We start from the raw sequence: 55,939 nt of genomic DNA, 5'->3' as shown, positions 1-55,939 counted from the left end.
GCACCAGCTCAATCAGACCATCGGGCTGTTCCTGCTGCTGGTGCTGGCGCTGGCGGTGGGTACCTTCAGCCGTTTCTATCTGGTGTCGTGGATTGGCGAGCGTTGTGTGGCCGATATCCGTCGTGCGGTCTTCGATCACCTGATCGGCCTGCACCCAGGTTTTTTCGAGGACAACCGCAGCTCCGAGATCCAGTCTCGGCTGACTGCGGACACCACCTTGCTGCAATCAGTGATCGGTTCATCGCTGTCGATGTTCCTGCGCAACGCGCTGATGGTCATTGGCGGTGTGGTATTGCTGTTCATCACCAACCCCAAGCTCACCAGCATCGTGGTGGTAACGCTGCCGCTGGTGTTGGCACCGATCCTGTTGTTCGGCCGTCGGGTGCGCAGCCTGTCGCGGCAGAGCCAGGACAGAGTCGCCGATGTGGGCAGCTACGTGGCTGAGACGCTGGGGCAGATCAAGACCGTGCAGGCCTACAACCACCAGGCGCACGACCGCGAACTGTTCGCCGATACGGTCGAAGCAGCGTTTACTGTTGCCCGCAAGCGGATTACACAGCGTGCCTGGCTGATTACCCTGGTGATCGTGCTGGTGTTGGGGGCGGTGGGGGTGATGCTGTGGGTCGGCGGCATGGATGTGATCGCCGGGCGTATATCCGCAGGCGAGCTGGCAGCATTCGTGTTCTACAGCCTGATCGTCGGCAGCGCCTTCGGTACCCTCAGTGAGGTGATCGGCGAGCTGCAACGGGCCGCGGGTGCAGCCGAGCGCATTGCCGAACTGTTGGCCGCGCGCAGTGCCATCCTGCCCCCCGACGTGGCGCAGGTGCTGCCGCAGCCGCGGGCCAGCGGTCATATCGAGCTGCAACAGGTCGTGTTCGCTTACCCTTCACGGCCCACGGTGGCAGCTGTCGACGGCCTGAGCCTGACCATCGAACCCGGGCAGACCGTCGCCCTGGTAGGCCCTTCCGGGGCAGGCAAGTCGACCCTGTTCGATCTGTTGCTGCGCTTTTACGACCCACAGCAAGGGCGCATCCTGCTCGATGGTCAGCCGGTTACCGACTTTGATCCCGACCAGCTACGCCGGCAGTTCGCTTTGGTGGCACAAAACCCCTCGCTGTTCCGTGGCACGGTGGAGGCCAACATTCGTTATGGCCGGCCCGAGGCGACCTTGGCTGAAGTCGAAGCAGCAGCCCGCGGCGCCCATGCCGACGAATTCATCCGGCAATTGCCCCAAGGCTACCAGACCCCGCTGGGGGAGGGCGGCATCGGCCTTTCCGGCGGGCAACGCCAGCGCCTGGCGATTGCCCGGGCCTTGCTGGTCGATGCGCCGATCCTGTTGCTGGACGAAGCCACCAGTGCCCTTGATGCACAAAGTGAATACTTGATCCAGCAAGCGCTGCCCAGCCTGATGGCCGGCCGTACCACGCTGGTGATCGCCCATCGCCTGGCCACGGTACAGCATGCCGAGCGCATCGCGGTCATCGACCAAGGCCGGCTGGTGGCGGTGGGCACCCACCGTCAGTTGATTGAGGACAGCCCGTTGTATGCGCGGCTGGCAGCGCTGCAATTCACCACGGGCTAGCGTGTCGTGGCCTTGTAACATTTCTGTAGTAATTGCCTGAGAAGATTTGCCTCAACTGTTGCGTAAGTGCTCGACCTGGCTGCCATTGCGTGATGGCAGCTTTTTTTTGGCCTGCCAGTAATGAGGCTGTACAGCGGCCTCAGCCTACTCCCTCTGGTTCCGAGACCCTCGATGTTGCGTAAATCCCTCAGAGTGCAAATTCTCTCGCTGCTCGGCGGCAGTGTGCTGGCGATGCTGCTGATCGCCCTGGTGTGTTTCCAGTTCCTGTCGTCCAGCGTGCGTGGCTACGCCGAGCTGGTCGACGGGCCGCTGCGGGCCTCGCAATTGATTGACGAAGCCAACCTGCAGTTCAAGATCCAGGTGCAGGAATGGAAGAACGTGCTGTTGCGAGGGCGCCAGCCTGCGGAAATGGACAAGTACTGGCAGCAGTTCCAGGCCCGCGAAGAGCAAGTACAACAACTGCTCGGGCAATTGATCGACAACAGCGATGCCAGGCTCAAGGCGTCGCTGCAGCAATTGCGCGACAGCCACCGCCAGTTGGGCCAGGCCTATGCACAAGGCCGCCAGGCGTTCCTGGCGGCAGGCGGCGACCCGGTAGCGGGCGACCGGGCGGTCAAAGGCGTGGACCGTGCCGCCAGTGAGCAAATGAGCGAACTGGTCGAGCAACTGCGCGCCGATGCTCGCCAGCGTGCAGCCAGCATCAATGCCAGTGCCGAGCGCACGGTATGGTTGGGCCTGCTGGTGATGCTGGCTTCTGCGGTGCTGGTGGGGCTGCTCAGCCTGTGGCTGGTCAACCGTAGCCTGATCGAGCCGATCCGCCAGTTGATCGAGTACGTCGCGCAGCTCAGCCAAGGCAGCTTTGCTGCCCGGGTCGACAGCCGTCGGGAGGATGAGCTGGGGCGCCTGGCGCGGGCGGCCAACACCCTGCGTGACTTCCTTGCCGATACCGTCGGCCGGCTGCAGGACAACGCTCAGGAGCTGGAAGGTGCCAGCGGCCAGTTGCGCAGTATTGCCGGTGACATGGCCCGCGGTACTCATGACCAGTTCCAGCGTACCGACCAGGTAGCCACGGCCATGCACGAAATGTCCGCCACTGCCCAAGAGGTCGCTCGCCACGCTGCCGAGGCGGCCCGCGCGGCCGATGACGCCGACCACAGCGCCCAGGCCGGCGAGCAGGTGATGCAGCAGACCATCGACATCATCGGGCTGGTCAACCGCGAAATCGCCGGCACGGCAACGGTAATTCGCGATCTGGAGCATGACAGCACACGGATAGGCAAAGTGCTGGAAGTGATCCGCGGCATTGCTGAACAGACCAACCTGCTGGCGCTTAACGCGGCCATCGAAGCGGCCCGTGCTGGCGAAGCCGGGCGTGGTTTTGCGGTGGTCGCCGATGAAGTGCGTAGCCTGGCCCAGCGCACGGCAGCGTCGATTGCAGAAATTCACCAGATCATCGAAGCGGTACAGTCAGGGGCTGTGGAGGCGGTCAAGGCCATCGAAAGTGGCCAGCAACGTAGCCAGGAAGGGGCTGAGCAAGTCGAGCAGGCCGGGCAGATGCTGCAACGTATCACGCAGGCGGTGGAAGCGATCCGCGACATGAACCGGCAGATCGCCACAGCGGCCGAGGAGCAGACCAGCGTGGCCGAAGATATCTCGCGCAACCTGATCGAAATTACCCGAATTGCCACGGCCAACCAGGAAGCGGTGCAGCATACCGAGCAGGCGGGGCAGCGCCTGCATGGTTTGTCAGGGCAGTTGGGCGAAGTCACCTCCCGCCTGAGTGCCTGACTCGGTCTGCAGGAGTTGCAGGTGCCATAGAGGCTGAAGCCGCGCACTGACGTATTTTTCGCACACAACAAAAAGCCCGCACATGGCGGGCTTTGTGACAAGGATTTGGTCGGAGAGACAGGATTCGAACCTGCGGCCTTCTCGTCCCGAACGAGACGCGCTACCTGGCTGCGCTACACTCCGATGAACAAAATCCTACTGCATCCCGTTTTTGCTCGCAAGCCCTTGTTGTTTAAAGGGCCATAGCCTGAACGGGGCCTTGATCAGAGCTCTTTGACGGTGCGGATCTGGTCCTTGTTCAGGCGTGTGCGCTTGCCGTCGAGTTGCTCGAATTCATAGAAGCCAGAGTCTTCATCGTAGGACGGTTTGTCGGTTGCCTGGATCTCCCGGCCATCGTTCAGGGTAATGACGGTTGGGGTCGAGCAGCCAGCAAGGGCGCCCAAACCCAAGGCAAGCAGGAAGGCGGGTAGGGTCCGTTTGATCATCGTGTTTCTCCAAGTGCGATGGTGCTAGATGACATTTATGACGCAGGACGTTAGTGCAAGTTCACTCCAAGTGCAGCATAGCGATTAATTCGTTCTCTTGACCCAAGGCAAGGCTGAGGGGGGCAACGCTGGAAAAGGTGCGCTGTGATATAACTGCGTCCATCTCATCCTGTTGTGACGGACACCCATGAAAGCCAAGGCAGATACCCCCTTCGTGGCGCTGAACATCGCCGTGCTCACGGTCAGCGACACCCGTACCTTCGACACCGACACCTCTGGCCAGATGTTCGTCGACCGCCTGAGCGCCGCCGGTCACCGCCTTGCCGAGCGTGTGCTGCTCAAGGATGACCTGTACAAGATCCGGGCCCAGGTCGCCACATGGATCGCCGATGACAACGTGCAAGTGGTGCTGATTACCGGCGGTACCGGGTTTACTGGCCGCGACAGCACCCCCGAGGCGGTGGCCTGCCTGCTGGACAAGCAAGTAGACGGCTTTGGTGAGCTGTTCCGGCAGATTTCCGTGGCCGACATTGGCACCTCCACCGTGCAGTCGCGTGCCTTGGCCGGGCTGGCCAACGGCACGCTGGTGTGCTGCCTGCCGGGCTCCACCAACGCTGTGCGTACCGGTTGGGATGGCATCCTGGCCGAGCAGCTCGATGCCCGTCATCGCCCTTGCAACTTCGTGGCGCACCTGAAGCAGGCAGCGGCCTGTGACAGCCGTGGCTGAGGTCAGCCAGGCCCGGCCGCTGATGCCGGTGGAACAGGCGCTGGAGCAACTGCTGGCGCTGGCCGAAGCTGCACCGATCCGCGAGACCGAAAACCTGCCGCTGGCCGAAGCCGAGGGCCGCGTGCTGGCCACCGACCTGGTGGCCTCGCTCGACCTGCCGCCCTGGCCGAACAGCGCCATGGACGGTTATGCCTTGCGCCTGGCTGACTGGCAGGGCCAGCCGCTGCCGGTCAGCCAGCGTATTTTCGCCGGCCATGCGCCCCAGCCGCTGCAACCGGGTACCTGCGCGCGGATCTTCACCGGCGCGCCTGTGCCGGAGGGGGCCGACTGCGTCGAGATGCAGGAAAACACCGAAGTACTCGAAGATGGCCGGGTGCGCTTTCTCGAAGCGTTGCGCACCGAGCAGAACATACGCCCTCAAGGTCAGGAGACCCGCAAGGGCGAGCAGGTGATGAGCGCCGGCACCCGCCTTGGGCCGATCGAACTGGGCCTGGCGGCGACCTTGGGGCATGGCCGTCTGGACGTGGTGCGCAAGGTAAAAGTGGCGGTGCTGTCCACCGGCGACGAACTGGTCGAGCCAGGCCTGCCGCTCGGGCCTGGGCAGATCTACAACAGCAATCGCAGGCTGCTGGTCAGCTGGTTGCAGCGGCTGGGTTGCGAAGTGGTCGATGCCGGCATCCTGCCGGATGACCTGGCCCGCACTCGCGCCTGCCTGGCTGAACTGGGTGGCGTAGACCTGATTCTGTCCACCGGAGGCGTCTCGGTGGGCGAGGCCGACTACCTCGGTGCCGCCCTGCGCGAGGCCGGCGAACTGGCGTTGTGGAAGCTGGCGATCAAACCGGGCAAGCCGCTGACCTTCGGCCACTTCCAGGGCGTGCCGGTGATTGGCTTGCCGGGTAACCCGGCCTCGACCTTGGTCACCTTCGGTCTGCTGACCAGGCCCTACCTGCTGCGTCGTCAGGGTGTGATTGACGTCACGCCGTTGCGGTTCGACATGCCGGCCGGGTTTGACTGGCCCAAGCCGGGTACGCGCCGCGAATACCTGCGCGCGCGCATCGAACAGGGCCGCGTGCGCATCTACAAGAACCAGAGCTCGGGTGTGCTGCGCAGCGCAGCCTGGGCGGAGGGCCTGGTGGAAGTGCGTGAAGGCAGCACGCCGAAGCAGGGCGACATCGTGCCATTCATCCCCTTCAGCGAGCTACTTGGCTGAGCGGCCCAGCCAGGCACTGGCCAGCGGCGCGGCCTCGTCCGGTGCCGCCTGGGTCAGGCGTATGTGCACATTCTCCAGTTGTTGGGCAGCCACGCTCCAGTCGTGGCGCTGGCGGGCAAACTGGCGCCCGGCATCGCTCAACTGGCTCATGCGCCAGGGCTGATTGAGCAGCTGGGTGATCAGCAATGCCAGTTGATCACCGTCGTCACTGCCCAAGTAGTGTTCGCCGTTGTTCACGGTCAGGCCTGAAACGCCCTTGTCGGTGGTGATCACGGGTAAGCCGGCGGCCATCGCTTCGAGGATTTTCACCTTCGAGCCACCGGCATAGCGCAAGGGGGCAAAGAACAGCGCGGAACGTCGTTGCAGTTCACGCAGGTCGGGGCGGTAGCCGAACCATTCAATGCGTGGGTCGTTCCAGTGAAGCTTCCAGTTGGCCGGCATGGCGTGCCCGGCAATCGCCAGGCGCACCGCCGGGTTGCTCATCCACACCTTCGGCATGATGTCGTCCAGTGCCCACTCGATGGCCTCCAGATTGGCGCCGTATTCGAAATTGCCGACGAACAACAGACGCTGGCTGTGCAGCGCAGGTTGCACCTGCTGGTAGAAATCACAGTCCACGCCGTTGACCACCACATTCACCGGGCGCCCACTGATCTGCGCGATCAGCTCGGCATCGTGGGCGCTGACAGCCACCAGTTCGGTGGGCTGGCGCAGCACACGGTGCTCCCAGCGCCGGTAGCGCCAGCGGTCGAAGGCGTTGAGCGGGCGCAGCCACAGCGGCAGGCGATCGTGGCAGGCACCGCCCATTACCGACTCCAGGGTGTGCTCGCTAAGCATGAAGGGCAGCCTGCGAGCCTGCAGGGCTTTTTCGAACGGCTGGAAGCTGTAGCTGTGCTCGATCTGGATCACGTCCCAGGGTTCGTCCAGCAGTTGCTCGAACCGGTGCCGCAGGCAAGGTGCCAGGCCATTGATGATTGCCCGCATGGGGTAGTCGATGATGGGGGAAGCCAGCAGGTTGAGTGGGCTGTGCAGCGGCCTGCGGGGTAGCACGATCAGGCGTTCGAGGAGTGGCTCGAGGGCCTCACGAGCTGCGTCGCAGAGAGGGATCTTCGACTGCACCAGCAGGGTAATCCGGTGGCCGCGCTGGGCCAGTGCGCGCAGCAGATGGTATTGCCGGGTCTTGTGGCCGCTGGTGGTCGGCCAAGGCAGGTAGGGCAGTGTCCAGAGAATGCGCATGACCCAAAGTCCTCGCAAAAGGCTGCAGATAGCAAAACGCGCCCGTTGACAGCAGTGGGGGAGCCACTGCCGGGCGCGTCCATGGCAATAGGGGTATTTGCTGAGCATAGCCGGGATTGCCAAGTGTGGAAAAAATGACCGGCGATGCGATCAGTTGCAGGCCTGGCGCCGGCCCAATGTTTTTTCCAGGCCATGCAACGATCCGGGCAGGCCAGTGGTCGAGATAGGGGGTGGTCCATTTTACGGAGACGCGCACATGCAAGGGCGCAAGGCAATGCTGGTGCTGCACGGCAAGCAGGCGATGAACGAAGACGTGCGCAGCGCCGTGGGCGACCTGCGCGATAGCGGCTGGGTGCTGGATGTACGGGTTACCTGGGAGGCGGGCGACGCCCAACGGCTGGTCGCCGAGGCACTGGCAGCGGGCTACAGCCATATCGTCGCCGGTGGCGGGGACGGCACGTTGCGTGATGTGGCCGAGGCCATGGGCCTGGCCGCTACCCAGGCCAGCCTGGCCTTGTTGCCCTTGGGTACGGCCAACGATTTTGCCAAAGCCGCTGGCATCCCCTTGGAGCCGGCATCGGCGCTGGCCTTGCTGAATGTCGCGCCACAACCGATAGACCTGGGGCAGGCTGGCGATCAGTTGTTCCTCAACATGGCCACGGGTGGCTTTGGCAGCCAGGTCACCGCCAATACCTCCGAAGACCTCAAGAAAGTGCTGGGCGCTGCCGCCTACCTGTTCACCGGGTTATCCCGCTTCAGTGAGCTACAGGCGGCTTCGGTAGAGCTACAGGGGCCAGGCTTCCATTGGCAAGGAGATTTGCTGGCGCTGGGTATCGGCAATGGCCGACAGGCTGGGGGCGGGCAGGTGCTGTGCCCCGAAGCCATGGTCAACGACGGTTTGCTTGACGTCGCTATTCTGCCTGCACCACAGGAAGTGGTGGGGGCTCTGCGGGACCTGTTGGGCGGTGACGGCCTGTTCGTTCGGGCCAGGTTGCCATGGGTCGAGATCAAGAGTTCGCAAGGGTTGGACATCAACCTCGATGGCGAGCCGTTGCAGGCTGCCAACCTGCGCTTTCAGGCAAGGCCGGCGGCGTTGCACCTGCACCTGCCGGCCGGGTCACCGTTGCTCAGTCATCCAGGCTGATGATTTTTTCGCGTACGGCGAACAGCACCAGGCCGGCTACGTCGTGAATCTGCAGGCGCTTCATGATTTGCGAGCGGTGAGTTTCCACGGTCTTGATGGACAGGCCCAGGCCCGCAGCGATCTCCCGGGTGGACTTGCCGCGCACGATCAGGCGCAGGATCTCAAGTTGCCGTGACGTCAGATTATGCCGTTCGCCAGCGCTCGGCTTGCCTTGTTTGGTGTGCCGCAGCGCCTGGTTGATGACGGTGTGGGCGATGGCCGGGCTGAGGTAGCGCTCACCGTGGCGTACGGCACCCAGCGCCTGTTCCAGCTCGGTGGCGCTGGTGTCCTTGAGCAGGTAGCCGTGGGCGCCGCTTTCCAGGGCCCGCATGATCAGGTCCGGGTCAGTGTGCATGGACAGGATCAGCACTTTGCAGGTACTGCCGCTGGCCCGCAGTTGGGTAAGGGCGTCCAGGCCGCTGGTCGAACGCATGGAGATGTCCAGCAAGATGATGTCGGGCGCCAGTGTGCGTACCTGGTCGAGTAGCTGGTTGCCGTCGTCGGCTTCGCCGACCACGTCATAGCCGGGGATATCGCAGACCAGTGCCCGCACCCCGGCGCGGATCAGCGAGTGGTCATCTACCAGCAGTAGTCTACAGGTCATGGTTGGTAATACTCCTGGCGCGTTGCTGGGTGCGCGGGGACCACGGGAACATCGCTTCGATCTGCGTGCCTCGGCCAGGCTGACTGGTGATGTCGAGGCTGCCCTGCAGCGCGATTACCCGCTCCTGCATGCCGGCCAGGCCGCGCTGACCGGCCTCGGCCGGGTGCCGGGCAGGGGCGAAACCACGACCATCGTCCTGGATCGACAACGACAGCCCTTCAGGGGTGCGTTGCAGGCGGATGACCAGGTTGTGTGCCTGGGCGTGGCGCAGCATGTTGGTCACTGCCTCCTGGGTAATACGGAACACCGCCATGGCCACGGCTTCGTCGATGCCGCCCAGGCGCTGGTTGCACGCCAGGCTCCAGTGCACGCCGCTGGTGGCCAGGGTGCGTACCAGGTGTGCGCGCAGGCTGGCTTCCAGGCCAAGGCTGGCCAACTGCCGTGGGTTGAGCAGCGCGGAAACATCGCGCACGTTACCGAGGGTGTCATCCAGCGTGCTGCGCAGGGCGTCGCAGTGCCCCTGCAACTCGTCGGGCATGCGCCGTTGCAGCCACTGCAGTTGCAGCTTGGCAGCGGTGAGCAGTTGACCGATGTCGTCGTGCAGTTCCCGGCCCAGATGCTGGCGCTCGTCTTCTTGCACCTTGAGCATGCGCTCGGCCAGCTCGGCCGGGCGCAGGTGGATCGACCTGGCGCCCAGGCCCAGTTGTACAACAGCACCCAGCGTGGCGACCAACTGCAGCACCAGCAGGCTGGCCGGGATTGCCTGGTTGGCCAGGTACAGCGCCATGTTGGCAATCAGTGAGGCCACGCACAGCCCGACCGTTGCCCAGCGCAGCACGGCGGCGCGGGAGCAGCAATGCAAAGAAGTCTTCAAGCGTGGAAACATAGGTAGGGAGGCCACTGAAGTATTGCTGATGGAGGCCTTGCACAATGCTGCTCAGAGGCTTTGGCGCAGTACTTTCGTTGTTTTTTTGAACACGTATTCTTGCCCCCGTTGTTCCGGTTGCAAGCGTTTGTGGGGGCGCATATTACCACTTTGCATTGCATCGGTCGCGGCCGGGTAACGCGTTGAAACGCCTACTGGTCGGGCGCTTTCGGGTAGCAAAGTGCCACCCTTTAATCGCGCTGTACCCACTTGTGCTGTAACTAGCGCGGCAATGATTCAACGGCATGCACCGAAAGCCTGGTGAACTTTCAAAGTTCGACCATGGTCGGGTTTCAATAAAGTTGCTTAGTTGTACTTTGCGCCAGGTTAATGCATGCGGTTAGAGCGGTTGGGGAGGGCGCTGGTTGCCGCGTCATTGTGCGGGTGAATGCACGCGTTGCCTTCTTCATCGCAGGACGCACAGGCTGGCGCAAAGGGGGGTTGTACGACCTTGGCCAGTTCACCCAGCAGCACCAGTTGCTCACCGATGTCCAGGTTCAGTCGCCCTGTACGGCTATCGACCAGCTCCAACTGCCAGGCCAGCAAGGTCAGGCACGCCCCTATCGCGGGTAAGGCTTCACGCTGCAGGCAACCACCGTGACAGGCCGGGGCGAGCAACTGTTGCAGGGAGGTGGTGTAGTGGGCAACTTCACGCAGGCCCAGGCGCGTAGCTTGACGGGCGATAGTGTCGAGGGTGTTGTTCAGGCAACTGCAGGCATCCGGGTCATTGTCTATAAGCTCCAGATGCTGCAGGCATTCCTGGGCCTGGGTCAGCAGTACCTGGGCATCCAGCAGAAAGCCCTGCAGGGCGTCATCGAACGATAAGGCAGTGTCCATCATCAAGTCCCCGCGCGTGGGGTAGGCGCAGGGGGCGGGCACGCCGAAACGATAGCTAGCAAAAGCCTGACTCCATTCATGCAATGAGAATGGCGTCACATTAATGGCTAAAGGATATCGCGAACATCAGGTTGCACCCGATTGCTGCTAAGGGTTTCCCTGATCAAGGGCTAGGGTAGGGAACTTTTGTCGTGCCCCTGATTTGCCCCGGCGTGTCGGCAGTAAAGCATGATGGTAAAGTGATATCAATCATCCGCGCGGCATTTTCCCGCAAGGGTCAAGGTGTGCGTGAAGCCGCCGATACAGGGTAGATGATTTCACCTTTTACGACTCAAGCCTGGGGGCTTTCCAATGGCTGGCATTCTCGACACGGTAGACCAACGCACGCAACTGGTGGGTGAGAACCGCCTGGAAATTCTGATGTTTCGCCTGGCCGGTCGCCAGCTGTTCGCGATCAACGTGTTCAAGGTGCAGGAAGTACTGCAACTGCCCAAGCTGACCCTGATGCCCCAGCGCCACGCCTATGTCTGCGGTGTGGTCAACCTGCGCGGGCAGACCCTGCCGGTGATCGACCTGTCCCAGGCGATCGGTATGCGCCCGCTACAGCCGGGGCCGGACAGCACCATCATCGTCACCGAATACAACCGCTCGGTGCAGGCCTTCCTGGTAGGCGGTGTCGACCGCATCGTCAACATGAACTGGGAGTCGATCATGCCGCCGCCTTCCAGTGCCGGTCGCCAGCATTACCTGACTGCCATCACCAAGGTCGATGAGAAGCTGGTGGAGGTGATCGACGTGGAAAAGGTGCTGGCCGAAATCGTGCCCTACAACGCCCGGGTTTCTGGCGACAAGCTCGCCGACCCAGTGCTGGCCCGGGCCCGCGGCCGCGAAGTGCTGCTGGTGGACGACTCCAGTGTGGCCTTGGCGCAATTGCGCGATACCTTGTCCCAGCTGGGCATGAAGCTGCATGTGGCCAGTGATGGCCTGAAGGCGCTGCGCATGCTCAAGGGCTGGGCCGACGCCGGTGAAGACGTGTGCGAAAAGCTGCTGATGGTGTTCACCGATGCAGAAATGCCGGAAATGGACGGCTATCGGCTGACCACCGAGATCCGCAGCGATGCTCGTCTGCGCCAGCTCTATGTGGTGCTGCACACCTCGCTGTCGGGCAGTTTCAACGAATCCATGGTCAAGAAGGTGGGCTGTGACAACTTCCTTTCCAAGTTCCAGCCTGATCGCCTGGTCGATGTGGTCAAGCAGCGCCTGCTGCTGGATACCACCGCTGCGTGAACGTTGTACCGGCCAGGTATAAGCTTGGCTTTTGGCATGAAGCGAGGCAGCAGGGATGTTTCTCAGTGAGTTGTATCGATACCCGGTGAAGTCGGGGCAGGCGCAAAGCCTGAAGGCCTCACCGGTGGGGTTGCTGGGGTTGCAAGGCGACCGGCGCTGGATGGTGGTCGAGGAAGAAAACGGACGCTTCCTGACCCAGCGTGCCTGGCCACAACTTGGCCAGATCGACGCGAGCGATGACGACAGCGGCCAGTTGCTGCTGCAAGCCCCTGGACAGGCGCCGTTGCGGGTGCCTGTACCGCCTGCCGATGACGCCCTGCGCGGTGTGACGATCTGGCGCGATACCCTGCGTGTGCCGGACGCTGGCGATGCCGCGGCGGCCTGGTTGAGTGAGTTGCTGGGCAAAGCCGTACGCCTGGTGCATTGCCCGGAGCAGCGTGCGCGTTACCTGCCCAATGGTTACGGCTTGAACAGTGACCGTGCGGCGTTTCCGGATGGTTTCCCCTTGCTGCTGATTGGGCAGGGCTCGCTGGACGAGCTTAACCGGCGTATTGGCCGGCCCATGTCGATGCGGCGCTTTCGGCCCAACCTGGTGGTGCAGGGTGCGGAGCCGTTTGCCGAGGATGGCTGGAAGCGGATTCGCATCGGCAGCTTGGTGTTTCGCGTGCTCAAGCCCAGTGTGCGGTGCATCTTCACGACCATCGATCCAGCCACCGGGGAGCGTAGCGCTGACCGTGAGCCGATGGCTACGCTGAAGACTTTCCGCGAAAAAGAAGGCGACGTGCTGTTCGGCCAGAACCTGGCTGTGGATGGCAGTGGGTGGCTGGAGGTGGGGATGGAAGTAGAAATCCTGGAATAGGTGTGTTGCCTGTACCGGCCTCTTCGCGGGTGAACCCGCTCCTACAACGACCGCGTAACTTGTAGGAGCGGGTTCACCCGCGAAGAGGCCGGTATAGGCTCAACAGCAATCACATGTCATCGAAATACCGTTCATGCCAATCCACCAATGGCTGCGGTGAATTCAGCTTCTGCCCGTAGATCACCGAATACGACAGCACGTTCTGTACATACTGGCGCGTTTCGTCGAACGGGATCGACTCCACCCACACATCGAAGCTCAGGTGCTTGGCCCCTTTGAGCCACTGTCGCACGCGCCCGGGCCCGGCGTTGTAGGCTGCCGAAGCCAGCACCCGGTTGCCGTTGAACTGGCTGTGTACCTGGCTCAGGTAGGCCGCACCCAGCTGGATGTTCTTGTCCGGGTTCAGCACTTGCGCCGGTGAGGCCAGCGGGATGCTGAACTTGCGTGCGGTTTCCTTGGCGGTGGCCGGCATCAGCTGCATCAGGCCGCTGGCGCCCACGGGTGAGCGTGCGTCCTCCATGAAGGCGCTTTCCTGGCGAGTGATGGCGAATACCCAGCTCGAATGCAGGCCGCGAACCTTGGCTTCACGCACCAGCGTGTCGCGGTGGGCCATGGGGAAGCGGATGTCCAGGTCGTCCCAGTACCGGGCCTGGCTGATGGTGCGGATAGCCGGGAAGTACCAACGCAGCTCATAGCCCAGGCGTGCCTGCGCAACCATCTCGTCACGGGTGAAGTGGCGGCTGACGTGGTACCACTCACGGCGGCCGTCGACGATCTGGCCGCGGGCGTGGAATTCCAGTGCGCGCTGGATGCCGGGCGTGTTGCGAACCTTCTTGACCAGTTGTGGGCTCAGCAGCAGCGGCTTGTTGTTCAGCTGGTACGGTGTCTGTGCCCGGTCGGCGGCGAGGAAGCCATAGAAGTCACGCTCACGCGCTGCGGCCTTGTAAAGAAGCGGGACCTGCGGGTTGTTTGGCTGTGCCAGCTCCAGGCTGCGAGCCTGCCAGTACTTCCAGCGGCTGGTGCTGGCCAGGTCCTGGGGAAGGCGCTTGGTCAACTCGTAGGCGTCCTCCCAGCGGCCCAGGCGCAGCAGCAGGCGAAGGCGCCATTCGCTGACGGTGTTGTCGCGCAGCTGGGGGTCATAGCGGGTCATCAGGTCGAGCGCGCGTGGGTCGTAGCGGCGTGCGAGGGTCAGGCCGATTTCGCGGGCGATGGCCACTTTTTCGTCACCCGAGAAGTGCATGCGCTGGGCGTAATCGTCGAGCAGTGCCATGGCCCGCTCCGGGTTCTGCCGGGCCAGGCGACGAAGGCCGAGGCTGACCACGTCGGACATGGCCTCGTTGACCGGGGTAAAGCGCGACGGCTGGTTGAGCAGCTCGGGCTTCTGCGCGACGTCGATCAGCAGGCGCCCCTGCGGGCCGAGGGTGGTCAGGGTCTTGACCAGGGTGTTGGCCAGGCCGTAGTTGCGCGCCTGGGCGGCCAGCTTGGTGCGTTCCCAGCGCTTGGCCTCGGTCAGCTGGCCTTCGGCTGCCCACATGCCGAACAGTGTGTCGCAGGCGGCAGGTTGCGATTTGCCGACGTTCCACAGTTTGTCGGCGGTGGCGTAACCTTCGGCGCGCAGGCCGTGGCTGAGCTGGTATTGGCCGTTGAGGCAGTCCAGTTCGGTGAAGTTGAGCTTGGGGTCGTAGTACTTGACGAAGGTATCCCACTCGCCGCGTTCGGCCAGCCAGCGCAACCAGCGCAGTTTCATCCAGTTGGCCTGGGGCAGGTCGCCATGCTTGGCCAGAAAACCTTCGATTTCCTGGTTGCTGGCGCTTTTCAGGCGGGCGGTGAGTTCGTCGTAGGCCAGGTAGGGCGTCAACGGGTAGTCGATCAAGGCCTGGGCATAGCGCAGGTACGGGCCTTTGTCGCCTTTGGCCAGCGCTCGCTTGGCCTCGTCATAGTACTGGCGTTGCAGGGTCAGGTCGGTGGCCTGCGCCGCGCTGGTGGCAGCGGTAAGCAGCAGGCAGGATGCGATATGTAACAGGCGGCTGCGCATGATACGTCCGGGCAGTTGAACCATGGGAAGTGTCGGCGGAGCCAGCACTGTTGAAAGCTATTGCCTTAGCTTAGCTGTTTGCCGGTGGTGGGTGAAAGCACTGTGCTTGTATCGGGATATTAAGTTCGACCAGATGTCGCCAGGTGCCTACCGGTTGGCCTGGCGGATGCCGTCGAAGGCCAAGTCAGGTAGAATGCGCGCCCGATTTATGGAGACGAACATGACCCTGCTCAAATTCAGCGATGTGTCCCTCGCATTCGGCGCCATGCCGCTGCTGGACAAAGTGTCCTGGCAGATCGCTCGTGGCGAGCGGGTGTGCATCATCGGCCGCAACGGCACCGGCAAGTCGAGCATGCTGCGCCTGGTCAAGGGCGAGCAGAAGGGCGACGACGGTGAAATCTGGCGTGCTCCTGGCCTGAAGATCGGTGAGTTGCCACAGGAATTGCCGGTGGCCGACGAGCGCACCGTGTTCGACGTGGTAGCCGCTGGTCTGGACGGCGTGGGCGAATTGCTGGCGCAGTTCCACCACCTGAGCATGAACATCCAGGGCGATGAAGACCTGGAAAAACTCATGCACGTCCAGCACGAGCTGGAAGCCCGCGACGGCTGGCGCCTGCAGCAGGTGGTGGAAAGCACACTCAGCCGCCTGCAGCTGCCGGCCGACAAGACCCTGGCCGAGCTGTCCGGTGGCTGGCGCCGCCGCGTACTGCTGGCCCAGGCGCTGGTGTCCGAGCCTGACCTGCTGCTGCTCGACGAACCGACCAACCACCTGGACATCGGTGCCATCGCCTGGCTCGAAGAGGCCTTGCGTGGCTTCAACGGCGCGGTATTGTTCATCACCCACGACCGTTCGTTCCTGCAGAACCTGGCCACCCGTATCCTCGAACTGGACCGCGGCGGCCTGATCGACTGGAACGGTGACTACGCCAGCTTCCTGGTGCACAAGGAGGCCGCACTGGCCGCTGAAGAAACCGCCAACGCGCTGTTCGACAAGCGCCTGGCCCAGGAAGAAGTGTGGATCCGCCAGGGTATCAAGGCCCGCCGTACCCGCAACGAAGGCCGCGTGCGTGCACTGAAGGCCCTGCGTGTGGAGCGTGGCGAGCGCCGTGAACGACAGGGCAAGGCCAACATCCAGATCGAAGCCGCGGACAAATCCGGCAAGCAGGTGATGGTGCTGGAGAATGTCAGCTTCCATCACGCGGACGGCCCCCTGCTGGTCAAGGACTTTTCCATGGTCCTGCAGCGGCAGGATCGCATCGGTCTGCTGGGCGCAAACGGCACTGGCAAGACCACGTTGCTCAAGATGATGCTGGGCGACCTTGAGCCCACTGCGGGCAAAGTGGAGCGCGGCACCAAGCTTGAGGTGGCCTATTTCGACCAGATGCGCCACCAGCTCGACCTGGAAAAGACCGTAATCGACAACCTGGCTGAAGGCCGTGATTTCATCGAGATCGATGGCCAGAACCGCCACGTGCTGAGCTACCTGGGCGACTTCCTGTTCAGCCCCCAGCGCGCGCGTACGCCGGTAAAGGCGTTGTCGGGTGGTGAGCGTGCACGGTTGCTGCTGGCCAAGCTGTTCAGCAAGCCGGCCAACCTGCTGGTGCTCGACGAACCGACCAACGACCTGGACGTGGAAACCCTCGAGCTGCTGGAAGAGGTGCTGTCCAACTACAAGGGCACCGTGCTGATGGTCAGCCACGACCGGGCCTTCCTCGACAACGTCGTGACCAGCACCCTGGTGTTCGAAGGCGAGGGCAAGGTGCGTGAGTATGTGGGCGGTTACGAGGACTGGATTCGCCAGGGCGGCTCGCCGAAGCTGCTGGGTGTGACCGAGAGCAAGGGTGGTAAGTCTGCACTCAACAGCGCGGTGGTGGAAAAGGTCGAGGCCAAGCCTGAGCCTGTTGCGGCGCCAGTGGTCGAAGAAGCTTCGAAGAAGAAGCTCAGCTACAAGCTGCAGCGTGAGCTGGAGATGCTGCCGGGGCAGATCGATGAGCTGGAGCAGCGTATGGCTGAAGCCCAGGAAGAAGTGAATGCGGCGGGCTTCTATCAGCGGCCGATTGCAGAAACTTCGGCGGTGCTGGCGCGGATCGAGAAGCTGCAGGGCGAGCTGGATGTCTTGGTGGAGCGCTGGGCCGAGCTGGAAGGCTGATTGGCGTTAGCCTGTTCCGGCCTCTTCGCGGGTAAAGCCGCACCTACAGGGGGTGCCATACCCTTGTATGTGCGGGCTTGCCCGCGAAGAGGCCGGTTCAGGTCCAGTCAATCCTTCTTCAGCAAGCGTACCGCCAGCACGTCACACGGCGCACCGTGCAGCACATCGTTGGCCGTGGAGCCCAGCAGCAATGCCAGGCCGTGACGGCCATGGCTGCCGACAACGATCAGGTCGCACTTCTGGTCCTTGGCCAACTGGTGGATTTCCTGGCGAGGCTGGCCGTAGGTCAGGTGCGAGTCGCCGCGGTTGATTTCCGGGTATTTGTTGAACAGCCGGTCCATGCGCTCCTTGGCCTGGTCGAACTGCTGCTGTTGCAGCTGCGACAGGTCCATCGGTACGTCACCCCCGAAGGCCATGGCCATCGGCTCGACGATGTGCACCAGGGATACCTTGGCTTTCGAAGGCTCTGCCAGCGCCATGGCGCGCTTGATCACCGGGTCGCATTCTTCGGTCAGGTCGACGGCGACCAACAAATGTTCGTATTGCATGAGCGGTACTCCTGACAATCGCGATAGAAGAAGTATGGTCGCTTTAGGGCGGGTCTACCGTGAAAAATGGCTAACCAGCTCATTTGCAACGCTTTATGGGAACTACTGATATGACGGTATTGCTGGTGGTGTCAATCCTTGCGCTGATTCTCAGTCCGCTTTCCTGGCTGCGCAGCTCGCGCAAGCAGAGCGAGCAGATGAAGTTGCGCCTGGAGGCGCGGCGCATGGGTTTGGCCATGCAACTGGCGCCGCAGCAGTGGCCGCACTGGCTGGAAAAGGAGCCGCCAAGCCCCTGCCCGCAGTATCACAGAGCCCGGCGCCGTGGGCATGAGGACAGCTTCAGCTTCTGGCAGGTCAGCCCCGGAGTGTGGTGGAACCAGTGGCGCGAGCCCTGCGAAGACCCACGTTTCATGGGCGCGTTGTCGCGCTTGCCGGCGAGTGTGTACAAGGTCGAGGCCGATGCGCGGATGATTGCCCTGTACTGGACCGAACGTGGCGATACTGCTGTGTTGCAGGATGTTGCCTACGCCCTCGAAACCTTGGCTTGAGCGCCGCCCATACGCGACCCCTGTAGGCGCGGATTCATCTGCGAACACTGGCAGAGCCGGTGCCAAACTCCGCGGTGCCTGCTTCGCGGGTAAACCCGCTCCTACGGGGGCATCCAGGCTGGTCAATCTGTTCTGTAACGACAAAGCGGCGGCTCGGCATAACCCTGAAGGGGTGGGGTGCCAAGTCGCCGCTTTGCGTTCTGCTGCGCAGAAAAGGCCAGGCAGGCCGGGTTATTCATTCAAGCAAGTGCCAGTGTAGTCGCCTTGGCTCTTCGCGCAAGCGCAAAGCAATAAGCCGATGCTTGTGGTCAATCGCTGACATGAATGACCGGCGATCACTGTCATCATGTTTTGTACCCGGACGATAGAAAATGACTGGAAAGTCGCGTTTTCGCCGTGCTCGTGAGCATTTGACAACGCCCATCTTTTCGGAGAATGTGTGCACACCCAAATCAAACGGGCGTATGAATTGAGCGTTTGTATGTCATGACGCCAAGCCATACTTCCGACTAGCGCGCTGACGGGTGTGCCTGGGGCAAGGCAGCTTAGGCCTGCTTCTGCTGCAGCGATCGGCGTGTACAGTTCAGCTTCCATATCGTGGAGATCAGTTGATGATTTACGAAGGTAAAGCCATCACGGTTAAGGCTCTTGAAAGTGGCATCGTCGAGCTCAAGTTCGACCTCAAGGGTGAGTCCGTCAACAAGTTCAACCGCCTTACCCTGAACGAGCTGCGCCAGGCCGTCGATGCCATCCGGGCCGATGCTTCGGTCAAGGGCGTGATCGTCAGCAGTGGCAAGGACGTGTTCATCGTCGGCGCCGACATCACCGAGTTCGTCGACAACTTCAAGCTGCCTGAGGCCGAACTGGTCGCTGGCAACCTGGAAGCCAATCGCATCTTCAACGCGTTCGAAGACCTCGAAGTGCCGACCGTTGCCGCCATCAACGGCATCGCGCTGGGCGGCGGCCTGGAAATGTGCCTGGCGGCCGACTACCGGGTCATGTCCACCAGCGCCAGGATCGGCCTGCCGGAAGTCAAGCTGGGTATCTACCCGGGCTTTGGCGGTACCGTGCGCCTGCCGCGCCTGATCGGCTCGGACAACGCCATCGAGTGGATCGCCGCCGGCAAGGAAAACCGTGCCGAAGATGCCCTGAAAGTGGGGGCCGTCGACGCCGTGGTCGCCCCTGAGCTGCTGCTGGCCGGTGCCCTCGACCTGATCAAGCGTGCCATCAGTGGCGAGCTGGACTACAAGGCCAAGCGCCAGCCGAAGCTGGAAAAGCTCAAGCTCAATGCCATCGAGCAGATGATGGCCTTCGAGACTGCCAAGGGCTTCGTCGCTGGCCAGGCCGGCCCGAACTACCCGGCCCCGGTCGAAGCGATCAAGAGCATCCAGAAAGCCGCCAACTTCGGTCGCGACAAGGCCCTGGAAGTCGAAGCCGCAGGCTTTGCCAAGCTGGCCAAGACCTCTGTCGCCGAGAGCCTGATCGGCTTGTTCCTCAACGATCAGGAACTCAAGCGCAAGGCCAAGGCGCATGACGAGATCGCCCACGACGTGAAGCAGGCCGCCGTGCTCGGCGCCGGCATCATGGGCGGCGGTATCGCCTACCAGTCGGCGGTCAAAGGTACGCCGATCCTGATGAAGGACATCCGCGAGGAAGCCATTCAGCTGGGTCTGAACGAGGCCTCCAAGTTGCTTGGCAACCGCGTCGAGAAGGGCCGCCTGACCCCGGCCAAGATGGCCGAGGCCCTCAACGCCATTCGCCCGACCCTGTCCTATGGCGATTTCGCCAATGTCGACATCGTCGTCGAGGCTGTGGTCGAGAACCCGAAGGTCAAGCAAGCGGTACTGGCGGAAGTGGAAGGCCAGGTGAAGGACGATGCGATCCTCGCTTCCAACACCTCTACCATCTCCATCAACCTGCTGGCCAAGGCGCTCAAGCGCCCGGAAAACTTCGTCGGCATGCACTTCTTCAACCCGGTGCACATGATGCCGCTGGTTGAAGTGATCCGTGGCGAGAAGTCCAGTGACGTGGCGGTCGCCACCACCGTGGCCTACGCCAAGAAAATGGGCAAGAACCCGATCGTGGTCAACGACTGCCCGGGCTTTTTGGTCAACCGCGTGCTGTTCCCGTACTTTGGCGGTTTTGCCAAGCTGGTCAGCGCCGGTGTCGACTTCGTGCGCATCGACAAGGTCATGGAGAAGTTCGGCTGGCCGATGGGCCCAGCCTACTTGATGGACGTGGTCGGCATCGACACCGGCCACCACGGCCGTGACGTCATGGCCGAAGGCTTCCCGGATCGCATGAAGGACGAGCGCCGCTCGGCAGTCGACGCGTTGTACGAGGCCAACCGCCTGGGCCAGAAGAACGGTAAGGGCTTCTACGCCTACGAAACCGACAAGCGCGGCAAGCCGAAGAAGGTCTTCGATGCCACCGTGCTCGACGTGCTCAAACCGATCGTGTTCGAGCAGCGTGAAGTCACTGACGAAGACATCATCAACTGGATGATGGTCCCGCTGTGCCTGGAGACCGTGCGGTGCCTGGAAGACGGCATCGTCGAAACCGCTGCCGAAGCCGACATGGGCCTGGTCTACGGCATTGGTTTCCCTCCCTTCCGCGGTGGTGCGCTGCGTTACATCGACTCGATCGGTGTGGCCGAATTCGTCGCCCTGGCCGATCAGTATGCCGACCTGGGGCCGCTGTACCACCCGACCGCCAAGCTGCGTGAAATGGCCAAGAACGGCCAGCGCTTCTTCAACTGAGCGGTCAACGAGCTAGAGCGAGAGATTTGATATGAGCCTGAATCCAAGAGACGTGGTGATTGTCGACTTCGGTCGCACGCCAATGGGCCGCTCCAAGGGTGGCATGCACCGCAACACCCGCGCCGAAGACATGTCGGCGCACCTGATCAGCAAGCTGCTGGAACGCAACGGCAAGGTCGACCCGAAAGAAGTCGAGGACGTGATCTGGGGCTGCGTCAACCAGACCCTGGAGCAGGGCTGGAACATCGCCCGCATGGCTTCGCTGATGACCCCGATCCCGCACACCTCTGCGGCGCAGACCGTCAGCCGCCTGTGCGGCTCGTCCATGAGCGCGCTGCACACGGCCGCCCAGGCGATCATGACCGGTAACGGTGATGTGTTCGTGGTCGGTGGCGTGGAGCACATGGGCCACGTCAGCATGATGCATGGCGTAGACCCCAACCCGCACCTGTCCTTGCATGCCGCCAAGGCTTCCGGGATGATGGGCCTGACTGCAGAAATGCTCGGCAAGATGCACGGCATCACCCGTGAGCAGCAGGACCTGTTCGGCTTGCGTTCGCACCAGCTGGCCCACAAGGCCACGGTCGAAGGCAAGTTCAAGGACGAGATCATCCCGATGCAGGGCTACGACGAGAACGGCTTCCTGAAGGTGTTCGATTTCGACGAAACCATTCGCCCGGAAACCACCCTCGAAGGCCTGGCATCGCTCAAGCCTGCGTTCAACCCGAAAGGCGGTACGGTCACGGCCGGTACCTCGTCGCAGATCACCGACGGCGCCTCGTGCATGATCGTCATGTCCGGTCAGCGTGCCATGGACCTCGGTATCCAGCCATTGGCGGTGATCCGTTCGATGGCAGTGGCCGGTGTCGACCCGGCAATCATGGGCTACGGCCCGGTGCCATCGACCCAGAAAGCCCTCAAGCGTGCGGGCTTGACCATGGCCGATATCGACTTCATCGAGCTCAACGAAGCCTTCGCTGCACAGGCCCTGCCCGTGCTGAAAGACTTGAAAGTGCTCGACAAGATGGATGAGAAGGTTAACCTGCACGGCGGCGCCATTGCTTTGGGCCACCCGTTCGGTTGCTCCGGGGCGCGGATTTCCGGCACCCTGCTCAACGTCATGAAGCAAAATGGCGGTACGCTGGGTGTTGCGACCATGTGCGTCGGCCTGGGCCAAGGTATCACCACTGTCTTCGAACGCGTCTGATCGCGTAGCGGGACAGCAGCCGGGGCCTAGTGCCCCGGTTTTGTTTTTTCAGGTTTTATTCAGGAGGTGTGCAACATGCAGATACAACCAGGCGTATACCGGCATTACAAAGGGCCTGAGTACCGTGTCTTCAGTGTTGCGCGGCACTCCGAAACCGAAGAGTGGATGGTGTTCTACCAATGCCTGTATGGTGATTACAGCTTCTGGGTGCGTCCCCTTTCGATGTTCCAGGAGTCCGTCGAATTTGACGGCGAGCAGGTGCCACGCTTTGCTTTGGTCAAGGCCGAAGAGGGGCTGCCCGGGTTGCTGGGCAAGTCGCACGCGTGATCGTCCGAGCTTGACCTCACACTTTTGCCACTATATATAGCGGTGCCGCGTCTGGCACTTGGCGCGTTTTTTATCTTCAGATTCAGGAATACTCCGATCCATGGGCAAATCGCTGGTCATTGTGGAATCCCCGGCCAAGGCCAAGACCATCAACAAGTACCTGGGCAACCAGTACGTGGTGAAGTCGAGTATCGGCCATATCCGAGACCTCCCCACCAGCGGTTCGGCCAGCGCGAGCAAAGAGCCGGCCGCCAAGCGTGGCAAGGCTGCGGGTGAGGCGCCGGCGCTTTCGCCGAAAGAGAAGGCCCGCCGCCAGCTGGTGGCACGCATGGGCGTCGACCCCGACCATGGCTGGAAGGCCAAGTACGAGATCCTGCCTGGCAAGGAAAAGGTGATCGAAGAGCTGCGCCGCCTGGCCAAGGATGCCGACACCATCTATCTCGCAACCGACTTGGACCGCGAAGGGGAAGCCATTGCCTGGCACCTGCGCGAGGCCATCGGGGGTGACGACACCCGCTACAAGCGCGTGGTGTTCAACGAAATTACCAAGAAGGCCATTCAGGAAGCCTTCTCGCAGCCAGGCGAGCTGGACATCGACCGGGTCAATGCCCAGCAGGCGCGGCGTTTCCTCGACCGCGTGGTCGGTTACATGGTTTCGCCACTGCTGTGGGCCAAGATTGCCCGTGGTCTGTCCGCTGGCCGTGTACAGTCGGTGGCGGTGAAGCTGGTGGTTGAGCGAGAGCGTGAGATCCGCGCCTTCATCCCGGAAGAGTACTGGGAGATCCACGCCGACCTCGGCACCGCCAAGAACGCCAAGGTGCGTTTCGAGGTGGCGCGCGAGAAGGGCGAGGCCTTCAAGCCGCTGAACGAAGCTCAGGCCATGGCTGCACTGGAAAAGCTCAAGGCTTCCAGTTACAGCGTGGTCAAGCGCGAAGACCGTCCGACCAGCAGCAAGCCATCGGCACCGTTCATTACGTCCACCTTGCAGCAAGCGGCCAGTAACCGCCTGGGCTTCGGTGTGAAGAAAACCATGATGATGGCCCAGCGCTTGTACGAAGCCGGTTACATCACCTACATGCGTACCGACTCGACCAACCTGTCGGCTGACGCCCTGGATATGGCACGCAGCTACATCGAACGGGAGTTCGGCAAGCAGTACCTGCCGGAGGCGCCACTGGTTTACGGCAGCAAGGAGGGTGCCCAGGAGGCGCACGAAGCGATTCGGCCTTCTGATGTGAATACCCACCCGACCAAGCTCAGCGGCATGGAGCGTGACGCCGAGCGCCTGTACGAGCTGATCTGGCGCCAGTTCCTGGCGTGCCAGATGCCGCCAGCGCAGTACCTGTCCACCAGCGTTACCGTCGCTGCCGGCGATTTCGAGCTGCGCGCCAAGGGCCGCATCCTCAAGTTCGACGGTTACACCCGTGTGCTGCCGCAGCAGAGCAAGCCGGGCGAAGACGACGTGCTGCCAGAGATGGTGCAGGGTGAAGCACTCAAGCTGATCCAGATCGACCCGAGCCAGCACTTTACCAAGCCACCTGCACGCTTTACCGAAGCCAGCCTGGTCAAGGAAATGGAAAAGCGCGGTATTGGCCGCCCCTCGACCTACGCGGCGATCATTTCCACCATCCAGGACCGTGGCTATGTGACGCTGCACAACCGTCGCTTCTACTCCGAGAAGATGGGCGACATCGTCACCGAGCGTTTGTCGGAGAGCTTCTCCAACCTGATGGACTACGGCTTTACCGCCGACATGGAAGAGAACCTCGACGACGTCGCCCAGGGCGAGCGTGACTGGAAGAACGTGCTCGACGAGTTCTACGGCGATTTCAGCAAAAAGCTGCAGACTGCCGAGTCCAGCGAAGACGGCATGCGTGCCAACCAGCCGACCATGACCAACATTCCGTGCAAGGAATGTGGTCGGCCGATGATGATTCGCACCGCTTCTACGGGTGTGTTCCTGGGTTGCTCTGGCTACAGCCTGCCGCCGAAAGAGCGCTGCAAGGCTACCGTCAACCTGGTGCCGGGCGACGAGATTGCCGCTGACGACGAGGGCGAGTCGGAATCGCGCGTGTTGCTGGGCAAGCACCGTTGCCCGATCTGCGCCACGGCGATGGACGCCTACCTGCTGGACGAGAAACACAAGCTGCACATCTGCGGTAACAACCCGGATTGTGTCGGTTACGAGATCGAAGAAGGCAACTACCGCATCAAGGGTTACGAAGGGCCGAGCCTGGAGTGCGACAAGTGCGGTAGCGAGATGCAATTGAAGACCGGCCGTTTCGGCAAGTTCTTCGGCTGCACCAACCCGGCGTGCAAGAACACCCGCAAGCTGCTCAAGAGCGGCGAGGCGGCGCCACCGAAGATGGACAAGGTGGACATGCCGGAGCTCAAGTGCGAGAAGGTCGACGATACCTACGTGCTGCGCGACGGTGCTTCCGGGTTGTTCCTGGCTGCCAGCCAGTTCCCCAAGAACCGCGAAACCCGTGCGCCGCTGGTGCTGGAGATTGTGCCGCACAAGCATGAGATCGACCCGAAGTACCACTTCCTGTGCGATGCGCCGCAGAAAGACCCGGATGGCCGCCCGGCGGTGATCCGCTACAGCCGCAAGACCAAGGAGCAGTATGTGCAGTCCGAGGTCGATGGCAAGCCGACCGGCTGGAAGGCGTTCTACGACGGCAATGCCTGGAAGGTTGAAGATAAGCGCTGATCCATTGGTGCTGTGATTTGGGGCCGCTTTGCGGCCCCAATCATTTATGATGCAGATATCCGCCTTGTAGCCTTATGGGAGGGCACTGAAATGGCCCAGGAACTCTACACCCGTACCAACCAGAAACTGTTCTTCGCCGGCCTCGCCCTCGAGTCCATGGCCAAGGCTGAACAAAGTCAGGCCATGAATGCCCAAGGTTTGGTCCAGGCTGAGCGCGAGTCGGCGCTGTTCCACCTGTATGGCGCTCTGTTGGGCCTGTGCCATGAAATCGGGGGCTTCTACCGCCTGCCGGTCGTCGCAACGGTGGAGCAAGCACTGGCCGACGATGCCCTGAACGGTATCGCCATCCCGGAAGTGGCCGAGTTGCTGGAGCTGGCCCGCCAGCGGGAAACCTGGCTGGCGCAAATGCTCGGTGCTTATGCCGATTTGTTCCGACCACCGGTCGCCAGAAAAGCGCCGAAAACCGACGTTACCCAGCCCCTGATTCAAGCTGTCAATCTTGATGAGCCTGAGCATCCAGCGCTGTCGCGTGCCGAGCTGGAAAGCTGGCGCAATGACCTTAAAAGTTTGGTGAGACGTTTCCGCGACGCGTTGAGTGAGTGCTGATAGACGCAACGGCTGGTACAATAATCGCCTTTCGCGGAGAACTGCCATTTATGTCTACGTCTTTTCTGGAAATTGTCGAGTTGCCTGATGGCCGCATCGAACTTCGTCGCGCCGAGGATGAGGGCTCTCTGGTAACCCTGGATTTCTCGGAAGACGCCAAGGTGTTCCTGCAGGGTCAGCATGTGGAAGTGGCCAAGGCCATGCTCAGTGTGGGCGTGCAGATGGCCGGTCGCCTGATGGATGGCGAGCTCGAGCGTGATGAAGGGCCGCGTGTGCTGCACTGAGTGTGCAGCAGCGTATCAGGCTATTTGAAGTGACAGGCAAAGCCTGAACATCAGCCGAGGCGGATGTTCAGGCTTTGTGCATTTCCGGCACTGGCTGCACGTAGCAGTTGTTGGCGTGCAGCGGCATTGACGTTGCCCAGCCAGCTCACCACGGTGTGGCTGAGGCCCAGGTGCAAAGCCTCACAGGCCAGTTGCAGCGCGCTTTGATTGCTGCGGGGTTGCAGCAGCAGAATACGTTCACGGTTGAGCCCGGCATCGCGCAGCCAGGCCTGGGTCAGGCTTGGCGGTGGGGCGATCAGGGTCAGCCAGCGGGCCTCGTCCTCTTCGCTCAGTTCGCGCAGCACGGGGGCCAGCAGGCTTTGGCAGTGGCCAGGGGCGCCGCGCAGCGACAGTTCGCTGAACAGCTCGGGCTGGCTGCTCTTGCGCGCCGGTTCCCTGGCTTTCAGGCCTGGCAGCACGGGCTGGGCGAGGAATGCTTCGAACAGGGGCAACTGGGCTTGCTCGGGTGCGTGAATGAACTGCTGCATGACGCCTCCTGGATCAGCGGCGAATGACGCCGACGCTCAAGCCCTCGATCACCAGCTCCTGTTCTTTCAGGTCGACTTCGATGGGGGCGAATTCGGGGTTTTCGGCAAGCAGCCAGACTTTGCTGCCTTCGCGCTTGAAGCGCTTGACGGTGACTTCGTCACCGATGCGCGCCACAACGATCTGGCCGTTGCGGGCTTCACGGCAGGTGTGCACCGCCAGCAGGTCGCCGTCGAAGATGCCGACGTCCTTCATGCTCATGCCGTGTACGCGCAGCAAATAGTCGGCTTGGGGGTGGAAGAAGGCAGGGTTGATGTTGCAGGATTGCTCGATGTGCTGTTCGGCAAGAATCGGCGCACCGGCAGCGACCCGGCCGATGATGGGCAGGCCGGCTTCTTCGGCCTTGGCTTCCAGGCCAGGGATGCGGATGCCGCGGGAAGCGCCCGGCGTCATTTCGATCGCGCCCTTGCGGGCAAGGGCCTTGAGGTGCTCCTCGGCGGCATTGGGCGACTTGAAGCCCAGCTCCTGAGCAATCTCGGCGCGGGTAGGCGGGAAGCCGTTGTCTTCCAGGCAGCGCTTGATGAACGCGAGAATTTCGGCTTGGCGTGGCGTCAGTTTCAACATGGTAAGCGCTCTGTCTTTTTGTACAGTGACTGGAATTATATACAGTACTGGGTGCGCTGCAAGCCAAAAGGCGCAATAAACAGAAGAGGTGGCGCTTGCAGTGGGCCGGCTGGGGCTTTTAAATGGCGACCGCCCAGTCACCGAGCCTTGACAGAAGCAGGGCTGAAACGTATGTTTCAAACACCTGTTTGTCTGACGGAGTAGTCGGAGTAGTCATGGCCCAATCGGAAACCGTTGAACGCATTCTCGACGCTGCCGAGCAGCTGTTCGCGGAAAGGGGGTTCGCCGAAACCTCGTTGCGGCTGATTACCAGCAAGGCCGGGGTCAACCTGGCGGCAGTCAACTATCATTTCGGCTCCAAGAAGGCGCTGATCCAGGCCGTTTTCTCGCGTTTCCTTGGCCCATTCTGCGCCAGTCTGGAGCGTGAGCTGGAGCGCCGCCAGGCCAAGCCGGAGCACAAGCCGAGCCTCGAAGAACTGCTGGAAATGCTCGTAGAGCAGGCGCTGGCCGTGCAGCCGCGCAGCAACAACGACCTGTCGATCTTCATGCGCCTGCTGGGCCTGGCGTTCAGCCAGAGCCAGGGTCACCTGCGGCGCTATCTGGAAGACATGTACGGCAAGGTGTTCCGCCGCTACATGCTGCTGGTGAACGAGGCTGCGCCACGCATTCCGCCACTGGAACTGTTCTGGCGTGTGCACTTCATGCTGGGTGCCGCGGCCTTCAGCATGTCCGGTATCAAGGCCCTGCGGGCGATTGCCGAGACCGACTTCGGCATCAACACCTCGATCGAGCAGGTGATGCGCCTGATGGTGCCGTTCCTGGCGGCAGGCATGCGCGCTGACAGCGGTGTAACCGACGAGGCGATGGCCACTGCGCAGCTGCGCCCGCGCACAAAGACCGGTTCGGCTACCGCCAAGGCCTGAAGGCTGGGCGTGGCGGGGCGCTTCCGCTAAGCTAGCGCCCATGACCGATTTCGATCTACTTCGCATCTCCCTTGCTGACCAGTGCCTGTATGGCTTCGCCTGTGGCCAACGGCGCGTGTCTGCCGGTGTCTGCTGCCCCTCGGTGGGCCTCTCTCTGTCTTCAATGAAGGATTACCCATGACTGTCAGCCTGCAAGGCTCCCTGATGGTGGATATCGCCGGTAAATGGCTGACCGCCGAAGACCGTCAACTGCTTCGCCAGCCGGAAGTGGCTGGCCTGATCATCTTCGCCCGCAATATCGACAACCCGCGCCAGGTTCGCGAACTGTGCGCGTCCATCCGCGCCATTCGCCCCGATCTGATCCTGGCAGTGGACCAGGAAGGCGGGCGCGTACAGCGTCTGCGCCAGGGCTTTGTGCGCCTGCCGGCCATGCGTGCGCTGGCCGATAACGACAATGCCGAGTATCTGGCTGAGCAGTGCGGCTGGCTGATGGCGACCGAGGTGCTGGCGGTTGGCCTGGACCTCAGCTTCGCTCCGGTGCTCGACCTGGACCACCAGCGTAGCGCCGTGGTGGGCAGCCGCGCGTTCGAGGGTGACCCGCTGCTTGCAACGCGCCTGGCCGGCGCGTTCATCCGTGGCATGAATGCGGCGGGTATGGCCGCCTGTGGCAAGCATTTCCCGGGGCATGGCTGGGCCGAAGCCGATTCGCACGTGGCCATCCCCACTGATGAACGCAGCCTGGAACAACTGCGCCAGTCCGACCTGGTGCCGTTTACCCGCCTGAGTGGGCAACTGGCGGCAGTGATGCCGGCGCATGTCATCTACCCGCAGGTTGACAACCAGCCCGCTGGCTTCTCGCGGCGTTGGTTGCAGGACATCCTGCGTGGCGAGCTGGGCTTTGATGGGGTGATTTTCAGTGATGACCTGTCGATGGCCGGTGCGCATGTGGTGGGCGACGCGGCCAGCCGTATCGAGGCGGCGCTGAGCGCCGGTTGTGATATGGGCCTGGTGTGCAATGACCGGGCGGCGGCGGAGCTGGCGCTGAGTGCGGCGCAGCGCATGAAGGTCAAGCCATCGCCGCGGATTGCGCGGATGCGTGGGCAAGGGTTTGCGCGAACCGATTATCGCCAGCAGCCGCGCTGGCTGGAGGCGTTGGGGGCGTTGAAGGAAGCTCAGCTGGTCGATTGACTGCGCTGGCCTGTTCGTTCCCACAAGTCGGGTTTACCTGCGAATACGGTAGCGGCGGAACGGTGAACGGCGGGTGGAGATTGGTCGGCAGGGCCGGCCCTTTCGCGGGTAAACCCGCTCCTACGCTCTATCCCCCTTTGGCCTACCGCCCGCGCTTCCCGGGCAATGGCGCGAACAGGGCCTCGATTTCTTCATCGCCAAGCCGCCATTGCCCAGCCTGCCCGCCGTCCAGCAGGCTGGCGGCCAATGCTGCCTTTTCCTGCTGCAACAACTGGATCTTCTCTTCCACCGTACCCCGGGTAATCAGCTTGAACACGAACACCGGTTTGTCCTGGCCGATGCGGTAGGCACGGTCGGTAGCCTGGTTTTCGCTCGCCGGGTTCCACCAGGGGTCGAAGTGGATCACGGTGTCCGCCGCCGTCAGGTTCAAGCCTACGCCCCCAGCCTTGAGGCTGATCAGGAACACTTCGCTTTCACCTTGCTGGAACTGCTGCACTGGCGTGCGACGGTCGCGAGTGTCGCCGGTCAGCAGGCTGTAGCGGATCTTGCGCTTCTCGAGCTCCTGCTCGATCAGCGCCAGCATCGAGGTGAACTGTGAGAACAACAACACCCGACGCCCTTCGCTGAGCAGTTCTTCGAGCATTTCCAGCAGCGCGCCCAGCTTGCCCTTGTCGGCCTGGTTGCCTTTGCTTTCTACCCCCTTGACCAGGCGAAGGTCACAGCACACCTGGCGCAGCTTGAGCAACGCATCGAGGATCACGATCTGGCTGCGTGCGGCGCCATTGCGGGCGATTTCGTCGCGGACTTTCTGGTCCATGGCCACTCGCACGGCTTCATACGTATCGCGCTGGGCATCACTGAGCTCGACCCAGTGCACCATTTCGGTCTTGGCCGGCAGCTCTGTGGCCACCTGCTCCTTGGTGCGTCGCAGCAGGAACGGCCGGATGCGGCTGGCCAGGTGGGCCATGCGCTCGCTGTCACCGTGGCGTTCGATCGGGTTGCGGTAATCGTGGTTGAAGCGCTTCAGGTCGCCCAGCCAGCCGGGCATCAGGAAGTGAAAGATCGACCACAGTTCGCCCAGGTTGTTTTCCATCGGCGTGCCGGTCAGGCACAAACGCTGCCCGGCCTGTAGCTCGCAGACGGCGAGGGCAGCCTTGCTGCTGCTGCTCTTGATGTTTTGCGCCTCGTCCAGTATCAGCACGTGCCAGGCCTGGGGGCGCAGCTGTTCGAGGTCGCGCGGCATCAGGGCGTAAGTGGTCAGGATCAGATCGTACTCATGCAGCTTGGTGAAGTGCTTGCTGCGCCCCGGCCCATGCAGTGCCAGGACGCGCAGGTCGGGGGCGAAGCGCTGGGCTTCGTCCAGCCAGTTGGGTATGAGGCTGGTCGGCATGACTGCCAGGGCCGGTGCGCTCAGGCGCCCGGACTGTTTCTCCAGCAGCAGATGGGCCAAGGCCTGCAGGGTCTTGCCCAGGCCCATGTCGTCGCCGAGGATACCGCCGGTACCCATCTCGCGCAGGGCCTGCAGCCAGTTCAGGCCTTGCTGCTGATAGGGACGCAAGCTGGCCTGCAGCCCAGTGGGCGGTTCTACCTGCAGGTCGCGGGCATCGCGCAAGCGGCGGCCCAGATCGCGTACGTGCTCGCCACCTTCCCAGTGCAGTGGCAGGCCTTCTATTTCGTTCAGGCGCGCGGCGTCGGCACGCTCCATGCGCAGGGACGGGCCTGCAGTGTCTTCGTGCAAGTAGAGCTCGCCCAGGGTGCCCATGACTGCCTTGATGCGGCCGTAGGGCAGGGCGACGCGCAAAGCCGGGGCATCGAGACGGCCGCGGTTGAGGTCGATCAGCAGATGTTCATCATCGCTGCGCCGGGCCAGTTCGCTGGGGCGTAGCAGCTCCGGGCTGCTGCGCAGCAGGTGCAACACGATCGGCAGCAGGCTGTGGCGCTGGCCATCGACCACGATGCCTAATTCCAGGTCGAACCATTCATGGCCGGGCGCTTCGTCGATGGTTGCATACCAGTCGTCCACCTCCTGCAGGTTGAAGGCGAAGTCGCGGTGAATGTCGATGTCCCAACCGGCTTCGCGCAGGCGCGGCAGGCCCTCACGGGCAAAGCGCAGCCAGGCTTCGTCGTCAGGCAACTGGTACATTTCGCCGGCGCTGTCGGGTAGGGCCTTGCTCTGCCGTGTAGCGGGTTTGAAGCCGAAATCGCGCAGCATCTGGCGCAGCGTCTGCTCGGCTTGAGGCTGGCGGCGAATGCGCTGGCTGGTGCTGCCTGCCAGGCGGGTCAGCGGCTTTTCGTCGGTGCCGCTGGCCTGCAAGCCGTCATAATCGAACGCCAATGCGGCGCGGTGTTGCATCTGCCGTTGCATGCGACCGGTTTTCGGCATGTAGGCGGTGTATTCAAGGCTGCCGAGAGCAAGAAGGGGCTTTGGCTGGATGTTATCGAGCAACTGCTCCTGCACTTGCGTCGGGGTCGGCACCTTATGGCTGAGGGCATTGAGCTTGTGGCTCAGGGGTACGACCAGGTGTTCCGGCACGTCGGGTGCAATAGTCAGCTGTACGGCGACGTGGGGATCCAGGCTGTGCTCGACCTTGCCCACTTCACGGGTCGGCAGGTCCAGGTAGTAAAGCGGCAGCAGCGGGATGACGCAGCGCAGCATCGCTTCGCCGCTGTACCACCGCCCCCGGTAATTTCCGTTGTCCAGGCGTACCCAGCGAAACTCGGCGTGGCGCACCGGGCCTTCATGAAGCAGGGGGAGGTCGGTGTCGAAGAACATCCGCCCGGTTTCGAGGGCGCGCTGGAACAGCTCGCCACCTTCATGGCCCTTCAGTCGGTAGCCGCGATCCTGGCCGCCGCCCTGATTCAAGGCCGAGAGCAGGCGCAGAATGCGGATGTCTTCGTCTGTTACGAAGCGCGGTGGCTCGTAGAGGAAATCGTAAAGGGACTGGACGCGGCTGAAGCGGATGCCGTCCTCCGTCCGCGTGCCCTTGCGCACAAGCAGGGCGCAGCCGGCATCGTCGGTAAGCTGCAGCTGATAGCACACCATGCGCCCACGCTTGTCTTCGGTGGCGTCGGCTTTGGGCGGGGCCTGCTCCAGGCCGCTCAACCAGTGCTGCAATTCGGCAGACAAGGCGCCTGGGTTGGCTTGCGTTGCCTCCCTACGGGAAAAGCGGTCGCTCACGCAGAAAAGGACAGCGGCGCAATGCTTGCAATTGTGCCGAACCGGGCAATCGCAGTCACCGCGCACATGGCAGCGGCCGCCCGCTACGTGCAACTCGATGCGTTGCCGGTAGTGGTTGTTGCCGCTCCCTTGGCAACTGGCCGTTATGGTTGGCCCATGAATGCCTTCCAGTTCGGCCCTGCCTTCCTCGGCATAGCGCTCACCGCGCTGCAGGGCAGCTTTGCTGAACGATTGAATCCAGTTCGGATAGGCGTTCACCATTTCGGCGGCATCGTCCTTCATGGGCTTACTGCTCCATCATCTCCGGGTCCATCACCGGCATTTTCGGCGTGCCTGGTGGGGTCACCTTCAGCAGCACCGCCAGGTGCCCGCCGTCGAGAAAGGTCAGCTGGCCGCCCTTGACGTTGCTGTTGCTCTGCCTGAACTGCTCGCTTTGCAGCACGCTGCCGTTGCCATCCAGCTGGTTGACCCAGAAGTTGGCCTCGACGGTGATGAAGCGGCCTTCAGCGATGCTCAGGTTGCCTTCGATCGGGAAGTGCCCGAACTGTTCGGTGCCTTCGCCCAGAGCGATGCGGCTGGGTTCGCTGCCCACCTGCTGTTGCCAGGCCTTGTGCATCAGCACCGTGTAGTCGGCGGTGGCTTCCAGGCGGGTGGCTTCATCTTCCAGTGCTGGGGGGCGCTCGGCATCTTTCGCCAGGCGTGGGGCGCCAGCGCTCCAGTCTTCGGGGGCGAACGGGCTGGTGAAGGCGGGCACGCTGTTCTGCCGCACCAGAATCATTTCTACCTGATACAGGCCTTCGGCGAAGGCAGCTGGGGCGAACAGCGCCAGCAGCAGGGTCAGGCAACGGATGGCACGCATGAGTCTTCCTTAGGCAGGCTGTGGGGTCAGGCGCTCGAACAGCGCCTCCAGGGTATTGAAACGTTCGTCGGGGCGTTCCATCGGTACCAGGAAGCGGAACTGGGTGGCCCCTTCGAACTTGTAACGTTTGGGCTGACCCTGGATCAGCTTGATCAGGGTCAGTGGGTCGACCGGTGTTTCGGCTTCGAACTCAAGCTTGCCACCGTTGGGCCCTGCATCGACTTTCTTGATGCCGAGCTTTTCCGCGTGCAGCTTGAGTGACGTCAGGCGCATCAGGTTCTTGGTCGGCTCTGGCAACAAGCCGAAGCGGTCGATCATCTCGACCTGCAAGTCCTTGAGGCCTTCTTCGTCGGCAGCCGAGGCAATGCGTTTGTACAGGATCAGGCGCGCATGCACGTCAGGCAGGTAGTCCTCGGGGATCAGTGCCGGCAGGCGCAGGTTGATCTCCGGGCCGCCACCCAGGGGTTGCTCAAGGTTCGGCTGGGTGCCTTTACGGATTGCCTTGACCGCACGTTCGAGCATTTCCATGTACAGGGTGAAGCCTACCGCCTGGATCTGCCCGCTCTGGCCTTCGCCCAGCAGCTCGCCGGCACCGCGGATTTCCAGGTCGTTGGTGGCCAGCACAAAGCCTGCGCCAAGGTCTTGCGTGTTGGCGATCGCCTCCAGACGTTTTTCGGCGTCGGCGCTCACCTTCTGACGGGCAGGTGTGAGCAGGTAGGCGTAGGCCTGGTGGTGACTACGGCCAACCCGGCCACGCAGCTGGTGCAGCTGGGCCAGGCCGAACTTGTCGGCGCGCTCGATGACGATGGTGTTGGCGCTGGGCACGTCGATACCGGTTTCGATAATGGTCGAGGCCACCAGAACGTTGAAACGCTTGTGGTAGAAATCGCTCATCACCTGTTCCAGCTCGCGTTCGCGCATTTGCCCGTGGCCGATGCCGATGCGTGCCTCGGGCACCAGCTCGGCAAGGTCGGCGGCGCATTTTTCGATGGTTTTCACATCGTTGTGCAGGTAGTACACCTGGCCACCGCGCAACAGTTCGCGCAGCAGCGCCTCCTTGACCGTGCTCTTGTTCTGTTCCATGACGAAGGTGCGCACCGACAGGCGGCGTGCTGGCGGCGTGGCGATGATCGACAGGTCGCGCATGCCCGCCACCGCCATGTTCAGCGTGCGCGGAATCGGCGTGGCGGTCAGGGTGAGGATATCGACCTCGCTGCGCAGCGCCTTCAGCTGTTCTTTCTGGCGCACGCCAAAGCGGTGCTCTTCATCGATGATGGCCAGGCCCAGGTCCTTGAAGCGCACGTCGTCCTGCAGCAGCTTGTGGGTGCCGATAAGGATGTCGATCTTGCCTTCGGCAAGGTCCGCGGCGGCGGCGGCCACTTCTTTGGCCGACTTGAAGCGGCTCATCACTTCCACGGTCACGGGCCAGTCGGCAAAGCGGTCGCGGAAGCTGTTGTAATGCTGCTGGGCAAGCAGGGTGGTGGGCACCAGCACGGCCACCTGGCGGCCACTGTGCACGGCGATGAACGCCGCGCGCATGGCCACTTCGGTCTTGCCGAAGCCCACGTCGCCACAGACCAGGCGGTCCATTGGCTTGGGTGCCAGCATGTCGGCGCGCACGGCCTCGATGGCGGCCTGCTGGTCCGGGGTCTCCTCGAACGGGAAGCCGGCGCTGAAGGTGGCGTAGTCAGCCGACGGGTCGGCAAACGCGTAGCCCTTGCGCGCGGCGCGGCGAGCATAGATGTCGAGCAGTTCGGCGGCCACGTCGCGGACCTGTTCGGCGGCCTTGCGCTTGGCTTTCTGCCAGGCCTCCGAACCCAGCCGGTGCAGCGGTGCCAGGGCGTCGTCGCTGCCGGTGTAGCGGGCGATCAGGTGCAGGTTGGCCACCGGCACATACAGCTTGGCGTTCTCGGCGTATTCCAGCGTCAGGAATTCGGCGGCCTGGCCGTCGATTTCCAGCGTGGCCAGGCCCAGGTAGCGGCCGACGCCATGGTCGATGTGCACCACCGGCGCACCTTCGCGCAGCTCGGTGAGGTTCTTGATGACCGCGTCGTTGGCGGTTTCGCCGCGCTTGTCACGGCGCCGGCGCTGCATCACCCGCTGGCCGAACAGTGGGCTTTCGGCAATCAGCGCCAGCCCTGGATCGTCCAGCAGCAGGCCGTCGTCCAGCGGGGCGATGGTGATCGCCAGGCGCTCGGCACCGGTAATGAAGTCGTCCCAGCCTTCGACGGTATGCGGGCGCAGCTTCAGCCGTTCGAGCAGCTCCAGCAGCACTTCCCGGCGGCCCGCTGATTCGGCAGTGAAGAGCACGCGGCCGGGGAACTGGTCGAGGAAGTTGGCCAGCTCGGCCAGCGGCTGGTTGGCCTTGGCCTCGATGGCCAGGTTGGGCAGGGCGCGCGCCGGGAAGCGCTCGCGGCCCACGCCAGGCTCCAGCTCTTCGCTGCTGACCACCACCCGGGGCCACTGCTTGAGCCGGGCGAAGCAATCTTCCACCGGCAGGAACAGCTCGGCCGGCGGCAACAGCGGCCGGCTGAGGTCGCCGCGGCGGTCTTCATAACGCCCGCGCACGTCGTTCCAGAAGTGCTCGGCGGCCTGTTCCACACCGGGTAGCGAGAACACCTGGGTGTCGGTCGGCAGGTAGTCGAACAGGGTCGAGGTTTCTTCGAAGAACAGTGGCAGGTAGTACTCGATACCGGCGGGGATGATGCCGCTGGCCAGGTCCTGGAAGATTGCACTGCGGCGGAAGTCGACGTCGAAGCGCTCGCGAAAGCGTGCCTTGAAGCGGGTCACTTCTTCCTTCTGCATCGGGAATTCGCGTGCTGGCAGCAGGCGCACCGAATCCACCTTGTCGATCGAGCGCTGGGTCTCGGGGTCGAAGGTGCGCAGCGTCTCGATCTCGTTATCGAACAGGTCGATGCGGTAGGGCAGTTTGCTGCCCATCGGGAACAGGTCGATCAGCGCGCCGCGCACGGCGAACTCGCCATGCTCGTAGACGGTGTCGACACAACGATAACCGCTGGCCTCCAGGCGCAGGCGCATCTGTTCCACGTCGATGGTCTGGCCCACATCCAGCACCAGGCTGCTGCCCAGCAGAAAACGCGTGGGTGCCAGGCGGTGCAGGGCGGTGGTGATCGGCACCACGAGGATGCCGTGGCTCAGCTCCGGCAGACGGTACAGGCTGGCGATGCGCTGGGAGATGATGTCCTGGTGCGGCGAGAACAGGTCGTAGGGCAGGGTTTCCCAATCGGGGAACGGCAGCACGGGCAGGTCTGGGGCAAAGAAGCGCAGCTCCTGCTCCAGACGGTCGGCGGCCTGGCTGTCGGCCGTCAGCAGCAGGGTGAAGCGGCCAGCGCTGCTGGCGGCTTCGGCGATGGCAAGGCTGAGGGCGGCACCGGGCAGGTTGCCCCAGGTTTGTTTGCCGGCCGTGGCCGACATTTGCGGTAGGCGCAGAACTGACACGGGAGATTGCACTCCAAGCGTTGCGGCAAAGAGACCGATTGTACCGGTGACAGTGCCGGCTGTCAGGCTCGAAAGGGCATGAACACTGGCTTGCGTCACTGCGACAGGCACTCATTGCCGGTTCCGCGTTGGGGCGTCATAATGTAGCCCCTTTTTTCTGTCCCTACATGTGGAAGGTTCCCGTGACTCAGAAGCCCGACCAGTGTCTTGGTGAGTGGATTGATCGTGAAGCCCTGGCTGAAGCGATGATCCCGCTTATCGGTCAGCTCTACCGCAATAACAATGTGGTGAGCTCGATTTATGGCCGCAGCCTGATCAACCGTTCGGTTATCTCGATTCTCAAGGCGCACCGCTTTGCGCGCCACCGCCAAACCGACGAAACCGAACTGTCCGTCCACGAGACATTCCCCCTGCTCAAGGCCATGAGCGAGCTGAAACTGGGCGCCGCATCGGTCGACCTGGGCAAGCTGGCCAACAAGTTCAAGCAGGAAGGCAATGGCCGCACTGCCGAGCAGTTCGTCCGTGAAGAGCTGGCCGACGTGGTCGGTCAGCAGAACGCTTCGGCGCGCAAAGGCACCGACGTTGTCCTGTACGGCTTCGGTCGCATCGGCCGCCTGCTGGCGCGCATCCTGATCGAGAAGACCGGTGGTGGTGACGGCCTGCGTCTGCGTGCCATCGTCGTGCGCAAAGGCGCCGAAAACGACCTGGTCAAGCGTGCCAGCCTGCTGCGCCGTGACTCGGTGCATGGTCCGTTCGATGGCACCATCACCATCGACGAAGCCAACAACACCATCACTGCCAACGGCAACCTGATCCAGGTTATCTATGCCAAGAGCCCGAGCGAAGTCGACTACACCCAGTACGGCATCGACAATGCGCTCATCGTCGACAACACCGGCGTATGGCGTGACGCCGACGGCCTGGGCCAGCACCTGGCCTGCCCGGGTGCTGCCCGCGTGATCCTCACCGCACCTGGCAAGGGCGCGCTGAAGAACATCGTGCACGGTATCAACCACGGTGATATCACTGCCGATGACAAGATCATCTCGGCGGCCTCCTGCACCACCAACGCCATCGTGCCGGTGCTCAAGGCCATCAACGACCAGTACGGCATCGTCAACGGCCACGTCGAAACCGTTCACTCGTTCACCAACGACCAGAACCTGATCGACAACTTCCACAAGGGCAGCCGCCGTGGCCGTGCCGCGCCGCTGAACATGGTCATCACCGAAACCGGCGCCGCCACCGCTGCTGCCAAGGCACTGCCAGTGCTGAAGGGCAAGCTGACCGGCAACGCCATTCGTGTCCCGACGCCGAACGTTTCGATGGCCATCCTGAACCTGAACCTGGAAAAGGCCACCACCCGCGACGAGATCAACGAGTACCTGCGCCAGACCGCCATGCACTCGGAGCTGCACAAGCAGATCGACTACGTGGCTTCCCAGGAAGTGGTTTCGACCGACTTCGTCGGCTCGCGCCACGCCGGTGTGGTTGACGCAGAAGCGACCATCGCCAACGACAACCGCGTTGTTCTGTACGTCTGGTACGACAACGAATTCGGTTATAGCTGCCAGGTGGTTCGTGTGATGGAAGACATGGCTGGTGTGAACCCGCCAGCGTTTCCACGCTGATTCGCTTGTAAGGCAATGAAAAAACGGGAACCTTCGGGTTCCCGTTTTTTTTATTCTGAATGTGTGTTGTCAGTGCCGGCCCTTTCGCGGGTAAACCCGCTCCTACAGGATTATCGCTGCCCCTGTAGGGGCTGGTTTACCCGCGAAGAGGCCAGCACCGGCAACCGAGAAACCCTACTGTGCGCACAGCCCTACTGTTCATTCTGCTGCTACTCACCGCCTGCAACCAAGGCCCCACCCTGGAGCGCCTGGGTGGTCCGACCATGGGCAGCAGCTACAGCATCCAGTACGTCCGCGAGCCTGGTGGCCCGCTGCCGGCCCAGGTGCAGATGGCGGTGGAAACCATCCTGCATGACATCGACCACCACTACTCGACCTACCGCGGCGATTCCATCGTAAGCCAGTTCAACCGCTTGCCTGCGGGCCAGTGCCTGGCTCTGCCGCCTGACATGCTCGCGTTGGTCAGCCTGGGTCAGCACCTTGCCGAGCAAAGCGATGGCGCTTTCGATCTCACCGTAGAGCCATTGCTCGACTTGTGGGGCTTCGGCCCTCAGGCCCGTCACGAGCAAGTGCCCGAACCACAGGCACTGGCCCAGGTGCGCCAGCGTGTGGGTTACCAGCACTTGCGCGTCAAAGGTCGAGCCCTGTGCAAGGATGCCCCGGTGCAGCTCGACTTCAACAGCATCGTCGCCGGTCATGCTGTCGACTTGATCGCTGCGCGCCTGCAGGCCATGGGTGTCAGCAGTTTTGTCGCCGAGGCCACTGGCGAGCTGAAGGCGGTTGGTCGCAAGCCTGACGGCAGCCCTTGGCGTATTGCCCTGGAACTGCCCCGCGAAGACCGTCAGATCGCCCGCCAGATCATCCCGGTCAATAGCCTTTCAGTATCAACCTCGGGTGACTATCGGCACTATTTCGAGCAGAATGGCCGGCGCTATTCGCACACCTTCGATGCCCGCCTCGGGCGCCCGGTCGAACATGACCTGGCTGCCGTTACGGTGCTGGACGCCTCAGCACTGCTGGCCGATGGCTATTCGACGCTGCTGCTCATCCTGGGCCCACAGCGAGGCTGGGATTTTGCCGTGGCGCATGATCTGGCTGCGGTTTTGGTGACTCGAGCAGAGGGAGGCTTCGTCTCCCGAGCTACGCCCGCGTTCGAACGGGCAGTGAAAGGCCAGTGAAAGCACAAGCAGGGATGATTGCCGCCAGGGAATGGGTGAAGCATATGTAGTGCGGGCAAAATTGGCCTACGACGCGACCAAGGGTTAATGTGCGCGGCGTTCAGGGTTGATTAGACTGCACCCGAATTTTCTCATGGCGCCCCGGCGGCATGATCGTGCCCCGCGAGCGACCGTGGCTTGCGGGCCAGTTCTGAAGGAGTACGCATGGCTGTCTACAACTACGACGTAGTGGTGCTGGGTTCCGGCCCGGCCGGTGAAGGCGCGGCAATGAACGCCGCCAAAGCAGGGCGCAAGGTAGCGATGGTCGATGACCGTCGCCAGGTCGGTGGCAACTGCACCCACTTGGGTACCATTCCGTCCAAGGCACTGCGTCACTCGGTGCGGCAGATCATGCAGTTCAATACCAACCCGATGTTTCGTGCCATCGGCGAGCCGCGCTGGTTCTCGTTCCCGGACGTGCTGAAAAGCGCCGAGAAGGTCATCGCCAAGCAGGTCGCATCGCGCACCGGCTACTATGCCCGTAACCGCGTCGACGTGTTCGTCGGCACCGGCAGCTTTGCCGACGAGCAAACCGTGGAAGTGGTGTGCCCGAATGGCGTGGTCGAGAAGCTCAACGCCAAGCACATCATCATCGCGACCGGCTCGCGCCCCTACCGCCCGGCCGACATCGACTTCCACCACCCGCGCGTGTACGACAGCGACACCATCCTCAGCCTCAGCCATACCCCGCGCAAGCTGATCGTGTACGGTGCCGGCGTGATCGGTTGCGAATACGCTTCGATCTTCAGTGGCCTGGGCGTATTGGTCGAGCTGGTCGACAACCGTGGCCAGCTGCTGAGCTTCCTCGATTCGGAAATTTCCCAGGCGCTGAGCTACCACTTCAGCAACAACAACATCACCGTGCGCCACAACGAAGAGTACGAGCGCGTCGAAGGCCTGGACAACGGGGTGATCCTGCACCTCAAGTCGGGCAAGAAGATCAAGGCCGACGCCTTGCTGTGGTGCAACGGCCGTACCGGCAACACTGACAAGCTGGGCCTGGAAAACATCGGCATCAAGGTGAACAGCCGTGGTCAGATCGAGGTCGACGAGGCCTACCGTACCACCGTGCCGAACATCTACGGTGCCGGCGACGTGATCGGCTGGCCAAGCCTGGCCAGTGCTGCCCATGACCAGGGCCGGTCGGCCGCTGGCAGCATTGTCGATAACGGCAGCTGGCGCTTCGTCAACGACGTGCCGACGGGTATCTACACCATTCCCGAGATCAGCTCGATCGGCAAGAACGAGCAGGAGCTGACCCAGGCCAAGGTGCCGTACGAAGTGGGCAAGGCCTTCTTCAAGAGCATGGCGCGTGCGCAGATCGCCGGCGAGCCGCAGGGCATGCTGAAGATCCTGTTCCACCGCGAAACCCTGGAAATCCTCGGCGTGCATTGCTTCGGCTACCAGGCTTCGGAAATCGTCCACATTGGCCAGGCGATCATGAACCAGCCAGGTGAGCAGAACAACCTGAAGTACTTCGTCAACACCACGTTCAACTACCCGACCATGGCCGAAGCCTATCGGGTAGCTGCCTATGACGGCCTGAACCGGCTTTTTTGAGCGGCTCCGACCGGTGGCCTGAGCCGGTCGGAGAGACCGATTTCAACCCTACCCGAGGGTGGTCTTGGCCAAACCGGGAAAGTCTGTAATCAGGCTGTCCACACCAAAGTCAGCCAGCCGGCGCATCAGTGCCGGCTCGTTGACCGTCCACACCGACACATGCAAACCCTGGCCCTGTGCTTTGAGCAGGCGCTCGGGGGTGCACAGCGTCCAGTTCAATGCCAGCAGTTCGCAGCCGTAGTTCTGTGCCACTTTCAGCGGGTCAAGCCAGGCGTATTCGGCCACCAGCCCGCGCTTCACGTCTGGCACCAGTTCCAGTGCGGCGCCCAGTACTTCGCGTGAACTGGAGGTGATGGTCACCTTGTCGAGCAGGCCATATTGCTGGGCCAGTTCGCGGATCGCCAGGACGGTGGTGGCCGCGCGGGTGCGCGAGGCGCTTTTCACCTCCAGTTGCCAGTGTTCGAACGGGCATTTTTCGAACAGCTCTTCCAGTTTCGGGATCGGGCAGGGCTGCACATGGCCCGGGCCGCCTTTGCGGGCATCGATCTTGACCAGTTCGGCGGCCGGGTGCTCGACCACTTTGCCGCGCCGGCCCGTGGTGCGCTTGAGGGTGGGGTCGTGGATGACCATCAGTTCGTTGTCGGATGACAAGTGCAGGTCCAGCTCGCAGCGGGTCACGCCATGGGACAGGCATTGCTGAAAGCTCTTCAGGGTGTTCTCGGGTGCTTCGCCCTTGGCGCCGCGATGGCCGTAGATCAGGGTCACGTTCGTTCCTTCAAATCAGGGAAAATTGGCTCAGGAGGCGGGGTCGTTCAGTTCCAGCTGCTGGCGCCGTTGTTGTTGCTGGCGCTGCAGGATGTATCGGGCCAGCAGTTGTCGTTGGGCGTCGGTCATGTCGATGAACTCGGTACCGACCTCGAAGCCGCCCTCCGGGCGAGGGTCGCAATGGGTGACCTTGCCGCGCAGCAGCAGGCCGTGGGCGCGCGGCATCAGCACCATTTTCACTTTCACCCGGGTACCGGGGGCAATCTGTGTGGCGTGGACGGATTCGATGCCGCCTTCGGAAATGACCACCGGCAGCGGCTCGCCGACTTCGCCAAGCAGGGTTTGCCCAACCACCGCGCTGAGCAAGTCGAGGCGCTTGTTCTGTGCCCGCAGGAACGCGGCGAGGGTGCGGTCCTTGTCGCTTAGCTGGCGCAACAGGTGTTGCGACTCGAAGTCGGCCAGGTGCAGCTCGCTGAGCAGGTTGAACAGCGGCGAATCATCTTGCAACACATCTGGTTCAAGGGCTTCGGCCGCGCTAAGGGGGCTTATTTGAAGTGCGATCCGATCTTCGATGCGGTAGTATTCGCGGCGATCTTCTTCGTCTAATGTCGTCATGGCGAACCCAAGGTAGCGGCGGTGGTCCGAGTGTAAAGCCGCCGTAGGCGCCTCGCCACAAGGACGTTCCCTTTCATCCGAACAAGCCCCGACATGTTCAGACCTCTTTTCGCATTCATCGGCACGCGTTATACCCGTGCCAAACGTCGCAATCACTTCGTCTCGTTCATTTCCCTGACCTCGATGATCGGCCTCGCCCTGGGCGTGGTGGTAATGATCGTGGTGCTGTCGGTGATGAACGGTTTCGACCATGAGATGCGCACCCGCGTGTTGGGGATGATTCCCCATGCCACGCTGGAGAGCGGCCAGCCCATTGCCGACTGGCAGGCCCTTGCCCAACAAGTAAAGCAGAATCCGCAGGTGGTAGCGGTTGCGCCGTTCACCCAGATGCAGGGCCTGCTGACCCATGATGGCAAGGTGCAGAAGGTGCTGCTCAATGGCATCGACCCCGCTCGCGAGCGCGAGGTGTCGATCATCGACAACTTCGTCCTGCAAGGCCGCCTGGACCAGTTGGCGCCGGGCGAGTGGGGCATCATGATCGGCGACAAGGCGGCGGCCAAGCTGGGCGTTGCCATCGGCGACAAGCTCACCTTCGTCGCCCCAGAGGTCAGCGTGACCCCCGCCGGCATGTTCCCGCGCATGAAGCGCTTCACCGTGGTTGGCACCTTCCACGTTGGCGCGGGGGAGATCGACGGCTACCTGGGCCTGACCAACATCAGCGACCTGTCCCGCCTGCACCGCTGGAAGCCCGACCAGGTCCAGGGCCTGCGCCTGAAGTTCGACGACCTGTTCCAGGCGCCGCGCGTAGCCTGGAGCATCGCCCAGCAGCTGGGCGACCAGGAATTCTATAGCCGTGACTGGACCCGTACCCACGGCAACCTGTACCAGGCGATACGTATGGAAAAGGCCATGATCGGCCTGCTGTTGCTGCTGATCGTGGCGGTAGCGGCGTTCAACATCATTTCCACCCTGGTGATGGTGGTCAACGACAAGCGCGGCGACATCGCCATCCTGCGCACCCTGGGCGCCACGCCCGGGCAGATCATGCTCATCTTCATGGTCCAGGGCACGGTGATCGGGGTGATCGGCACGCTGATCGGCGCCGTGGTCGGGATCTTCGCGGCACTGAACGTGAGTGCGGCGATCGCCAGCATCGAGACACTGATCGGCCACAAGTTCCTCAACGCCGACGTGTACTTCATCGATTACCTGCCGTCGCAGATCCTGGCCCAGGACGTGTACATGGTCTGTGGAGCGGCACTGGTCCTGAGTTTCTTCGCCACCCTGTATCCGGCCTGGCGTGCGGCCCGCACCCAGCCTGCAGAGGCGCTACGTTATGAGTGAGTCGCGCATGAGTGATAAAGCCGTTCTGAGTTGCCGCAACCTGGGCAAGTCCTACGACGAGGGCCCGGAGTCGGTGCAGGTGCTGTCCGGGCTCAACCTGGAACTGCGGGCCGGTGAGCGGGTGGCCATCGTTGGCAGTTCCGGCTCGGGCAAGAGTACCTTGCTCAACCTGCTGGGCGGCCTCGACCGGCCGACCCAGGGCAGCGTGTGGCTGGCTGGCGAAGAGTTGTCGGCACTGGGCGAGCGTGCCCGTGGCCTGCTACGCAACCGCGAGTTGGGCTTTGTCTACCAGTTCCACCACCTGCTGCCGGAATTCACCGCCATCGAGAACGTGTGCATGCCGCTGCTGATCGGCCGAACGCCCATCCCCGAGGCCCGGGAGCGTGCCGAGGCGCTGCTCAAGCGGGTAGGCCTGGGCCACCGCTTGAACCACAAGCCGGCCGAGCTTTCCGGCGGCGAACGCCAGCGCGTGGCGATTGCCCGGGCGCTGGTCAACCGCCCAGGCCTGGTGATGCTCGACGAGCCGACCGGTAACCTCGACCACCATACCGCCCAAGGCATCCAGGAGCTGATGCAGGAGCTGTCCAGCGCTTCGCGCACGGCATTCCTGGTGGTCACCCACGACCTCAACCTGGCGCGGCAGATGGACCGTGTGCTGAAGCTCGACGATGGCCACCTGGTGGCCATCTGATCGACTGCTGGGGTGGCAGGTGCTGCCCCGTTTTCCTGTTTCCATTGGGTGATTTCGTACATGTTCAGACCCTTGCCCATCTTTATCGGCGCGCGCTACACCCGAGCCAAGCGTCGCAACCACTTCATCTCGTTCATTTCGATGACTTCGATGATCGGCCTGTCGCTGGGCGTGCTGGCGATGATCGTGGTGCTGTCGGTAATGAACGGCTTCCAGCGCGAAATGAGCTCGCGCATTCTCGGCCTGGTACCGCATGCCGCCATCCTGGGCGTGCAGCCGCTGGACGACTGGCACAAGGTGGCCGACGCAGCCATGAAGAATCCGGCGGTGATGGCGGTGGCGCCGATTACCGAGATGGAAGGCATGCTGTCGTACAAGGGCGCCATGCAGCCGATCCAGGTGGGTGGTATCGACCCGGCCGAGGAGGGCAAGGTTTCCATCGTTGGCCAGCACATCGTCCAGGGCCGCCTGCAGGGCTTGCAGCCCGGTGAATTCGGCGTGGTCATCGGTGAGCTGACGGCACGCCGCTTCCGCCTGAACACCGGCGACAAGCTGACCTTGATCGTGCCGGAAATCAGCAAGGAACCGGGTGGCATCACCCCGCGCATGCAGCGCCTCACCGTGGTTGGCATCTTCAAGGTTGGCGCCGAGCTGGATGGGTCGCAGGCCTATATCCATGTTGCTGATGCAGCCGAGATGCAGCGCTGGGCGCCAGGCGAGGTGCAAGGTGTGCGCCTGAAGCTGCACGACCTGTATGCCGCTCCGCAGGTGTCCAAGGCGATTGCTGCCGGGCTTGGTGACGCCTACCGGGCCGATGACTGGTCGCATACCCAGGGCAGCCTGTTCAGCGCCATGAAGATGGAAAAGACCATGATCGGCCTGTTGCTGATGATGATCATCGCGGTCGCGGCGTTCAATATCATCGCCACCCTGGTGATGGTGGTGAACGACAAGGGGCCGGACATTGCCATCCTGCGTACCTTGGGCGCCACGCCGGCGCAGATCATGGGCACGTTCATGGTCCAGGGCAGCCTGATCGGCATTGTCGGCACGCTGATTGGTGGCGTACTGGGCGTGATTGCGGCGTTCAATGTGAGCCAGATCGTCGGCTGGCTGGAGCGGGTGAGCGGGCAGCACATCTTTACGTCGGATGTGTACTTCGTCAGCAGCTTGCCGTCGCAATTGCAGTGGGGGGATGTGGCGATCATCTGCACCGCCGGCCTGGTGATGAGTTTCCTGGCGACCATTTACCCGGCCTACCGGGCGTCGCAGGTGCAGCCGGCGATTGGCCTGGCGGTTTGATGTCTGCCTGAGATCCTGGGGGCGTAAAGCGCCCCAGGATTACCGGTTTTGAGTGAACTCGATCACGAATCGGGTCCACCCACCCTCGCACTCCGCCCGTATGCATCCGCCATGGGCCTGCACGATCGACCGGGTAATCGCCAGGCCCAGCCCCGCATGCTCGCTGCTGCCTTCCCGTCGAGCCGGGTCCACCCGGTAGAAGCGGTCGAAAAGCCGCGGTAGCGCGACCGGGTCGATAGCCAGCCCGGTATTGGCCACGTTGATCGTCGGCCCCGGCCCCAGGGTTACCTTGATCTGTCCTCCTGCCGGGGTAAAACGCATGGCGTTGTCCAGCAGGTTGGACAGCGCCCGGCGCAGCATATGCTGGTCGCCGTGCAGCACCGCTTCACCCTCGCGCAGCATCTGCACGTCGCTGTCTTCTGCCAGAGGCGCGTAGTACTCCAGCAACGCATCCACCTCGTCATGCAGCGCCAAAGGCGCGTCCCCCGGTACCAGCAGGCCGTGGTCGGCCTTGGCCAGAAACAGCATGTCGTTGATCATCTGCGCCATCCATTGCAGTTCTTCCAGGTTGCCATGCAGTGCCTCTCGGTATTCTTCGAGGCTGCGTGGGCGGGTGAGGGTGACCTGGGTGTGCGTCAGCAGGTTGGACAGCGGCGTACGTAACTCGTGGGCGATATCGGCCGAAAACGCTGACAGGCGCTGGAAGGCATCGTCCAGGCGCTGCAGCATCGCGTTCATGCTGCTGGCCAGCTCGGCCAACTCTTCGGGCATCTGCGCCACCGGCAGACGGGTGGTGAGGGAGCGCGCTGACACGCTGGCGGCCACCTGGCCCATCTGCCGCAATGGGCGCAGGCCGCTGCGGGCGGCCCAGGCACCCAGTAGTGCGGTGGTCAGCGCCGACAGGCCGACCGTCAGCCAGATCAGTCGTTGCATGCCCTGCAGGAAGTGCTGGTGGTGGGTGATGTCGAGGTACAGGGTCAGTCGCGGCGACTGCATGGCGCCCTGTGTCAGGGGCACGGACAGGCTGCGGTAGTCGATGCCTGGCGCATGCAGGGTGGCCAGCCCGGTGGCCTGCGCTGCATGAGGCAGCCCGCTGCGGCTTTCGAACCAGGTGGCGCCATTGCTGGCGCTGATGCGCAGGGCCAGGTCGGCCTGGTGACTCAGTTCGTCGCGCAGGGCAGGCAGGCGGGCCTGGAGCTCATCAGCCGTGCTGACGCCAGCCAGTTGCGTCCGAAACAATGACAGGCGCGAGTCCAGCAGTTGTTGGTCGAGTTCGACGAAGTGCTGCTCGCTGGCCCGGCTGAACAGCAGACCGGCGCCCAGCGAGACGGTGGCGGTGCAGGCGGCGAACAGCAGGGCCAGGCGGCTGCCGAGGGAAACCCGGCGCATCACTCGGTGCGCTCTTCGAGTACGTAACCCATGCCGCGGACGGTGTGGATCAGCTTGTTGGGGTGCGGGTCGTCGATTTTCAGGCGCAGGCGGCGGATGGCCACTTCGATCACATTGGTGTCGCTGTCGAAGTTCATGTCCCACACCTGCGAGGCGATCAGCGATTTTGGCAGCACCTCACCCTGGCGGCGCAGCAGCAGCTCAAGGAGTGAGAACTCCTTGGCGGTCAGGTCGATGCGCAGCCCGGCACGCTCGGCGCGGCGGCGGATCAGGTCCAGGCGCAGGTCAGCCAGGCTCAGGATCGTGTCCTGGCTCGGGCTGGTGCCACGGCGCAGCAGGCTGCGTACCCGGGCCAGCAGCTCGGAAAAGGCGAACGGCTTGACCAGGTAGTCGTCGGCGCCCAGTTCCAGGCCATGCACGCGATCCTCGACGGCGTCGCGGGCGGTCAGGAACAGCACTGGCGTATCCAGGCCAGCCTGGCGCACGGCCTGAAGGATCTGCCAGCCGTCGCGGCCGGGCAGCATCACGTCGAGGATCAGCAGGTCGTGGTCGCCGGTCAGGGCGAGGAACTGGCCGGTCTCGCCATCGGTGGCCAATTCGGTGGCAAACCCGGCCTCGCTCAGGCCTTGGCTCAGGTACTGGCCGGTGCGGGCCTGGTCTTCGACGATCAGCAGTTTCATGCACTGTCCATATTCTGAAAGATTGTGCGTAGCCTATGGCGTCGCTTTACTGCTAGCACAGGGGCAATAGGATGGCTGAAATGATACGTGACGATGTGCCCGCTCGCCCAAGCTGACAAAGTTGTAATGTGCCTGTCAGGTAGCTGCCAGTCGCCCCCGGCTAATGTGGCCTCATCCTGCTGTGTATTCCCGGAGTCATCATGAAACACCTGTTCATTACCGCCACCCTTGCCCTGGGCAGCCTGCCGGCTTTCGCTGGCCAGGCGCAGAGCTTCGCCTTTGGCGAGCCTGCCCCGGCGGCCAAGGCCACCCGTACGGTCAACGTGGTGCTCAAGGACATCGCCTTCGAGCCAAAAAGCCTGCAGGTAAAAGCCGGCGAGACGGTGCGCTTCTTGCTGGTCAACGAGGGCAAGCTGCCGCACGAATTCAACCTGGGCGACAAGGCCATGCATGCCGAACACCAGAAGGAAATGGTCGCCATGCAAGGCAAGATGTTCACCGAGGCGATGAACCACGAAGGTATGGATCACGGCAAGATGATGAACCACGGCCAAATGATGGACCATGGTGACGGCCATGGTCACGGGGGTGGCAACACTGTGATGGTCATGCCCGGCCAGCGCGCCGAACTGACCTGGACCTTCCGCCAATCGGCGCCCATCGAGTTTGCATGCAACGTGCCGGGGCATTACCAGGCGGGTATGGTCGGGGCATTGACCATTGAGTGACTGGCTCTGCAAGGCGGGGTGCAAAACCGGTAGACTAGGGGCATTTTCGAACCTCTAGGTCAGTTTCCATGCATCCCGCTGCCGAACATTCCCCGCTGGGCAAGTCCAGCGAATACCTCGCCACCTACTCCCCGGAGCAGCTGTTTCCGATCCCGCGCACTGCCAAGTGGGCCGAGCTGGGCGTCACTGCACAGACCTTGCCCTGGCAGGGGGTGGATTACTGGAACTGCTTCGAGCTGAGCTGGCTGCTGCCTTCGGGCAAGCCGGTGGTAGCGATCGGCGAGTTCGCCATCCCGGCTGATTCGCCAAACATCATCGAGTCCAAGTCATTCAAGCTGTACCTCAACTCGCTGAACCAGACGGTGTTCACCTCGCTGGGCGCGTTGCAGGTATGCCTGGAAAAAGACCTGTCCGCCGCTGCCGGCAAGCCGGTGGGGGTGAAGGTGCGCACTTTGGCCGAGGTTGAAGCCCAGGGTGTGGTGGCTTTACCGGGGCAGTGCATCGATGCACTGGACGTGGCCATCAGCAACTACGAGCAGCCGCAACCAGAGCTGTTGCGCTGCAACCCGGAGCGGGTGGTGGAAGAAACCCTGCACAGCCATCTGCTGAAGTCCAACTGCCCGGTCACCGGCCAGCCGGATTGGGGCAGCGTGGTGGTCCAGTACAAGGGCAGGGCGCTGGACCATGCCAGCCTGCTGACCTATCTGATCAGCTTCCGCCAGCATGCCGACTTCCATGAGCAGTGTGTGGAGCGGATTTACCTGGACTTGAAGAATCTGCTGCAGCCGGAGCACCTGACGGTCTATGCGCGCTATGTGCGCCGCGGTGGGCTGGACATCAACCCGTATCGCAGCACCGGGGCGATCAGCCCGGATAACAAACGCCTGGTCCGGCAGTAATACAGGGGGGCCGCTTTGCGGCCCCCGCTATTTCAGATCCCCATGCTGTGCAGCGAGTTGGCAATGCTGCGCAGGGTGGCTGTGAGGTCGGGGTGGTCGGCCTCGAAGCGTTCGATCGCCAGGTTCACGCCGTCCACCAGGTTGTTGTCTGGCGTGGCTTCTTCAAGTTTCAGTTGCGCCTCGATCTGGCGCGCCTCTTCGTGCAGGGCGGCCAGCTCTTCTTCCGAAAGCGGTACGTTGCGGTCCAGTTGCTCGCGCAAGCTGTTCAGGCGCTCTTGCAATTCGCGGGCAGGCATTGGCTATTCTCCATCAATGGCTTGGCAAGCCATGGACCTCGGCGACGTGGCAAAGGTTCTGGCCTGTCTTCAGGGTAATCTACCTGCTGCCGATTTGCATGATCCGCGTCAAGACGGCTGTATCAGGGTTTTTCACCCTTGCGCCGGCGCTGGGCGATGTCCACCAGGCAGGTGTCCAGCGCTTCCAGATGATCGATCACCGAGTGCACGCCCAGGCTGAACAGCGCCAGCGTCGCCTTGCTGCGCGCCAGATCCTGCTCTTGCGGGCTCATGGCTTGCCATTGCGCAGAAGTGCGGTCGCATAACGGGCTGCAGGCGGCCAGGCCTACTGTCCACAAGCCGGCGTTAAGGCCAGACTGCAGCAGGCGCGGGTCGCCGCTGACCAATACGCAGCCATCCAGGCGCTCGCTGTCCAGCGCCATCAGTGCCTGCCAGCAAGCGTTCGGCGCCGGCCAGCGCACGCCATTGACCGCATGCCCTGGCAGCCAGTCGGGCAGTACATGGGCCAGGCGTTCGCTTTGCGCGGTATTGAGGTCATCCAGCCAGATGCACGGCACTTGGCGCTGACGCAGGCTGGCAAGGGTGGCCAGGGCGCCGGGGGCGGGTGATGGCGCGCCATGGGTGGCCTGCACCAGGCAGCCGCGCAAGCCGAACAGTACAGCAGTGAAGGCGGGCGCAGTGTCCATGGCAACTTCCCCCAAATGGTTCGAAGGCTATGCGTTGATTGTTACCGTCCTGTGACATCGCCCGCTGCGCAACAGTTGTTCACAAAATATTGAGCAAAAATGTGTAAGGCTGCTTATCAGCCCGCAAGTCTCTATACTGCCGCCTTGATAGCAGCGCGACGTGTTGCGCTTGCGGCCAAGAAATTCGATGGAGAAACATCTATGCGTAGGATCGGTGCCAGTGTGATCGAACGAGTCACCCAGGCCTGTGTCTGCGCCAGCATGCTGCTGGCGCCCGCGGCAGCCACCCAGGCCGCCACCGAGGAAGATCCCTGGGAAGCGGTCAACCGCCCGATCTTCCGCTTCAACGACACCCTCGACACCTATGCCCTCAAACCATTGGCCAAGGGCTACCAGGCGGTCACTCCACAGTTCCTCGAAGATGGCATCCACAACATCTTTCGCAACCTGGGGGACGTGACCAACCTGGCCAACAACGTGTTGCAGCTCAAGCCGCATGCGGCGGGCGTGGATACGGCGCGGTTGATCGTCAACACCACCTTCGGCCTGGGTGGCTTCTTCGATGTGGGTACCAAGATGGGCCTGCAGCGCAACGACGAGGACTTTGGCCAGACCCTGGGCTACTGGGGTGTGCCGAGCGGGCCGTATGTGGTCATCCCGCTGCTGGGCCCAAGCACTGTGCGTGATGGTGTGGCCAAGTACCCGGACACCTACACCAAACCCTATCGCTACATCGACCACGTGCCTACGCGCAATTCGATCTTCGCGCTGGACCTGATCGACACCCGCGCCAGCCTGCTCTCGGCCGAAAAGCTGATTCAGGGTGACAAGTACATCTTCATTCGCAATGCCTACCTGCAAAACCGCGAGTTCAAGGTGAAGGATGGCGAGGTCGAAGACGACTTCTGATCTGTGAACCTGGGGCCGCAAAGCGGCCTCAGGTTCAATGCATGGCCAGAATCCGCAGCCCGAACTTCTGCTGCCCGCCCGGCTGGTCGGCAATCCATACCACTTCGGTGCTGGCATGCAGCCCTTTCAGCGCCGGATGGTCGGAGTCGATCCGTACCTCGATCTGATCACCCACCAGAAAGCGCTGTGGCGCCTGCACTTGCATGCCACCGCTGGACAGGTCCAGGCACACCGCCGCAATCACCTGGCCTTCGTGCAAAAGGCTGACCTCGGTGTCGATGCGCATGCGAATGAAGTCGCGTTTCTCGCTATGGCTGGAGGGCGTGTGGGGCATGCTGCATCCTTCCCGTCGGGTTGCGCTGGTCGACTTTCTTATAACTCCCGGTGATTTGCCCTGTAAAGAGCGGCGAGGTCGACCCCAGCATGCTTGAAACCCCTGCCGGATGGGAGTACCGTCTGCGCCTTACAAGGTACCTCTGACAGTTGCCGGGCAGGTGTTCTTGTCCTACAACTCAAGTAGAGTGTGACCATAAAGAATTCCCGTAGCTGGCCGTCTGCCTTGCCGACACCGCTGCACCAACCTAAATCGGCGCCGTTCGCCCACATGCAGAAAACCAGTGCAACGCTGCTGATCATCGATGACGACGACGTGGTCCGTGCCAGCCTCGCCGCCTATCTTGAAGACAGTGGTTTCAGCGTCCTCCAGGCCGGTAATGGCCAGCAGGGGCTTCAGGTCTTCGAAGAACACCAGCCCGACCTCGTGATCTGCGATCTGCGCATGCCGCAGATGGGCGGCCTCGAACTGATCCGTCAGGTCAGCGAGCGTGCGCCGCAGTTGCCGGTGATCGTGGTGTCCGGTGCCGGCGTCATGAGTGATGCGGTGGAAGCGTTGCGCCTGGGCGCCGCCGACTACCTCATCAAGCCGCTGGAAGACCTGGCCGTACTCGAGCATTCGGTGCGCCGCGCCCTCGACCGCTCGCGCCTCGTGCTGGAAAACCAGCGCTACCGCGACAAGCTCGAAGCCGCCAACCGCGAACTGGAGGCCAGCCTGCACCTGCTGCAGGAGGACCAGACCGCCGGTCGCCAGGTGCAGATGAACATGTTGCCGGAAAGCCCCTGGGTGGCCGGCGAGTTCGCCTTCGAGCACCAGATCATCCCGTCGTTGTACCTTTCGGGTGATTTTGTCGATTATTTCCGCGTGGACGAGCGGCGCATTGCTTTCTACCTCGCCGATGTATCCGGGCATGGGGCGTCGTCGGCCTTTGTCACCGTGCTGTTGAAATTCATGACCACGCGCCTCATGTTCGAGCTCAAGCGCAGCAGAATGCGTGAGTTCAAGCCGTCTGAAGTGCTCAGCCACATCAACCGCGGCCTGATCAACAGCAAGCTGGGCAAGCACGTCACCATGGTCGGCGGGGTGATCGACGAAGAGTCCGGCCTGCTGACCTACGCTGTCGGCGGCCATTTGCCGTTGCCGGTACTGTACACCCCCGAACATTGCCGCTACCTGGAAGGCCGCGGCCTGCCGGTGGGGTTGTTCGATGAGGCCACCTACCAGGACTTGGTGGTGGAGCTACCCCCGCAGTTCAGCCTCAGCCTGATGTCCGATGGCATTCTGGACCTTTTGCCGGGTGATACGCTCAAAGATAAAGAAGCCGCCTTGCCGGAGATCGTCAAGGCAGCAGGTGGCAGTCTGGATGGGCTGCGTCAACGATTTGGATTGGCTACGCTTGGGGAGATGCCGGATGATATCGCCCTATTGGTGTTGAGCAGGAACCTTCAATGAGTACCGGTAGAATTCAGTTCGCCGAGCAGAGCGGTACCTTCGTACTGAAATTCGTTGGTGAAGTGCGCCTGACCCTGTGTTCGGCGCTGGATGCGACGATCGAGAAGATTTTCACTGCGCTGAACTTCTCGGCGATTGTCATCGACCTGACTGAAACCGAGAGTATCGACAGCACCACGCTGGGCCTGCTGGCGAAGCTGTCGATCCTGTCGCGACAGAAGGTGGGCCTGCTGCCGACGGTGGTGACTACCAATCCGGACATTTCACGGTTATTGCAGTCGATGGGCTTCGATCAGGTGTTCAACATCGTCGATCGACCGATACCCTGCACCGATTGCCTGACCGACTTGCCGTCGCAGGACCAGAATGAAGAGGTGGTGCGCTCCAAGGTGCTGGAGGCGCACAAGATCCTCATGGGCCTGAATGACTCCAACCGCGAAGCCTTCCATGATCTGGTCAATGCGCTGGAGCGGAGCTGATCTATAGCCTGTGCCGGCCTCTTCGCGGGTAAACCCGCTCCTACGACGGCCTGCGCCCAAACACCAATGTGTGTCCACCCCCAATCAGGTGTAGGAGCGGGTTTACCCGCGAAGAGGCCGGCACAGGCTGTAAAAACTCTGAATCTCACTACGCCCGGTTTTTAAACTCTGTAGCCTCACCCCCGCCAGCATCCAGCTGGTACACCCGCGCCGGCCGCCCCTGTTCATCAAAAAACACCTGTCCCAGCCCGGCACCATTCCACAGCCGTTCCCCGGCCTTGCTGTGGCTGGGCGTACGCGGCACCACCTCCATTTCTCGGCGCTTGGTAAACCAGTTGAGCGGCGAGCGCGGTGCATACAACCAGCGGTTGAGCCGGTCGAGCACATCCAGCAAGCGCCGGGGGAACTCGTTCTTGATTCCGCTGCTGGTCACCTGCCACAAGTGCGGGCTGCGTTGGCGGTGGCGAATCAGCACCTCATACACGAATGAATAATGCACATCCCCCGACAGCACCACGTAGTGCCCCGGCGTGCGCGAGTGGCGGAAGATATTGAGGATGACCTGCGCTGCACCGCGGTGGGCCATCCAGTTCTCGGCATCCACCAGCAGCGGGTAGCCCAGCCAGCTGAACACCTTCTGCACCGTCTCGATCAGCTTCACCCCGAAAATCGGCGCAGGTGACACGATGACTGCCGAGGGATGATCGAGCAGTGCTTGCTGCAATTCACTCAGCGCTTCCCAGTCCAGCAGGCCGGACGGCTTGGCCAGGTTGCTTTCGCTGCGCCAGCGGCGGGTGCGGGTGTCCAATACCAGCAGCGGTGGTTCTGTAGGCAGGCTGAACTGCCAGCCCTGGAAGCGCAACAGTTCGCCGATCAGCTCATCCTGGTTCTGGCGGGTCAGCACCTGGCATTGCTTGATCAGCGGATTGCAATCGTCCGGGTTGTTGCCCCAGGCCTGGCAGAGCAGGTAGCCGAGCAAGGCGTTGCCGATGATCCTTCGCGAGAATGGGTGGCCGTAGGCAGTTTCCTCCCACTGCGCCGAGAGGTTCCAGTCGTCCGTGATGTCGTGGTCATCGAAGATCATCAGGCAGGGCAGGTGGGCCATCACCCGCGCCACCTGACCGAGATTGTCGGCAAACCCCTGGATCAGCGGCAGCTCTTGCTGGTATCGGGCTTGATGCTCGTCGCTGAGCCCGCTGGGGATTCCCAGGTCCACCAGCTGCCAGGGCACCGGCGACCACACCAACAGGTACATGGCCATGACTTCGGCGAAGGTCACCAGGTGGTTGTCGGCGTTGCTGGACGAGAAGATCGGCTTGCGCTTGCCGCCGAAAAAACGCTCGCGCAGGGTGTCGTTGCGTTCCAGCGCCGGCAGCAGGTCGGCGCGGTGGTAGTAGCTGGCCGGGTGCTGGTACAGCGCCTGGCTGTCGGCTACCACCGCACCTTCCAGTTGCTCGTCGAACAAGCCCAGGCGCGAGATCAGGCTATGGATGGCGCGCAGCATGGGGCCAGCGACATCGTCGGCGTAAACCTGGTCGCCCGTCATCACTAGCACGGCGGGGCGGTCTTCGGGCTTCTTGCACCCCTGCAGCAGCCGGTCGGCGCACAGCAGGCCGTCGGCGGCAGGGTGGTGCGGCTTGCGGCAGGAACCGTGCAGCAAATGGTCGAGGCGCTCACGCAGCACCAGGCTCGGGCGTGGGTTGCCGGGGTAGAGCAGGTGTGGGGCCCAGTCGGCGATACCCTGGCCGTTGATCAGCAGGTCGTAGTCGAGCAGCTGGTTGCAGGGCAGGGGGCTGGCGAATTGGATGTCCAGCAGGTGAACGTAGGCATGCCGGCCAATCGGCACCACCTGGCAATCGACGTGGGCCTCGCTTGCCATGCAGACGAACGCGGGCTGCAGTGGTTGGGTAGTGACCAGCCAGACGGCCAGACGCTGGGGTTCCAGGCGGCGCAGTACCGGGCCGGCGAGAACGAGGGGCAACGGGTTAGGGGAGGTCATCGACAGCTCGGGTGGCTATGGCGGCCTGTTCGCGGGCAAGCCCGCCCTTACATCGATCGGTGTAGGAGCGGGATTGCCCTCGAACAGGCCCGAGAATTCAATACACAACTAAGGCGTGGCAAACAAAACGGGCGGAAAATACTGAACACTTCCCGCCCGTCAGGCAACCACGAACTGTATCAGGCCTTTTCAGCCATCAACTTCTCCAGCTTTTCCTGGTCCCGCGCAAATTGGCGGATACCTTCGGCCAGTTTCTCGGTGCCCATGGCGTCTTCGTTCATCGCCCAGCGGAACTGGCTTTCGTTCAGGTG

General features: G+C 62.6%; 49 protein-coding genes, 1 tRNA gene and 1 pseudogene (2 of these 51 cut by a window edge). 29 read left to right on the top strand and 22 right to left on the bottom strand.

Features of this window, described 5'->3' with window-relative positions; genetic code table 11:
- The 3 genes and pseudogenes from ACF8FB_RS15545 to ACF8FB_RS15535 form a co-directional block, all read left to right on the top strand.
- A protein-coding gene (locus ACF8FB_RS15545; RefSeq protein ID WP_392510925.1) for an ABC transporter transmembrane domain-containing protein crosses the window boundary here: on the top strand, positions 1 to 1,582 show its 3' portion. 182 nt of this gene lie to the left of the window's left edge; 1,582 of the gene's 1,764 nt are visible here — the last part of the coding sequence; its start codon lies beyond the left edge, outside the window; the stop codon is at positions 1,580 to 1,582.
- 120 nt (positions 1,583 to 1,702) lie between these two features.
- Positions 1,703 to 2,437, top strand: a pseudogene (locus ACF8FB_RS15540) (methyl-accepting chemotaxis protein); the annotation flags it as partial.
- Positions 2,438 to 2,602: 165 nt separating this feature from the next.
- Positions 2,603 to 3,370 (top strand): methyl-accepting chemotaxis protein, encoded by a 768-nt coding sequence (locus ACF8FB_RS15535; RefSeq protein ID WP_370688774.1) that lies wholly within the window; start codon positions 2,603 to 2,605, stop codon positions 3,368 to 3,370.
- A gap of 106 nt (positions 3,371 to 3,476) precedes the next feature.
- Here ACF8FB_RS15535 and ACF8FB_RS15530 read toward each other — a convergent pair.
- Positions 3,477 to 3,553, bottom strand: a tRNA-Pro gene (locus ACF8FB_RS15530).
- Between the two features lie 80 nt (positions 3,554 to 3,633).
- Positions 3,634 to 3,855 carry a YgdI/YgdR family lipoprotein gene (locus tag ACF8FB_RS15525; RefSeq protein ID WP_003248738.1) on the bottom strand — a complete coding sequence of 74 codons (222 nt, stop codon included), beginning with the start codon at positions 3,853 to 3,855 and terminating at the stop codon, positions 3,634 to 3,636.
- Positions 3,856 to 4,042: 187 nt separating this feature from the next.
- Here ACF8FB_RS15525 and moaB point away from each other — a divergent pair, with 187 nt between their 5' ends.
- Together moaB and glp are read left to right on the top strand one after the other, a co-directional pair.
- Positions 4,043 to 4,582: a molybdenum cofactor biosynthesis protein B gene (moaB, locus tag ACF8FB_RS15520; protein WP_010953117.1), complete on the top strand. Its 540-nt coding sequence runs from the start codon at positions 4,043 to 4,045 to the stop codon at positions 4,580 to 4,582.
- Positions 4,566 to 5,792, top strand: coding sequence for a gephyrin-like molybdotransferase Glp (glp, locus tag ACF8FB_RS15515; protein ID WP_003248742.1), 1,227 nt, complete (start codon positions 4,566 to 4,568; stop codon positions 5,790 to 5,792). Before moaB ends, glp begins: the two co-directional genes overlap by 17 nt.
- On the opposite strand, the gene ACF8FB_RS15510 is transcribed toward glp, so the two are convergent.
- Positions 5,781 to 7,028, bottom strand: coding sequence for a glycosyltransferase family 4 protein (locus tag ACF8FB_RS15510; protein ID WP_010953118.1), 1,248 nt, complete (start codon positions 7,026 to 7,028; stop codon positions 5,781 to 5,783). The two genes, glp and ACF8FB_RS15510, sit on opposite strands and share 12 nt — an antisense overlap.
- Positions 7,029 to 7,284: 256 nt before the next feature.
- Between ACF8FB_RS15510 and yegS the strand changes: the two genes are divergently transcribed.
- Positions 7,285 to 8,172 (top strand): lipid kinase YegS, encoded by an 888-nt coding sequence (yegS, locus tag ACF8FB_RS15505; protein ID WP_010953119.1) that lies wholly within the window; start codon positions 7,285 to 7,287, stop codon positions 8,170 to 8,172.
- Here the strand turns inward: yegS and ACF8FB_RS15500 are convergent.
- The 3 genes from ACF8FB_RS15500 to ACF8FB_RS15490 form a co-directional block, all read right to left on the bottom strand.
- Positions 8,156 to 8,815: a response regulator transcription factor gene (locus ACF8FB_RS15500; protein WP_010953120.1), complete on the bottom strand. Its 660-nt coding sequence runs from the start codon at positions 8,813 to 8,815 to the stop codon at positions 8,156 to 8,158. The two genes, yegS and ACF8FB_RS15500, sit on opposite strands and share 17 nt — an antisense overlap.
- Entirely contained in the window at positions 8,805 to 9,701 is an 897-nt protein-coding gene (locus ACF8FB_RS15495) for a sensor histidine kinase (RefSeq protein WP_020192587.1), read from the bottom strand. The genes ACF8FB_RS15500 and ACF8FB_RS15495 overlap by 11 nt, the downstream gene beginning before the upstream one ends.
- Positions 9,702 to 10,067: 366 nt before the next feature.
- A complete protein-coding gene (locus ACF8FB_RS15490; protein ID WP_049587522.1) occupies positions 10,068 to 10,577 on the bottom strand; it encodes a hypothetical protein in 510 nt (169 codons plus the stop codon).
- Between the two features lie 351 nt (positions 10,578 to 10,928).
- Between ACF8FB_RS15490 and ACF8FB_RS15485 the strand changes: the two genes are divergently transcribed.
- Together ACF8FB_RS15485 and ACF8FB_RS15480 are read left to right on the top strand one after the other, a co-directional pair.
- Positions 10,929 to 11,864, top strand: a complete 936-nt coding sequence (locus tag ACF8FB_RS15485; protein ID WP_003248753.1) for a chemotaxis protein CheV — start codon at positions 10,929 to 10,931, stop codon at positions 11,862 to 11,864.
- Positions 11,865 to 11,919: 55 nt separating this feature from the next.
- The gene (locus ACF8FB_RS15480; RefSeq protein WP_392510921.1) at positions 11,920 to 12,723 is read left to right on the top strand and encodes an MOSC domain-containing protein; all 804 of its coding nucleotides are present in this window, start codon (positions 11,920 to 11,922) and stop codon (positions 12,721 to 12,723) included.
- Positions 12,724 to 12,832: 109 nt separating this feature from the next.
- Here ACF8FB_RS15480 and ACF8FB_RS15475 read toward each other — a convergent pair whose 3' ends face one another.
- The gene (locus ACF8FB_RS15475; RefSeq protein WP_392511531.1) at positions 12,833 to 14,758 is read right to left on the bottom strand and encodes a transglycosylase SLT domain-containing protein; all 1,926 of its coding nucleotides are present in this window, start codon (positions 14,756 to 14,758) and stop codon (positions 12,833 to 12,835) included.
- A gap of 220 nt (positions 14,759 to 14,978) precedes the next feature.
- Here ACF8FB_RS15475 and ACF8FB_RS15470 point away from each other — a divergent pair, with 220 nt between their 5' ends.
- Positions 14,979 to 16,907 carry an ATP-binding cassette domain-containing protein gene (locus tag ACF8FB_RS15470; protein ID WP_014591783.1) on the top strand — a complete coding sequence of 643 codons (1,929 nt, stop codon included), beginning with the start codon at positions 14,979 to 14,981 and terminating at the stop codon, positions 16,905 to 16,907.
- A 107-nt stretch (positions 16,908 to 17,014) separates the two neighbouring features.
- On the opposite strand, the gene ACF8FB_RS15465 is transcribed toward ACF8FB_RS15470, so the two are convergent.
- Positions 17,015 to 17,455 carry a universal stress protein gene (locus tag ACF8FB_RS15465; RefSeq protein WP_014591782.1) on the bottom strand — a complete coding sequence of 147 codons (441 nt, stop codon included), beginning with the start codon at positions 17,453 to 17,455 and terminating at the stop codon, positions 17,015 to 17,017.
- Positions 17,456 to 17,565: 110 nt separating this feature from the next.
- Between ACF8FB_RS15465 and ACF8FB_RS15460 the strand changes: the two genes are divergently transcribed.
- From ACF8FB_RS15460 to ACF8FB_RS15430, 7 genes are all read left to right on the top strand, one after another.
- Positions 17,566 to 18,003: a hypothetical protein gene (locus ACF8FB_RS15460; RefSeq protein ID WP_003248762.1), complete on the top strand. Its 438-nt coding sequence runs from the start codon at positions 17,566 to 17,568 to the stop codon at positions 18,001 to 18,003.
- A 611-nt stretch (positions 18,004 to 18,614) separates the two neighbouring features.
- Positions 18,615 to 20,762 (top strand): fatty acid oxidation complex subunit alpha FadB, encoded by a 2,148-nt coding sequence (gene fadB, locus ACF8FB_RS15455; protein ID WP_014591781.1) that lies wholly within the window; start codon positions 18,615 to 18,617, stop codon positions 20,760 to 20,762.
- 31 nt (positions 20,763 to 20,793) lie between these two features.
- Positions 20,794 to 21,969 carry an acetyl-CoA C-acyltransferase FadA gene (fadA, locus tag ACF8FB_RS15450; RefSeq protein ID WP_010953128.1) on the top strand — a complete coding sequence of 392 codons (1,176 nt, stop codon included), beginning with the start codon at positions 20,794 to 20,796 and terminating at the stop codon, positions 21,967 to 21,969.
- A 75-nt stretch (positions 21,970 to 22,044) separates the two neighbouring features.
- Positions 22,045 to 22,296, top strand: coding sequence for a DUF1653 domain-containing protein (locus ACF8FB_RS15445; protein WP_003248769.1), 252 nt, complete (start codon positions 22,045 to 22,047; stop codon positions 22,294 to 22,296).
- 100 nt (positions 22,297 to 22,396) lie between these two features.
- The gene (gene topA, locus ACF8FB_RS15440; RefSeq protein ID WP_003248770.1) at positions 22,397 to 25,006 is read left to right on the top strand and encodes a type I DNA topoisomerase; all 2,610 of its coding nucleotides are present in this window, start codon (positions 22,397 to 22,399) and stop codon (positions 25,004 to 25,006) included.
- 90 nt (positions 25,007 to 25,096) lie between these two features.
- On the top strand, positions 25,097 to 25,612 hold the full coding sequence (locus tag ACF8FB_RS15435; RefSeq protein ID WP_003248773.1) for a DUF6586 family protein: 516 nt from the start codon (positions 25,097 to 25,099) through the stop codon (positions 25,610 to 25,612).
- A gap of 50 nt (positions 25,613 to 25,662) precedes the next feature.
- Positions 25,663 to 25,896, top strand: coding sequence for a hypothetical protein (locus ACF8FB_RS15430; RefSeq protein ID WP_003248777.1), 234 nt, complete (start codon positions 25,663 to 25,665; stop codon positions 25,894 to 25,896).
- A gap of 50 nt (positions 25,897 to 25,946) precedes the next feature.
- On the opposite strand, the gene sulA is transcribed toward ACF8FB_RS15430, so the two are convergent.
- Together sulA and lexA are read right to left on the bottom strand one after the other, a co-directional pair.
- Positions 25,947 to 26,423, bottom strand: coding sequence for an SOS-induced cell division inhibitor SulA (gene sulA, locus ACF8FB_RS15425; protein WP_010953130.1), 477 nt, complete (start codon positions 26,421 to 26,423; stop codon positions 25,947 to 25,949).
- A gap of 13 nt (positions 26,424 to 26,436) precedes the next feature.
- Entirely contained in the window at positions 26,437 to 27,045 is a 609-nt protein-coding gene (gene lexA, locus ACF8FB_RS15420; protein WP_010953131.1) for a transcriptional repressor LexA, read from the bottom strand.
- A gap of 215 nt (positions 27,046 to 27,260) precedes the next feature.
- Here lexA and ACF8FB_RS15415 point away from each other — a divergent pair, with 215 nt between their 5' ends.
- Both ACF8FB_RS15415 and nagZ read left to right on the top strand, forming a co-directional pair.
- Positions 27,261 to 27,968 (top strand): TetR/AcrR family transcriptional regulator, encoded by a 708-nt coding sequence (locus tag ACF8FB_RS15415; protein ID WP_010953132.1) that lies wholly within the window; start codon positions 27,261 to 27,263, stop codon positions 27,966 to 27,968.
- A 189-nt stretch (positions 27,969 to 28,157) separates the two neighbouring features.
- Positions 28,158 to 29,156, top strand: coding sequence for a beta-N-acetylhexosaminidase (nagZ, locus tag ACF8FB_RS15410; RefSeq protein ID WP_172835038.1), 999 nt, complete (start codon positions 28,158 to 28,160; stop codon positions 29,154 to 29,156).
- A gap of 142 nt (positions 29,157 to 29,298) precedes the next feature.
- On the opposite strand, the gene ACF8FB_RS15405 is transcribed toward nagZ, so the two are convergent.
- The 3 genes from ACF8FB_RS15405 to mfd are packed head-to-tail and all read right to left on the bottom strand — an operon-like array spanning position 29,299 to position 36,652.
- Positions 29,299 to 32,616 (bottom strand): SNF2-related protein, encoded by a 3,318-nt coding sequence (locus tag ACF8FB_RS15405; RefSeq protein WP_392510915.1) that lies wholly within the window; start codon positions 32,614 to 32,616, stop codon positions 29,299 to 29,301.
- Positions 32,617 to 32,620: 4 nt separating this feature from the next.
- Positions 32,621 to 33,193 carry a peptidoglycan binding protein CsiV gene (locus ACF8FB_RS15400; RefSeq protein WP_010953135.1) on the bottom strand — a complete coding sequence of 191 codons (573 nt, stop codon included), beginning with the start codon at positions 33,191 to 33,193 and terminating at the stop codon, positions 32,621 to 32,623.
- 9 nt (positions 33,194 to 33,202) lie between these two features.
- Entirely contained in the window at positions 33,203 to 36,652 is a 3,450-nt protein-coding gene (mfd, locus tag ACF8FB_RS15395; protein ID WP_392510913.1) for a transcription-repair coupling factor, read from the bottom strand.
- Positions 36,653 to 36,819: 167 nt separating this feature from the next.
- Here mfd and ACF8FB_RS15390 point away from each other — a divergent pair, with 167 nt between their 5' ends.
- The 3 genes from ACF8FB_RS15390 to sthA all read left to right on the top strand — a co-directional run bounded on the left by ACF8FB_RS15390 (position 36,820) and on the right by sthA (position 41,060).
- Positions 36,820 to 38,283, top strand: a complete 1,464-nt coding sequence (locus ACF8FB_RS15390) for a glyceraldehyde-3-phosphate dehydrogenase (protein WP_010953137.1) — start codon at positions 36,820 to 36,822, stop codon at positions 38,281 to 38,283.
- A gap of 179 nt (positions 38,284 to 38,462) precedes the next feature.
- Complete coding sequence (locus ACF8FB_RS15385; RefSeq protein WP_010953138.1) at positions 38,463 to 39,461, top strand: FAD:protein FMN transferase; 999 nt, start codon at positions 38,463 to 38,465, stop codon at positions 39,459 to 39,461.
- Positions 39,462 to 39,665: 204 nt separating this feature from the next.
- Positions 39,666 to 41,060 (top strand): Si-specific NAD(P)(+) transhydrogenase, encoded by a 1,395-nt coding sequence (sthA, locus tag ACF8FB_RS15380; RefSeq protein ID WP_010953139.1) that lies wholly within the window; start codon positions 39,666 to 39,668, stop codon positions 41,058 to 41,060.
- A gap of 48 nt (positions 41,061 to 41,108) precedes the next feature.
- On the opposite strand, the gene ACF8FB_RS15375 is transcribed toward sthA, so the two are convergent.
- Positions 41,109 to 41,825: a glycerophosphodiester phosphodiesterase family protein gene (locus tag ACF8FB_RS15375; RefSeq protein WP_003248799.1), complete on the bottom strand. Its 717-nt coding sequence runs from the start codon at positions 41,823 to 41,825 to the stop codon at positions 41,109 to 41,111.
- Positions 41,826 to 41,855: 30 nt separating this feature from the next.
- On the bottom strand, positions 41,856 to 42,440 hold the full coding sequence (locus tag ACF8FB_RS15370; protein WP_010953140.1) for a PilZ domain-containing protein: 585 nt from the start codon (positions 42,438 to 42,440) through the stop codon (positions 41,856 to 41,858).
- A 93-nt stretch (positions 42,441 to 42,533) separates the two neighbouring features.
- Here ACF8FB_RS15370 and ACF8FB_RS15365 point away from each other — a divergent pair, with 93 nt between their 5' ends.
- Genes ACF8FB_RS15365 through ACF8FB_RS15355 form a run of 3 tightly spaced genes read left to right on the top strand, consistent with a single transcriptional unit; the run spans position 42,534 to position 45,777 of the window.
- Positions 42,534 to 43,784, top strand: coding sequence for a lipoprotein-releasing ABC transporter permease subunit (locus ACF8FB_RS15365; RefSeq protein ID WP_392510910.1), 1,251 nt, complete (start codon positions 42,534 to 42,536; stop codon positions 43,782 to 43,784).
- Positions 43,785 to 43,791: 7 nt separating this feature from the next.
- A complete protein-coding gene (gene lolD / locus ACF8FB_RS15360) occupies positions 43,792 to 44,475 on the top strand; it encodes a lipoprotein-releasing ABC transporter ATP-binding protein LolD (RefSeq protein WP_172830932.1) in 684 nt (227 codons plus the stop codon).
- 60 nt (positions 44,476 to 44,535) lie between these two features.
- Positions 44,536 to 45,777 carry a lipoprotein-releasing ABC transporter permease subunit gene (locus tag ACF8FB_RS15355; protein WP_392510905.1) on the top strand — a complete coding sequence of 414 codons (1,242 nt, stop codon included), beginning with the start codon at positions 44,536 to 44,538 and terminating at the stop codon, positions 45,775 to 45,777.
- A 39-nt stretch (positions 45,778 to 45,816) separates the two neighbouring features.
- Here the strand turns inward: ACF8FB_RS15355 and cinS are convergent, their stop codons facing one another.
- Complete coding sequence (cinS, locus tag ACF8FB_RS15350) at positions 45,817 to 47,169, bottom strand: two-component system sensor histidine kinase CinS (protein ID WP_392510903.1); 1,353 nt, start codon at positions 47,167 to 47,169, stop codon at positions 45,817 to 45,819.
- Positions 47,166 to 47,846: a two-component system response regulator CinR gene (cinR, locus tag ACF8FB_RS15345; protein ID WP_010953145.1), complete on the bottom strand. Its 681-nt coding sequence runs from the start codon at positions 47,844 to 47,846 to the stop codon at positions 47,166 to 47,168. Before cinR ends, cinS begins: the two co-directional genes overlap by 4 nt.
- A gap of 200 nt (positions 47,847 to 48,046) precedes the next feature.
- On the opposite strand from cinR, the gene ACF8FB_RS15340 reads away from it, so the two are divergent.
- Positions 48,047 to 48,574, top strand: a complete 528-nt coding sequence (locus ACF8FB_RS15340) for a plastocyanin/azurin family copper-binding protein (RefSeq protein ID WP_010953146.1) — start codon at positions 48,047 to 48,049, stop codon at positions 48,572 to 48,574.
- 68 nt (positions 48,575 to 48,642) lie between these two features.
- Positions 48,643 to 49,473 (top strand): NADPH-dependent 7-cyano-7-deazaguanine reductase QueF, encoded by an 831-nt coding sequence (gene queF, locus ACF8FB_RS15335; protein ID WP_392510901.1) that lies wholly within the window; start codon positions 48,643 to 48,645, stop codon positions 49,471 to 49,473.
- A gap of 32 nt (positions 49,474 to 49,505) precedes the next feature.
- Here queF and ACF8FB_RS15330 read toward each other — a convergent pair whose 3' ends face one another.
- On the bottom strand, positions 49,506 to 49,769 hold the full coding sequence (locus ACF8FB_RS15330) for a DUF4404 family protein (RefSeq protein WP_003248815.1): 264 nt from the start codon (positions 49,767 to 49,769) through the stop codon (positions 49,506 to 49,508).
- A 122-nt stretch (positions 49,770 to 49,891) separates the two neighbouring features.
- The gene (locus ACF8FB_RS15325; RefSeq protein WP_012053149.1) at positions 49,892 to 50,455 is read right to left on the bottom strand and encodes a hypothetical protein; all 564 of its coding nucleotides are present in this window, start codon (positions 50,453 to 50,455) and stop codon (positions 49,892 to 49,894) included.
- A gap of 201 nt (positions 50,456 to 50,656) precedes the next feature.
- Between ACF8FB_RS15325 and ACF8FB_RS15320 the strand changes: the two genes are divergently transcribed.
- Positions 50,657 to 51,364, top strand: coding sequence for a VacJ family lipoprotein (locus ACF8FB_RS15320; RefSeq protein ID WP_064491079.1), 708 nt, complete (start codon positions 50,657 to 50,659; stop codon positions 51,362 to 51,364).
- Positions 51,365 to 51,398: 34 nt separating this feature from the next.
- On the opposite strand, the gene ACF8FB_RS15315 is transcribed toward ACF8FB_RS15320, so the two are convergent.
- Positions 51,399 to 51,698: a PilZ domain-containing protein gene (locus ACF8FB_RS15315; RefSeq protein WP_014859666.1), complete on the bottom strand. Its 300-nt coding sequence runs from the start codon at positions 51,696 to 51,698 to the stop codon at positions 51,399 to 51,401.
- 270 nt (positions 51,699 to 51,968) lie between these two features.
- Between ACF8FB_RS15315 and rssB the strand changes: the two genes are divergently transcribed.
- Entirely contained in the window at positions 51,969 to 53,150 is a 1,182-nt protein-coding gene (gene rssB / locus ACF8FB_RS15310) for a two-component system response regulator RssB (RefSeq protein ID WP_010953151.1), read from the top strand.
- On the top strand, positions 53,147 to 53,629 hold the full coding sequence (gene rssC / locus ACF8FB_RS15305) for an anti-sigma factor antagonist RssC (protein ID WP_161774733.1): 483 nt from the start codon (positions 53,147 to 53,149) through the stop codon (positions 53,627 to 53,629). Before rssB ends, rssC begins: the two co-directional genes overlap by 4 nt.
- 148 nt (positions 53,630 to 53,777) lie before the next feature.
- Here rssC and ACF8FB_RS15300 read toward each other — a convergent pair whose 3' ends face one another.
- Positions 53,778 to 55,628, bottom strand: a complete 1,851-nt coding sequence (locus ACF8FB_RS15300; protein WP_392510898.1) for an alkaline phosphatase D family protein — start codon at positions 55,626 to 55,628, stop codon at positions 53,778 to 53,780.
- A 179-nt stretch (positions 55,629 to 55,807) separates the two neighbouring features.
- Positions 55,808 to 55,939, bottom strand: partial view of a transaldolase gene (gene tal / locus ACF8FB_RS15295; protein ID WP_020190071.1) — the end only. 795 nt of this gene lie beyond the right edge of the window; only the last 132 of its 927 coding nucleotides appear in the window; the start codon falls outside the window, past its right edge — the gene reads right to left on this strand; the stop codon is at positions 55,808 to 55,810.

The sequence above is a fragment of the Pseudomonas sp. yb_2 genome (assembly GCF_043103905.1).
Lineage (GTDB): Bacteria > Pseudomonadota > Gammaproteobacteria > Pseudomonadales > Pseudomonadaceae > Aquipseudomonas > Aquipseudomonas alloputida.
This window is presented reverse-complemented; position numbering and strand designations above follow the sequence as displayed.

What these genes read in the sequence shown, in the direction of transcription:
- queF (WP_392510901.1), top strand. Translation starts at nt 48,643, where the DNA reads ATGCATCCCGCTGCCGAACATTCCCCGCTGGGCAAGTCCAGCGAATAC.
- lexA (WP_010953131.1), bottom strand. Translation starts at nt 27,045, where the DNA reads ATGTTGAAACTGACGCCACGCCAAGCCGAAATTCTCGCGTTCATCAAG.
- ACF8FB_RS15495 (WP_020192587.1), bottom strand. Translation starts at nt 9,701, where the DNA reads ATGTTTCCACGCTTGAAGACTTCTTTGCATTGCTGCTCCCGCGCCGCC.
- ACF8FB_RS15430 (WP_003248777.1), top strand. Translation starts at nt 25,663, where the DNA reads ATGTCTACGTCTTTTCTGGAAATTGTCGAGTTGCCTGATGGCCGCATC.
- ACF8FB_RS15400 (WP_010953135.1), bottom strand. Translation starts at nt 33,193, where the DNA reads ATGCGTGCCATCCGTTGCCTGACCCTGCTGCTGGCGCTGTTCGCCCCA.
- ACF8FB_RS15330 (WP_003248815.1), bottom strand. Translation starts at nt 49,769, where the DNA reads ATGCCTGCCCGCGAATTGCAAGAGCGCCTGAACAGCTTGCGCGAGCAA.
- ACF8FB_RS15535 (WP_370688774.1), top strand. Translation starts at nt 2,603, where the DNA reads ATGGCCCGCGGTACTCATGACCAGTTCCAGCGTACCGACCAGGTAGCC.
- ACF8FB_RS15320 (WP_064491079.1), top strand. Translation starts at nt 50,657, where the DNA reads ATGCGTAGGATCGGTGCCAGTGTGATCGAACGAGTCACCCAGGCCTGT.
- ACF8FB_RS15470 (WP_014591783.1), top strand. Translation starts at nt 14,979, where the DNA reads ATGACCCTGCTCAAATTCAGCGATGTGTCCCTCGCATTCGGCGCCATG.
- ACF8FB_RS15525 (WP_003248738.1), bottom strand. Translation starts at nt 3,855, where the DNA reads ATGATCAAACGGACCCTACCCGCCTTCCTGCTTGCCTTGGGTTTGGGC.
- sthA (WP_010953139.1), top strand. Translation starts at nt 39,666, where the DNA reads ATGGCTGTCTACAACTACGACGTAGTGGTGCTGGGTTCCGGCCCGGCC.
- rssC (WP_161774733.1), top strand. Translation starts at nt 53,147, where the DNA reads ATGAGTACCGGTAGAATTCAGTTCGCCGAGCAGAGCGGTACCTTCGTA.
- ACF8FB_RS15300 (WP_392510898.1), bottom strand. Translation starts at nt 55,628, where the DNA reads ATGACCTCCCCTAACCCGTTGCCCCTCGTTCTCGCCGGCCCGGTACTG.
- topA (WP_003248770.1), top strand. Translation starts at nt 22,397, where the DNA reads ATGGGCAAATCGCTGGTCATTGTGGAATCCCCGGCCAAGGCCAAGACC.
- ACF8FB_RS15510 (WP_010953118.1), bottom strand. Translation starts at nt 7,028, where the DNA reads ATGCGCATTCTCTGGACACTGCCCTACCTGCCTTGGCCGACCACCAGC.
- ACF8FB_RS15405 (WP_392510915.1), bottom strand. Translation starts at nt 32,616, where the DNA reads ATGAAGGACGATGCCGCCGAAATGGTGAACGCCTATCCGAACTGGATT.
- ACF8FB_RS15315 (WP_014859666.1), bottom strand. Translation starts at nt 51,698, where the DNA reads ATGCCCCACACGCCCTCCAGCCATAGCGAGAAACGCGACTTCATTCGC.
- ACF8FB_RS15500 (WP_010953120.1), bottom strand. Translation starts at nt 8,815, where the DNA reads ATGACCTGTAGACTACTGCTGGTAGATGACCACTCGCTGATCCGCGCC.
- ACF8FB_RS15460 (WP_003248762.1), top strand. Translation starts at nt 17,566, where the DNA reads ATGACGGTATTGCTGGTGGTGTCAATCCTTGCGCTGATTCTCAGTCCG.
- fadA (WP_010953128.1), top strand. Translation starts at nt 20,794, where the DNA reads ATGAGCCTGAATCCAAGAGACGTGGTGATTGTCGACTTCGGTCGCACG.
- ACF8FB_RS15340 (WP_010953146.1), top strand. Translation starts at nt 48,047, where the DNA reads ATGAAACACCTGTTCATTACCGCCACCCTTGCCCTGGGCAGCCTGCCG.
- sulA (WP_010953130.1), bottom strand. Translation starts at nt 26,423, where the DNA reads ATGCAGCAGTTCATTCACGCACCCGAGCAAGCCCAGTTGCCCCTGTTC.
- cinR (WP_010953145.1), bottom strand. Translation starts at nt 47,846, where the DNA reads ATGAAACTGCTGATCGTCGAAGACCAGGCCCGCACCGGCCAGTACCTG.
- ACF8FB_RS15415 (WP_010953132.1), top strand. Translation starts at nt 27,261, where the DNA reads ATGGCCCAATCGGAAACCGTTGAACGCATTCTCGACGCTGCCGAGCAG.
- ACF8FB_RS15370 (WP_010953140.1), bottom strand. Translation starts at nt 42,440, where the DNA reads ATGACGACATTAGACGAAGAAGATCGCCGCGAATACTACCGCATCGAA.
- ACF8FB_RS15325 (WP_012053149.1), bottom strand. Translation starts at nt 50,455, where the DNA reads ATGGACACTGCGCCCGCCTTCACTGCTGTACTGTTCGGCTTGCGCGGC.
- moaB (WP_010953117.1), top strand. Translation starts at nt 4,043, where the DNA reads ATGAAAGCCAAGGCAGATACCCCCTTCGTGGCGCTGAACATCGCCGTG.
- ACF8FB_RS15445 (WP_003248769.1), top strand. Translation starts at nt 22,045, where the DNA reads ATGCAGATACAACCAGGCGTATACCGGCATTACAAAGGGCCTGAGTAC.
- lolD (WP_172830932.1), top strand. Translation starts at nt 43,792, where the DNA reads ATGAGTGATAAAGCCGTTCTGAGTTGCCGCAACCTGGGCAAGTCCTAC.
- ACF8FB_RS15355 (WP_392510905.1), top strand. Translation starts at nt 44,536, where the DNA reads ATGTTCAGACCCTTGCCCATCTTTATCGGCGCGCGCTACACCCGAGCC.
- ACF8FB_RS15475 (WP_392511531.1), bottom strand. Translation starts at nt 14,758, where the DNA reads ATGCGCAGCCGCCTGTTACATATCGCATCCTGCCTGCTGCTTACCGCT.
- ACF8FB_RS15465 (WP_014591782.1), bottom strand. Translation starts at nt 17,455, where the DNA reads ATGCAATACGAACATTTGTTGGTCGCCGTCGACCTGACCGAAGAATGC.
- ACF8FB_RS15435 (WP_003248773.1), top strand. Translation starts at nt 25,097, where the DNA reads ATGGCCCAGGAACTCTACACCCGTACCAACCAGAAACTGTTCTTCGCC.
- yegS (WP_010953119.1), top strand. Translation starts at nt 7,285, where the DNA reads ATGCAAGGGCGCAAGGCAATGCTGGTGCTGCACGGCAAGCAGGCGATG.
- ACF8FB_RS15490 (WP_049587522.1), bottom strand. Translation starts at nt 10,577, where the DNA reads ATGGACACTGCCTTATCGTTCGATGACGCCCTGCAGGGCTTTCTGCTG.
- ACF8FB_RS15365 (WP_392510910.1), top strand. Translation starts at nt 42,534, where the DNA reads ATGTTCAGACCTCTTTTCGCATTCATCGGCACGCGTTATACCCGTGCC.
- fadB (WP_014591781.1), top strand. Translation starts at nt 18,615, where the DNA reads ATGATTTACGAAGGTAAAGCCATCACGGTTAAGGCTCTTGAAAGTGGC.
- ACF8FB_RS15480 (WP_392510921.1), top strand. Translation starts at nt 11,920, where the DNA reads ATGTTTCTCAGTGAGTTGTATCGATACCCGGTGAAGTCGGGGCAGGCG.
- ACF8FB_RS15390 (WP_010953137.1), top strand. Translation starts at nt 36,820, where the DNA reads ATGTGGAAGGTTCCCGTGACTCAGAAGCCCGACCAGTGTCTTGGTGAG.
- rssB (WP_010953151.1), top strand. Translation starts at nt 51,969, where the DNA reads ATGCAGAAAACCAGTGCAACGCTGCTGATCATCGATGACGACGACGTG.
- ACF8FB_RS15485 (WP_003248753.1), top strand. Translation starts at nt 10,929, where the DNA reads ATGGCTGGCATTCTCGACACGGTAGACCAACGCACGCAACTGGTGGGT.